Origin of the sequence: Mesorhizobium sp. 2RAF21, from assembly GCF_052115345.1 — a bacterium.
In the GTDB taxonomy this organism is placed as follows: domain Bacteria; phylum Pseudomonadota; class Alphaproteobacteria; order Rhizobiales; family Rhizobiaceae; genus Mesorhizobium; species Mesorhizobium terrae.
Map to the genome: position 1 here is coordinate 1 of NZ_JBFRGM010000026.1, position 55934 is coordinate 55934.

56 protein-coding genes and 2 pseudogenes are annotated in these 55934 nt (G+C 60.0%); 17 read left to right on the forward strand and 41 right to left on the reverse strand.

The features are described 5' to 3' along the window. Nucleotides 1-148: 148 nt before the first annotated feature. The 10 genes and pseudogenes from AB4136_RS29085 to AB4136_RS29130 all read right to left on the reverse strand — a co-directional run. Nucleotides 149-1429 (reverse strand): annotated as a pseudogene (locus AB4136_RS29085) (cryptochrome/photolyase family protein); the annotation flags it as partial. 222 nt (nt 1430-1651) lie between these two features. Beyond that, nucleotides 1652-2245 carry a CIA30 family protein gene (locus AB4136_RS29090; RefSeq protein ID WP_137901689.1) on the reverse strand — a complete coding sequence of 198 codons (594 nt, stop codon included), beginning with the start codon at nt 2243-2245 and terminating at the stop codon, nt 1652-1654. Between the two features lie 29 nt (nt 2246-2274). Further along, nucleotides 2275-2997 (reverse strand): SDR family oxidoreductase, encoded by a 723-nt coding sequence (locus AB4136_RS29095; RefSeq protein ID WP_137901688.1) that lies wholly within the window; start codon nt 2995-2997, stop codon nt 2275-2277. Nucleotides 2998-3066: 69 nt separating this feature from the next. Next, nucleotides 3067-3876 (reverse strand): hypothetical protein, encoded by an 810-nt coding sequence (locus tag AB4136_RS29100; RefSeq protein WP_137901687.1) that lies wholly within the window; start codon nt 3874-3876, stop codon nt 3067-3069. A 170-nt stretch (nt 3877-4046) separates the two neighbouring features. After that, entirely contained in the window at nt 4047-4706 is a 660-nt protein-coding gene (gene msrQ / locus AB4136_RS29105) for a protein-methionine-sulfoxide reductase heme-binding subunit MsrQ (RefSeq protein ID WP_137901686.1), read from the reverse strand. After that, nucleotides 4706-5650 carry a protein-methionine-sulfoxide reductase catalytic subunit MsrP gene (msrP, locus tag AB4136_RS29110; RefSeq protein ID WP_137901685.1) on the reverse strand — a complete coding sequence of 315 codons (945 nt, stop codon included), beginning with the start codon at nt 5648-5650 and terminating at the stop codon, nt 4706-4708. Before msrP ends, msrQ begins: the two co-directional genes overlap by 1 nt. A gap of 200 nt (nt 5651-5850) precedes the next feature. Further along, nucleotides 5851-6402: a fasciclin domain-containing protein gene (locus AB4136_RS29115; protein WP_441931983.1), complete on the reverse strand. Its 552-nt coding sequence runs from the start codon at nt 6400-6402 to the stop codon at nt 5851-5853. A gap of 291 nt (nt 6403-6693) precedes the next feature. Further along, the gene (locus tag AB4136_RS29120) at nt 6694-7914 is read right to left on the reverse strand and encodes an SAM-dependent methyltransferase (protein WP_137901684.1); all 1221 of its coding nucleotides are present in this window, start codon (nt 7912-7914) and stop codon (nt 6694-6696) included. After that, entirely contained in the window at nt 7904-8719 is an 816-nt protein-coding gene (locus AB4136_RS29125) for a DUF1365 family protein (RefSeq protein WP_137901696.1), read from the reverse strand. The genes AB4136_RS29120 and AB4136_RS29125 overlap by 11 nt, the downstream gene beginning before the upstream one ends. Further along, a complete protein-coding gene (locus AB4136_RS29130; RefSeq protein ID WP_441932007.1) occupies nt 8719-10047 on the reverse strand; it encodes an NAD(P)/FAD-dependent oxidoreductase in 1329 nt (442 codons plus the stop codon). Before AB4136_RS29130 ends, AB4136_RS29125 begins: the two co-directional genes overlap by 1 nt. Nucleotides 10048-10275: 228 nt before the next feature. On the opposite strand from AB4136_RS29130, the gene AB4136_RS29135 reads away from it, so the two are divergent. From AB4136_RS29135 to AB4136_RS29160, 6 genes are read left to right on the forward strand one after another with little or no spacing between them, the layout of a single operon-like run. Then, the gene (locus AB4136_RS29135) at nt 10276-10857 is read left to right on the forward strand and encodes a sigma-70 family RNA polymerase sigma factor (RefSeq protein WP_171021025.1); all 582 of its coding nucleotides are present in this window, start codon (nt 10276-10278) and stop codon (nt 10855-10857) included. After that, a complete protein-coding gene (locus AB4136_RS29140) occupies nt 10854-11504 on the forward strand; it encodes a ChrR family anti-sigma-E factor (RefSeq protein WP_137901681.1) in 651 nt (216 codons plus the stop codon). The genes AB4136_RS29135 and AB4136_RS29140 overlap by 4 nt, the downstream gene beginning before the upstream one ends. A 53-nt stretch (nt 11505-11557) precedes the next feature. Beyond that, nucleotides 11558-12415 carry an alpha/beta hydrolase gene (locus tag AB4136_RS29145; protein WP_137901680.1) on the forward strand — a complete coding sequence of 286 codons (858 nt, stop codon included), beginning with the start codon at nt 11558-11560 and terminating at the stop codon, nt 12413-12415. Continuing rightward, nucleotides 12412-13242 carry a DUF1295 domain-containing protein gene (locus tag AB4136_RS29150; protein WP_137901679.1) on the forward strand — a complete coding sequence of 277 codons (831 nt, stop codon included), beginning with the start codon at nt 12412-12414 and terminating at the stop codon, nt 13240-13242. Before AB4136_RS29145 ends, AB4136_RS29150 begins: the two co-directional genes overlap by 4 nt. Continuing rightward, nucleotides 13239-14267, forward strand: coding sequence for an SAM-dependent methyltransferase (locus AB4136_RS29155; RefSeq protein WP_137901678.1), 1029 nt, complete (start codon nt 13239-13241; stop codon nt 14265-14267). Before AB4136_RS29150 ends, AB4136_RS29155 begins: the two co-directional genes overlap by 4 nt. A gap of 5 nt (nt 14268-14272) precedes the next feature. Beyond that, a complete protein-coding gene (locus AB4136_RS29160; protein WP_137901677.1) occupies nt 14273-14851 on the forward strand; it encodes a hypothetical protein in 579 nt (192 codons plus the stop codon). Here the strand turns inward: AB4136_RS29160 and AB4136_RS29165 are convergent. After that, complete coding sequence (locus AB4136_RS29165; RefSeq protein WP_137901676.1) at nt 14835-15245, reverse strand: DUF2177 family protein; 411 nt, start codon at nt 15243-15245, stop codon at nt 14835-14837. The two genes, AB4136_RS29160 and AB4136_RS29165, sit on opposite strands and share 17 nt — an antisense overlap. Nucleotides 15246-15431: 186 nt before the next feature. Here AB4136_RS29165 and AB4136_RS29170 point away from each other — a divergent pair, with 186 nt between their 5' ends. Both AB4136_RS29170 and AB4136_RS29175 read left to right on the forward strand, forming a co-directional pair. Continuing rightward, nucleotides 15432-15815 carry a DUF2147 domain-containing protein gene (locus AB4136_RS29170; protein ID WP_137901675.1) on the forward strand — a complete coding sequence of 128 codons (384 nt, stop codon included), beginning with the start codon at nt 15432-15434 and terminating at the stop codon, nt 15813-15815. A 229-nt stretch (nt 15816-16044) separates the two neighbouring features. Further along, nucleotides 16045-16566, forward strand: coding sequence for a lipocalin family protein (locus tag AB4136_RS29175; protein WP_137901674.1), 522 nt, complete (start codon nt 16045-16047; stop codon nt 16564-16566). Between the two features lie 503 nt (nt 16567-17069). On the opposite strand, the gene AB4136_RS29180 is transcribed toward AB4136_RS29175, so the two are convergent. The 4 genes from AB4136_RS29180 to AB4136_RS29195 all read right to left on the reverse strand — a co-directional run bounded on the left by AB4136_RS29180 (nt 17070) and on the right by AB4136_RS29195 (nt 23180). After that, nucleotides 17070-17297 carry a hypothetical protein gene (locus tag AB4136_RS29180; protein ID WP_137901673.1) on the reverse strand — a complete coding sequence of 76 codons (228 nt, stop codon included), beginning with the start codon at nt 17295-17297 and terminating at the stop codon, nt 17070-17072. An 81-nt stretch (nt 17298-17378) separates the two neighbouring features. Then, nucleotides 17379-19157 carry a sulfate adenylyltransferase subunit CysD gene (gene cysD, locus AB4136_RS29185; RefSeq protein WP_441931986.1) on the reverse strand — a complete coding sequence of 593 codons (1779 nt, stop codon included), beginning with the start codon at nt 19155-19157 and terminating at the stop codon, nt 17379-17381. Further along, entirely contained in the window at nt 19154-21583 is a 2430-nt protein-coding gene (locus AB4136_RS29190; RefSeq protein ID WP_137901671.1) for a DUF2309 domain-containing protein, read from the reverse strand. The genes cysD and AB4136_RS29190 overlap by 4 nt, the downstream gene beginning before the upstream one ends. A 25-nt stretch (nt 21584-21608) precedes the next feature. After that, nucleotides 21609-23180 (reverse strand): proton-conducting transporter transmembrane domain-containing protein, encoded by a 1572-nt coding sequence (locus AB4136_RS29195; protein ID WP_137901670.1) that lies wholly within the window; start codon nt 23178-23180, stop codon nt 21609-21611. A 102-nt stretch (nt 23181-23282) separates the two neighbouring features. Here AB4136_RS29195 and AB4136_RS29200 point away from each other — a divergent pair, with 102 nt between their 5' ends. Continuing rightward, nucleotides 23283-24173: a LysR family transcriptional regulator gene (locus AB4136_RS29200; protein WP_137901669.1), complete on the forward strand. Its 891-nt coding sequence runs from the start codon at nt 23283-23285 to the stop codon at nt 24171-24173. Between the two features lie 76 nt (nt 24174-24249). Here the strand turns inward: AB4136_RS29200 and AB4136_RS29205 are convergent, their stop codons facing one another. After that, the gene (locus AB4136_RS29205) at nt 24250-24933 is read right to left on the reverse strand and encodes a FadR/GntR family transcriptional regulator (RefSeq protein ID WP_137901668.1); all 684 of its coding nucleotides are present in this window, start codon (nt 24931-24933) and stop codon (nt 24250-24252) included. 240 nt (nt 24934-25173) lie between these two features. Here AB4136_RS29205 and AB4136_RS29210 point away from each other — a divergent pair, with 240 nt between their 5' ends. From AB4136_RS29210 to AB4136_RS29220, 3 genes are all read left to right on the forward strand, one after another. Next, nucleotides 25174-25971: a basic amino acid ABC transporter substrate-binding protein gene (locus AB4136_RS29210; protein ID WP_137901667.1), complete on the forward strand. Its 798-nt coding sequence runs from the start codon at nt 25174-25176 to the stop codon at nt 25969-25971. 64 nt (nt 25972-26035) lie between these two features. Next, nucleotides 26036-26713 carry an amino acid ABC transporter permease gene (locus tag AB4136_RS29215; RefSeq protein WP_137901666.1) on the forward strand — a complete coding sequence of 226 codons (678 nt, stop codon included), beginning with the start codon at nt 26036-26038 and terminating at the stop codon, nt 26711-26713. After that, entirely contained in the window at nt 26703-27908 is a 1206-nt protein-coding gene (locus tag AB4136_RS29220; protein ID WP_137901665.1) for a cysteine desulfurase-like protein, read from the forward strand. Before AB4136_RS29215 ends, AB4136_RS29220 begins: the two co-directional genes overlap by 11 nt. A gap of 272 nt (nt 27909-28180) precedes the next feature. Here AB4136_RS29220 and AB4136_RS29225 read toward each other — a convergent pair whose 3' ends face one another. The 6 genes from AB4136_RS29225 to AB4136_RS29250 all read right to left on the reverse strand — a co-directional run bounded on the left by AB4136_RS29225 (nt 28181) and on the right by AB4136_RS29250 (nt 36400). After that, nucleotides 28181-30124 (reverse strand): beta-galactosidase, encoded by a 1944-nt coding sequence (locus AB4136_RS29225; protein WP_137901664.1) that lies wholly within the window; start codon nt 30122-30124, stop codon nt 28181-28183. After that, complete coding sequence (locus AB4136_RS29230; protein WP_137901663.1) at nt 30124-31221, reverse strand: sn-glycerol-3-phosphate ABC transporter ATP-binding protein UgpC; 1098 nt, start codon at nt 31219-31221, stop codon at nt 30124-30126. The genes AB4136_RS29225 and AB4136_RS29230 overlap by 1 nt, the downstream gene beginning before the upstream one ends. Nucleotides 31222-31232: 11 nt before the next feature. Then, entirely contained in the window at nt 31233-33269 is a 2037-nt protein-coding gene (locus tag AB4136_RS29235; protein ID WP_441931990.1) for an alpha-galactosidase, read from the reverse strand. Between the two features lie 62 nt (nt 33270-33331). After that, entirely contained in the window at nt 33332-34183 is an 852-nt protein-coding gene (locus tag AB4136_RS29240) for a carbohydrate ABC transporter permease (protein WP_137901661.1), read from the reverse strand. Next, nucleotides 34183-35091: a carbohydrate ABC transporter permease gene (locus AB4136_RS29245; protein ID WP_137901660.1), complete on the reverse strand. Its 909-nt coding sequence runs from the start codon at nt 35089-35091 to the stop codon at nt 34183-34185. The genes AB4136_RS29240 and AB4136_RS29245 overlap by 1 nt, the downstream gene beginning before the upstream one ends. A gap of 76 nt (nt 35092-35167) precedes the next feature. After that, nucleotides 35168-36400 carry an extracellular solute-binding protein gene (locus AB4136_RS29250; protein WP_137901659.1) on the reverse strand — a complete coding sequence of 411 codons (1233 nt, stop codon included), beginning with the start codon at nt 36398-36400 and terminating at the stop codon, nt 35168-35170. Between the two features lie 162 nt (nt 36401-36562). Here AB4136_RS29250 and AB4136_RS29255 point away from each other — a divergent pair, with 162 nt between their 5' ends. Continuing rightward, complete coding sequence (locus AB4136_RS29255; RefSeq protein ID WP_137901658.1) at nt 36563-37501, forward strand: helix-turn-helix domain-containing protein; 939 nt, start codon at nt 36563-36565, stop codon at nt 37499-37501. A gap of 112 nt (nt 37502-37613) precedes the next feature. On the opposite strand, the gene hisD is transcribed toward AB4136_RS29255, so the two are convergent. From hisD to AB4136_RS29290, 7 genes are all read right to left on the reverse strand, one after another. Continuing rightward, nucleotides 37614-38915, reverse strand: coding sequence for a histidinol dehydrogenase (gene hisD, locus AB4136_RS29260; RefSeq protein ID WP_137901657.1), 1302 nt, complete (start codon nt 38913-38915; stop codon nt 37614-37616). A gap of 18 nt (nt 38916-38933) precedes the next feature. Further along, a complete protein-coding gene (locus AB4136_RS29265) occupies nt 38934-39761 on the reverse strand; it encodes an ABC transporter permease subunit (RefSeq protein WP_441932009.1) in 828 nt (275 codons plus the stop codon). A gap of 38 nt (nt 39762-39799) precedes the next feature. Next, nucleotides 39800-40591: an ATP-binding cassette domain-containing protein gene (locus AB4136_RS29270; RefSeq protein ID WP_137901655.1), complete on the reverse strand. Its 792-nt coding sequence runs from the start codon at nt 40589-40591 to the stop codon at nt 39800-39802. Between the two features lie 57 nt (nt 40592-40648). Continuing rightward, a complete protein-coding gene (gene tauA, locus AB4136_RS29275; protein ID WP_137901654.1) occupies nt 40649-41641 on the reverse strand; it encodes a taurine ABC transporter substrate-binding protein in 993 nt (330 codons plus the stop codon). A gap of 43 nt (nt 41642-41684) precedes the next feature. Next, nucleotides 41685-42419, reverse strand: a complete 735-nt coding sequence (locus tag AB4136_RS29280; protein ID WP_137901653.1) for an amino acid racemase — start codon at nt 42417-42419, stop codon at nt 41685-41687. Beyond that, nucleotides 42416-43486, reverse strand: a complete 1071-nt coding sequence (locus AB4136_RS29285) for a DegT/DnrJ/EryC1/StrS family aminotransferase (protein ID WP_441931992.1) — start codon at nt 43484-43486, stop codon at nt 42416-42418. The genes AB4136_RS29280 and AB4136_RS29285 overlap by 4 nt, the downstream gene beginning before the upstream one ends. Nucleotides 43487-43626: 140 nt before the next feature. After that, the gene (locus AB4136_RS29290) at nt 43627-44649 is read right to left on the reverse strand and encodes a D-cysteine desulfhydrase (protein WP_137901651.1); all 1023 of its coding nucleotides are present in this window, start codon (nt 44647-44649) and stop codon (nt 43627-43629) included. A 110-nt stretch (nt 44650-44759) separates the two neighbouring features. Here AB4136_RS29290 and AB4136_RS29295 point away from each other — a divergent pair, with 110 nt between their 5' ends. Next, nucleotides 44760-45713, forward strand: coding sequence for a LysR family transcriptional regulator (locus AB4136_RS29295; RefSeq protein WP_137901650.1), 954 nt, complete (start codon nt 44760-44762; stop codon nt 45711-45713). On the opposite strand, the gene AB4136_RS29300 is transcribed toward AB4136_RS29295, so the two are convergent. The 5 genes from AB4136_RS29300 to AB4136_RS29320 form a co-directional block, all read right to left on the reverse strand. After that, entirely contained in the window at nt 45648-46454 is an 807-nt protein-coding gene (locus AB4136_RS29300; RefSeq protein WP_137901649.1) for a LysR substrate-binding domain-containing protein, read from the reverse strand. The genes AB4136_RS29295 and AB4136_RS29300 overlap by 66 nt on opposite strands. Nucleotides 46455-46683: 229 nt before the next feature. Then, nucleotides 46684-47169, reverse strand: coding sequence for a hypothetical protein (locus tag AB4136_RS29305; protein WP_137901648.1), 486 nt, complete (start codon nt 47167-47169; stop codon nt 46684-46686). Nucleotides 47170-47390: 221 nt separating this feature from the next. Then, nucleotides 47391-47630, reverse strand: a complete 240-nt coding sequence (locus AB4136_RS29310) for a hypothetical protein (RefSeq protein WP_137901647.1) — start codon at nt 47628-47630, stop codon at nt 47391-47393. A 117-nt stretch (nt 47631-47747) separates the two neighbouring features. Further along, nucleotides 47748-47957 (reverse strand): cold-shock protein, encoded by a 210-nt coding sequence (locus AB4136_RS29315; RefSeq protein ID WP_137901646.1) that lies wholly within the window; start codon nt 47955-47957, stop codon nt 47748-47750. 273 nt (nt 47958-48230) lie between these two features. After that, nucleotides 48231-48437, reverse strand: a complete 207-nt coding sequence (locus AB4136_RS29320; RefSeq protein ID WP_137901645.1) for a hypothetical protein — start codon at nt 48435-48437, stop codon at nt 48231-48233. A gap of 181 nt (nt 48438-48618) precedes the next feature. Between AB4136_RS29320 and AB4136_RS29325 the strand changes: the two genes are divergently transcribed. After that, a complete protein-coding gene (locus AB4136_RS29325) occupies nt 48619-50151 on the forward strand; it encodes a PAS domain S-box protein (protein WP_137901644.1) in 1533 nt (510 codons plus the stop codon). A gap of 108 nt (nt 50152-50259) precedes the next feature. Here AB4136_RS29325 and AB4136_RS29330 read toward each other — a convergent pair whose 3' ends face one another. After that, nucleotides 50260-50625 (reverse strand): hypothetical protein, encoded by a 366-nt coding sequence (locus AB4136_RS29330; protein WP_137901643.1) that lies wholly within the window; start codon nt 50623-50625, stop codon nt 50260-50262. A gap of 176 nt (nt 50626-50801) precedes the next feature. Continuing rightward, a complete protein-coding gene (locus AB4136_RS29335; RefSeq protein ID WP_137901642.1) occupies nt 50802-51284 on the reverse strand; it encodes an Hsp20 family protein in 483 nt (160 codons plus the stop codon). 507 nt (nt 51285-51791) lie between these two features. On the opposite strand from AB4136_RS29335, the pseudogene AB4136_RS29340 reads away from it, so the two are divergent. Both AB4136_RS29340 and AB4136_RS29345 read left to right on the forward strand, forming a co-directional pair. After that, a pseudogene (locus AB4136_RS29340) lies at nt 51792-52178 on the forward strand (GAF domain-containing protein); the annotation flags it as partial. A gap of 12 nt (nt 52179-52190) precedes the next feature. Then, on the forward strand, nt 52191-52889 hold the full coding sequence (locus tag AB4136_RS29345) for a sensor histidine kinase (protein WP_441932010.1): 699 nt from the start codon (nt 52191-52193) through the stop codon (nt 52887-52889). 58 nt (nt 52890-52947) lie between these two features. Here AB4136_RS29345 and AB4136_RS29350 read toward each other — a convergent pair whose 3' ends face one another. From AB4136_RS29350 to groES, 5 genes are read right to left on the reverse strand one after another with little or no spacing between them, the layout of a single operon-like run. Next, on the reverse strand, nt 52948-53253 hold the full coding sequence (locus tag AB4136_RS29350; protein WP_137901640.1) for a DUF982 domain-containing protein: 306 nt from the start codon (nt 53251-53253) through the stop codon (nt 52948-52950). Continuing rightward, nucleotides 53234-53632 carry a helix-turn-helix domain-containing protein gene (locus AB4136_RS29355; protein WP_137901639.1) on the reverse strand — a complete coding sequence of 133 codons (399 nt, stop codon included), beginning with the start codon at nt 53630-53632 and terminating at the stop codon, nt 53234-53236. The genes AB4136_RS29350 and AB4136_RS29355 overlap by 20 nt, the downstream gene beginning before the upstream one ends. Beyond that, nucleotides 53629-53910, reverse strand: coding sequence for a hypothetical protein (locus AB4136_RS29360; protein WP_441931996.1), 282 nt, complete (start codon nt 53908-53910; stop codon nt 53629-53631). The genes AB4136_RS29355 and AB4136_RS29360 overlap by 4 nt, the downstream gene beginning before the upstream one ends. 10 nt (nt 53911-53920) lie before the next feature. After that, the gene (gene groL, locus AB4136_RS29365) at nt 53921-55552 is read right to left on the reverse strand and encodes a chaperonin GroEL (protein ID WP_137901638.1); all 1632 of its coding nucleotides are present in this window, start codon (nt 55550-55552) and stop codon (nt 53921-53923) included. 58 nt (nt 55553-55610) lie between these two features. Next, entirely contained in the window at nt 55611-55925 is a 315-nt protein-coding gene (gene groES, locus AB4136_RS29370) for a co-chaperone GroES (protein WP_137901637.1), read from the reverse strand. Nucleotides 55926-55934: the final 9 nt, after the last annotated feature.

A 55934-nucleotide genomic window follows, 5' to 3' on the forward strand; every position in this document is an offset into this window, starting at 1 on the left:
TCCAGCGGGAGGAATGATCGGCCTCGTGATCCAACACCAGCCGCACCGCACGCTCGCGCACCTCAGGGGAAAACTTGTTCGTCGTTTTGCTCGTCATGGCTCCATCCTATTTGGAAGTTGGAGCCTCCGGCAAACCCGGGGCGGTTCATTTTGATGCCATCAAGCCGCCATCGGCGAACAGAACCATCCCATGTGTGTTGGGCAATTCAACCCAGTCGAAAGCGTCCGCGTACACCGCCAGATACCACTCCTCAAGCTCGGCCGGACTAACCCCTACGAGCAGCGCAAAGTTGCCGGTGATCATCAGACGCTGGATATGATGAGCATAGGCGTTTCGCCTGGTATCGGCTATCGCTGTGGCGAGACAGTTCAAGTCCGTTTCGCCGGACCAGTAGAACCACGGCAGCGATCGGACTGCGCCAAGAGCGTTCGTTTCGGCATAATGTGGCATCTTTAGCCAGTAGATTCCACGAACATATTCGCGCCAGCCGAGAATTTGTCGGATGAACCCTTCGACTGAATTGATGGGCACCTCACCACGACGAAAGGCGTTCTCAGCCGCGTCACAGACTTCGCGCGGGCTCAACAAGCCGATGTTCAAATACGGAGAAAGCAATGCATGAAAAAGAAATGGCTCGTGAACCGCCATTGCATCTTGGTAGTCGCCAAAGGAAGGAAGCGATTGGGAGATAAAGATATCTAGCGCGGCTAGCGCATCTTTTCGGGTGACCGCCCATGCGAAGTCCTTGAGATCGCCAAAATGATCCGCGAAACGTATCGCAACCATAGGCAGAATTTCGCGAGTGATAGCGTCCGGCTCTGAACCGAAGCGTGCCGGGGCTTTGAGCATGTTCGGCAACTTTTTGCGGTTATCGGTATCAAAATTCCATTGACCGCCGCAAGGGTTATCACCCTCCATCAATATGTCGGTTCGACGGCGCATTTCCCGATAGAAATACTCCATGCGATAAGTCTTGCGGCCATTCGCCCATACTCGAAACTGACCCACAGAGCAAAAAAAGCGATTATCTTCTCGAATATCGACAGGCAATTCGAGCTGTTCGGGCCAACAGTCCATCATTTTTCTCACGCGCCATTCGCCGGGCTCGGTAACGACGACACAATCTGGTTTATGGCGGGCAACCGCGCGTATCAATTCGCCGGTAAAAGAGTTGGAGTTCCCCTTATCGTCTAGGCGGACATAGTCGACCCTGAAGCCGCGTTCACGCAATTCGTCTGCAAAATGCCGCATAGCGGACAAGATGAAGGCGATCTTCTGTTTGTGATGTCGAACGTATGTCGCCTCGTCCGCGACCTCGACCATGAGCACCACATCTTCCCGAGGGTCAAAACCCTGCAGCGAAGAAATGTCATGGCTAAGTTGATCGCCGAGGATAAGGGCGATCGTCCTGGCCTTTGCTGCTTTCATCGCGATCGATCAGTCGCTGTGCCAGTTGTCTCGCCAGCGGCAATACGGGCACAACGGCTGAACAAATAAAGAGATCTCCGCGACGGCATTTCTATGTCGGCCGAGCGGCTACATAAACACATTGATTTTGCCTTTCGGTTTGGTTGCCCTTATCACTTACAGGCCGCCTTAGTGGCTCTATTGTGATTATGCTGATATTCGTCGGTCGGTCCCATGCCACTATCAGATGGCTTGCGATCTCAAAACGGCTTCGGTTCTGTTGATATTTTCTCGTTGATTGCAGTCCTGAGCATCGTCGCGAATGTATTTCAGACCACCGAGCGCCAGATCACAATGAAATGCCCGGCCTATTGCGACTAACCCGACACGCTTCAACCGATGTGTGTCGAGCGGAATATCGGTGCGATAGGGAACAAAGGCGTTAAACCGCAGAACTACTGTCCGCCAATCTGGATATGCCGTAAAATCGTGGCGGTACGACTGCCAGGGTCTTTCCAGATAATCTGTTCTCAGATGAACGTTGTAGACCTCACCGTTGCCAAACACGTCTATCGCGATCCCGTCCCAACCACTTGCATCCACAACATGGTCTGTCAGCGAGAGATCGAGGGAGGCTTGAACAAATCCTCCGTTGTTTTCCAGGCTGACGTCTCCGCGCATACGGATTGCGGACCGGCCTGCAACTTCCTCTCGTGCCATTACTCCTTGGGAAACTCCACCCATGACGGTGTCTGTAACAAGTTTCCATTCGCTACCAATCGCAGCGACTGGCGGTTCCCTGCTGAGGTCATCTATCATAGCGGTCGCAGGCAACATATTTCCGTCCCTATCGCGTGATGGCCACCTTAACCCCTGGTCCGCAGACGAGAGCGTCCACCATCCACTCCAATCACTTGCCCCGTTATCCAGCCAGCTTCCGGTGACAGAAGGAAATCGACAAATGCGGCGATATCGTCGGGTTCTCCAAGTCGGCGCATCGCGTGCAATTGTGCAATGGAGTCTGCCAATTGAGGCGAATTGGTCAGCGACTGCGAAAGCGGCGTTCTGGTCAACGAGGGAGCCACGCAGTTGACGCGAATTACCGGCGCGAGTTCCGCCGCCATCGTGAACGTCAACCCTTCCAGGGCCGCTTTCGCCATGGAGACGGATGCATGAGCCGGGAATCCCTGCGAGGCTGCGACCGATGAGATCAGAACCACCGAAGCCGCGGAGCTCTGTTTGAGGCTCGGAATGTGAGCCTTCATCGCGAGCGCCGCACCAACGGCATTGAGCCGGAAGTCGCGCACGAAGTCATCGTCAGTCAGGCGGCCGATCGGCTTCAGGTTGATTGATCCTATCGCGTAAACGAGACCATTTATGGGCCCGCGAACTTCCGAAACGACTCGCTCGAAACTGCCTGGGGTCAGCACGTCAACAACCGTAAAGGTTGCTCCGGTTTCCACCGCGAGTTTTTGAAGCCGGTCGGTATCGCGCCCAACGAGATGGACACTCTCACCCCGGGCGGTGATGCGGCCGAGAATGGCCGTACCGATGCCGCCCGAACCGCCGTAGATAACTGTTGTTGCCATTTGATATCTCTTTCTTGCGCAGGGCATAATTTCACGACCATGTGAACCCTTCGCGCTCCAGTCCTTTGGCTAGGCGTTCCTGCATTGGCAGACGTCTCGCGAACTGCACGATCTCGGAATGCGCACGATCGCGTCGGTCCATAAAGCGTCGATCCGGTCGATGCAGGGTTCACTGAATTCAGTGATCTTTCTCCAGTACCGGCCGTCTTCGACGAAGTAGCCTAAATTGGTCTCGAGTGACTTTGCCGCAGCTTCGGCCTCCCGAACGACCAGTCCTGAAAATATCTGCTTCAACGCACTGACGCGCCGCGCGGTCAGGCGCGAAAGAGTTGCCAGTGTCGTACGCGGAAAAGTAAGCCTGCTCTGTGGGCGGCTGGAAAGATTGAGACAGAGTGTTCCTGCCCGCAGTGCCGTCACGAACAGGCGGCTTGATTTCGCTTCAAGCGAACGCAGCGTGACGTCTTGCCGAAGCGGATCAGCCGTTCCATTGCCGTAGAAATGCGTACCTCCAACCCCGGAGTAAATCATGTCACAGCCAAGAAAGACGAGAACGTCTGGCTTCAAAGCATGAAGCGCCCAATACGCAGAAGTAAATGCCATTGTTCCGCCTGCATAAACGAAACCGCCGAATTCGTTCTGGGCAGGAACAAATTCGTCCGACGTGATCTTCAAGGCCGATTTTGAATGCGTGGTGGGTAACCGCTCACTTGGGAAATCGTCTGGATATATCAAATAATCCCAATCGTCGCGGATCGCCCACGCATTGTTTATGGCTACTATCGACGCAATCGCGGAACGATCCCAGTCACGAACTTGCAAAGCATCAGGTGCGCTGCCAAGTAAAAGAACGACATTCGGAGTTTGCTCTAGCGTTTTCATTACACCGGGCGCTGATTGAACAATTTTTTTAACTTTTACGTCAAATTCAGCGCTCTGGATCTCATGCTGCGCACGCCATGGGCTGGACGCTTCTCTATTGCCGTGAGATCGCAGTTGTAGAGATTGGATTCCTCCGTGCCATCGGCTGAAATGGGACGATGGTGGCCAATTTAGTTTGCAGCAGCCGAAGGAAGGCGCTGGCTCTGCTTTCTCACGCCGGCCTTTCTTTTGCGCTTCAGAGCAGGCCGGGCAATTCGGTATATCAAGAGCATCGAAAGTAATGTTAAATATATATACTGCTGCGGCGATAAAACTTTCGTCGCAAGATAAAAATGTAACCCTCCGCATAGAGCGACAAGGTAGATGAGCCGGTGAAGTCGGAGCCAGTTCTTCCCCAGCCTGCGAATGGATAGGCTGTTGGATGTGACCGCGAGGGGCACCAGAAGAGCGAATCCTGCCATTCCGAGCATAATGAAGGGTCGCTTCATGACATCCGCTATTACGGCGTGCAGTGCCATTTCCTGGTCTAATAAAAGATAGACCGTGAAATGAAAAAGCACGTAGTAGAAGCACAATAAGCCAAGCGCTCTCCGATAACGTATGAGGTTCAATCCGAAAATCTCGCGCAACGGCGAGATAGCTAGGGTAAGAACCAGAAACCGCACCGCCCAAACACCGAGGAACAGCTCGAACGTCTTTACTGGATCGGCTCCAAGATCACCCGTGACCCCAAGATAGAATTGCCATCCAGCTGGCAGGAGCCCGGCCAGATAGATTAGCCAGATGGCCTCGTCGTGCCAGCCACGCCTCAAGGTGGAAGTTGGACTCATCAGAAATTCGCCTTGAGGTCCATGCCGCTGTAAAGGCTGGCCACCTCTTCGCCATAGCCGTTGAAAATCTCTGTCGGAATTCGATTTGAACTAAAAAAGCCGCTATTCCCGATGCGCCTTTCAGTCGCCTGGCTCCATCGCGGATGAGGTACGTTGGGGTTTACGTTCGCATAGAATCCATATTCATTGGGCGCCGTCGTGTTCCAGGTATTCGACGGCTGCTTTTCGGTCAGGCTGATGCGCACGATCGACTTAATGCCTTTGAAGCCGTACTTCCAAGGCACTACAAGACGGATGGGAGCTCCATTCTGATTGGGCAGTGTTTCGCCATAAATGCCCACTGCCAGAATCGTGAGCGGGTGACGCGCCTCGTCGAGCCTCAACCCTTCGACATACGGCCAAGCCAACGATTGGAACAGCCCCTTTTGGCCTGGCATTTCGTCTGGCCGGACCACTGTCTCGAATGCAACATATTTGGCGCTGCCCAGAGGCTCAACCTTGTCGAGAAGCGCCGCCAGCGGAAAGCCATCCCATGGAATCACCATCGACCAAGCCTCGACGCACCGCATTCGATAGACCCGTTCCTGCGGTGGAAAAATCTTCATAATGTCGTCAAAACCGAAGGTCGTCGGTCGGGCCACCATGCCATCGACCTTGATGGTCCACGGCAGCGGCTTGAAGGACGCGGAGTTACGTGAAGGGTCTGATTTATCCAAACCGAACTCGTAGAAATTATTGTAGGTGGTCACGTCGTTTCTGGGCGTCAGCTTGTCGGCAACGGTGTAATCCGTTTTCGCGGCCGATATAGGCGCTGAGACCGCCACCGCGGGTACAATCGAAGCGACAGCGGCTCCAGCCCCATAGGAAATAAACGACCTTCGAGAGAGCCATGCATCCTTGGCGGTTATACATGATGCCGGAATTTTGGGCGGGCGATAGGTCATCGACATCTCCGGGAAATGTTAGGCTAGGGGCATGGGGGCGTACACTTTCACAGAAACGAATAACTATCGCTGGCGAAGTGCTAAATGCGCAGTAATGAGCATCGAGCTCAATGTCCTCGCTACGCCACAATCATCCGCCCATAGCGAGTCAAAATGAGCGGCGCCCCGTCAATGGGAGCACCGCCCATGTCTGATGCCGCTTATTTTGGCAAAAGAACGGCGTTGACGACGTGGATAACGCCATTTGATTGCATCACATCCGGAATGGTCACCTCTGCGGCGCCGCCAGATTCATCGATGATGTAGACATGTTTGCCTTTCAGTTCGGCTGTCAGCGAATCTCCGCTCACTGTCGTCATGTTGTACTTGCCGCCATTCTTCTTGATGTCGCGAATAAGATCCTCGGCAGTGACCTTTCCGGCAACAACATGGGCAGTAAGGATTTTTACCAGCTTGTCCTTGTTTTCCGGTTTGAGAAGCGTATCGACAGTCCCCTTAGGAAGCTTTGCGAACGCCTTGTTGGTCGGTGCGAACACGGTAAATGGTCCCGGTCCTTCGAGCGTCTTCACGAGGCCTGCTGCTTTGACGGCAGCTACAAGCGTCGTGTGGTCCTTCGAGTTGACGGCGTTCTCGACAATGTTCTTGCTGGCGTACATCGGCGCGCCGCCTACCATTGGATTGGCCGCATAAGCGGTTCCGGACATCGCAAGTGCCACGGAAAACATAGCGGCTTTCAACAACTTCATAGTCATGGAGTCCTCCTTGTTTCGCTGTCATCTGACAAACTCTTGTACGAAGGCGCCTGCGTTATGGATTTCCCGGTAACGTAGATTTGAGTTACCGCGTGCCGACCACCGGCATCGAACCTCGCTATCGTTGCTCTTGTCAGCGGCAAGAACGCGTCGCCCGAAATCGGTAGGCGCCCAATGCTGATGGAAGGTTTGTTGCTGGTGACGCGCCCACGTAATCCGATGGAGCCCTTTGCGGCGGCGTGGGAGGAGACTGTTACCTCTCCGACAAATTGTTATTCTCCAGCTGAAACGTCAGCTTTTGGCGAAGACAAAAAAGCCAACATCGATGGTTGCGGTTCTGAATCCAGCCTCGCAGTAGCAGAGATAATAGTTCCAGAGCCTGCGAAAGCGCTCCGGGAACCCCAGTGCCGCGATGTCGGGCCAGGACGCCAGGAAGCGTTTGCGCCACTCGGAAAGTGTGGCCGCATAGCTCTCGCCGAACATTTGCGTCGAAACCAGCTTGAGCCCGGCCTGCGCGCCTTGTTCTAAAAGGATTGCTTTGGTCGGAAGCATCCCGCCTGGGAAGATGTGACGCTGAATAAAATCGGGGGAGCCACGGTAAGCCTCGAAGCGCGCCTCATCGATCGTGATCACCTGTAGAACGGCTATACCGCCGACGTTCAGGCGATCATGCAGAGTTTCAAAGTAAGCCGGCCAGTAGGCTTCGCCCACCGCCTCCAGCATTTCGATCGATACGATCCTGTCATAGGAACCCTCGACGTCGCGGTAGTCCGTCAATTCCAAAGCGGCACTGTCGACCAGCTTTTCCTGCTCCAGGCGCTTTCGAGCGAAAGCCAGTTGCTCGGTCGATAGGGTAATGCCGGTAACGTGAGCACCTGCGCGAGCCAACCTCATGGCCAAGGCTCCCCAGCCACAGCCAATTTCGAGGACATTCTCGCCACCCTGAAGATCCAGGAGCTCTTCGATTTGTGACAGTTTGGTTTCCTGGGCCTCGTCAAGCGTCTGGTCTGGATGTGCATAAAGCGCCGATGAATAGGTCATCGTCGGGTCGAGCCAGCGCTCGTAAAATGCGTTGCCGAGATCATAGTGGAAGGAAATGTTTCTACGGCTTCCAGTTTTGCTGTTTGCGCGCAGCAAATGACGTACGCGATTATACATGCGGGCAGGCCAGAACCCGGAAATGCTGCGATCGAGCACAGCGATGTTTCGTGCCGCCAGCTCCAATAGTGCGGCGAGATCCGGGCTTGACCAATCATCGTCGATGTAGGCTTCCGCAAAGCCCAGATCTCCGTAGCTGAGGAGCCGCCGGATTGCTCGCCAGCGATGGAGGACGAGCGTGGCGGACGGCCCGGACTGCGCACCTGAATGCTCGATACGATCGCCGGATGGCAGTACGACGGTGATGTGGCCACAATCGATCCGCGCGATCATTCGGCCAAGCAAATGCACGATCAGGCTTTCCCTGGGCCTTTTAAAGCCGCTCAAGGTTCTCGTCTTGATGTCAAACGTCATGCACGCTGCTCTTCTCTCGACCGCTTTCAGGGTTTGCTCCGCGCCCGATAGTGACGGGCCGATCCGGCGGGGAAGGCCGCGGATAGAGACGGGTTCCCTTCAGCCAGATCAGCAGTGCTTCCCAATAGATGCCCGCGATGACTTTGAACGTCATCAGCGGATAGACGAAGAACGCGCGGGCTAGAGAGGCGTCTGACAAATCCTGCCTGACAGCGGTCAGCTTGGCGATAATGAGCGGTCCTTCGTAATCACGGCCGGTAACCGAAACCGACAGATCCTTTCCGGGAGGCACGATGGAGAAGGAATAGATCATCTCGGTGGTCATGAAGGGCGAGACGTAAAAGGATTTTTGGCTTTCTTGCCGCACCGGCCCAGTTGTGCCGGGAGCCACGGGAATGAGGTAGTTATGGCGCTGACCGAACGTGTTGTTCACCTCGTAGAAGATCGCGGACAATGAGCCGTCGCGCCTGTGACAGAAATAAATGCTGAGCGGATTGAAGGCGTATCCGAGGATGCGCGGCATGGTGAGCAGCCGGATCGGCCCACCCGTTTTTATACCGGCTTCATCAAGATGACGGATGATCCTGTCGCGTGGCGATTGCGTCCCATCACCGTGGTCGCGATCATGGAAGCTGAAAAGGTTGAACCGGTTGTGCGAGAAAAAGCGAAGTTTCCTCGCCAGCACGTCTATTTCGTCGAGATCGAGCAGCAGGTAGAAAATACCGTAGCGCAGGCGATGCTGCCTTGGCCGCAGCCTGTGATGCATCACGGAACCAGCATACAGCCCTGATCGAAGTTCCGGCATCACGCTGCCTCCGTCTCCGGCAGATCGGGCACGCTGTGATGAATATGGATGCGGCCGGATTCGTCCGGAACCGTCCACGGCCGCCGCACGCCGCCGATCGCCTCGGCGACCGCAAGCCCGGCTTGCAGCCCATCCTCGTGAAACCCTGCGCCGAAATAGGCGCCGCAGAACCAGGTGTTGCCGCGCCCTTGCAGCGACCAAAGCTCCTTTTGCGCCTGCATCGCCCGGGCATCGAAACGAGGATGGCTATAACTCATTCGCTTGAGGACCGTCTCGGGTGCAATCTCGCGGTGGGGGTTGAGCGTTACGAACAGCGGCCGCTTGCTTTCGATCCCCTGCAAACGGTTCATCCAGTAGGTCACAGCGAGCTTGCGGCCATCATTGTCATCTCTCGTCATGTAGTTCCAGCTCGACCAGACACGGCGCCGCTCCGGCATCAGGCGCGTATCGGTGTGAAGGACCGCGTCATTGACGATATAGTCGAACGCGCCAAGCAGACGTCGCTCTTCGCCACTCGCATCGGCCAGCATTTTCAGAGCCTGGTCCGCGTGTGCTGCGATGACAACGTGATCGAAACGGCGACGGTGGCCATCGCGCCCAACGATCTCGACGCCATCTTTTGCGCGAACAATCGCGTTGACGGGATAGTTTGAGACGACTTCGGGTATGGTTTTGGAGAGTACCTGCACATAGGATCGACTGCCCCCGGCTACGGTTCGCCAGACCGGTCGGCCAACAAGCTTCAGAAGACCGTGCGTCTGGCAAAATCGGATGAACGAGGCCGCGGGATAGGCGCCGATTTTTGCTGCCGGAGTCGACCAGATCGCGGCCGCCATTGGATAGAGATGGTCATTGCGGAAGCTGTCGCCGTAGCCGGCCGCATCGAGATATTCGTCGAGGGTTATCATTCCTAACGCCGCAACATTCCGCGGCGCTTCGCGATAGAAACGAACCAGATCGCGCAGCATCATCCAGAAACGAGGGCTGATGGCGTTCCGGCCCTGCGCGAAAAGGCCCAGCAAACCGGTGCCGGAGTATTCGAGCCGGCCGTCGTCCAGTGAAACGGCAAACGACATATCGGAACGCTTGGTGGCGACGCCGATATGATCGAACAGAGCAGTCAGGTTCGGATAGGTGTTTTCATTGAAAACGATAAAACCGGTATCGACTGCCAAGCCTGCGGCGTCGACCGTATGGCTGTGCCCTCCGAGCCGGTTATCAGCTTCGAAAAGAGAGACGCGATGCCTTTTCGACAGCAACCATGCGGCAGATAGCCCGGAAATGCCACTGCCCACGACAGCGACGGCGAGGCCTTGATGAGGCGCCAAGCCAGGTTCCCACCCGTTACGCCCGTCGGTTGCTGCAATCTTTCCGGTCAAAGGATTTCCCTCCGCGCGCCAAACTGCCAGTATTTACGGAAGCCGGCGCGCGGTAGATCACTTGAAGCGTGATCCAATCGCAGGGCCCGGGCGTATGAAGGGCAAATGGATGCAGCGAGCTTATATATTGGAACCGGGAATGCGCGGCAGGTCCGTCCGGCAGCGAGGCTGGTTGTTTTGAACGAGGCGAGGCAAAAAGAAGTGCTGCCGTCTCCCGAGGAACTGATCGGTCTGATCGACGCGGTTGCGCGGACGCAGGACCGGAATGCCTTCGCGCGACTTTTCGGGTATTTCGCGCCTCGTATCAAAAGCTTCCTGATGCGATCTGGCCTTGCAGATTCGGCCGCGGAGGAAGTGACCCAGGAGGTCATGATCACGGTATGGCGTAAAGCGTCCTATTTCGATCCACAGAAAGCGGGCGCGTCGACTTGGGTGTTTACAATTGCCCGCAATCAAAGGATCGATCGGCTGCGCCGAACCCGATCCCGGCTCGCCGATCGTCTTCCGGATCCGAGTGACGAACCCGAGACGCCGCTTTCGGGTGAAGACATCACCATCGTTGCAGAACGGGAGGAAGGTGTGCGCAAGGCATTGGAAAGCCTGCCGATCGATCAGTCAACCATTGTGCGGCTGTCGTTCTTTGCCGAGAAACCGCATGCGGAGATTGCAAGAGAGCTGGGCATTCCTCTCGGCACCGTAAAATCCCGTGTTCGGCTCGCATTGAATCGGCTTCGGACCCTTTTGGACAGCGATATATGAAGATCAACCATCACCCCAGCGACGAAACGCTGATGCGTATGGCGGCCGGCGCATTGGGCGCAGGTCCTGCGCTTGTCGTCTCCGTCCATCTCGAACGATGTGCGGTCTGCCGCAACCGTATAGCGCACTTCGAGGCCGTTGGCGGCGCGATCCTGGATGAAATGTCACCCGCTCCGCTCGCTGCGGATTTTTTCGGACGCACTATGGAGCGGCTCGAGGTTGCTCAATCCTTGCAGACCGAAGGCCGAGCCACGATCAAACATCCGGAACTGGGAATAGAACTTCCGCGGGCGATGCAGCACTGCGAGATCGGTCCGTGGAAGTGGCTTGGGCCGGGGTTCAAATGGAGCAAGGTCAAGATTCCCGGTAGCCCTGACGAAAAAGTCATGCTGCTGAAAGGCAGGGCGGGGCTTCATCTGCCTGCTCATGGACATACCGGCCTCGAATTCATGCAGATTCTGTCTGGATCGCTGGCTGACGAGCGCGGCCAGTATTTTCCAGGGGACCTCGATGAGGCCGGCGACGATGTGGATCATCGGCCTGTGGTTGGGCAGGAATCGGATTGCGTGTGTCTTGCCGCGCTTGAAGGCGATACGCGACTTCACGGATTGCTCGGTCGCCTTCTGCGTCCGATCGTGGGTTTCTGATCGATGACTGCGGGGAACGCGTTCAGCGCAGCGCCGCCAGAAGTGGCCGGTACATGAAAGCATTTCCGTCTCCGGTCGATTTGCTGAACGTGATTGCCAGGATCGGTGCGACGCGATCCCTTAGCGTTGTCCGCTACGGACGCCATCCGCGCCATGTCCTTGACATCTATCCGGCCGCCAAAGACGGACCGTCGCCAGTCATCGTCTTCTTCTATGGCGGCGGTTGGGAAGATGGCGAGCGAAGCGACTACCTCTTCGTTGGACAGGCCCTGGCCGAGCGCGGCTTCATCACCGTGATTCCCGATTACCGGGTCTTTCCCGAGGTTCGCTTCCCCGGCTTCCTCCAGGATGCGGCTGAGGCAATGCGCTGGACGGTCGATCATATTGCGGAGTTCGGTGGTGATCCTCGTCGCGTCATCGCCATGGGCCATTCCGCCGGAGCCCATATCGCCGCAATGCTGGCCTTCGATCGCCAATGGCTTTTTGAGCTTGATCTCGATGCAAGCGTCGACGTTCGCGCCATTATCGGCCTTGCCGGTCCCTATGACTTTCTCCCCCTTCATAGCCGGACGCTGAAACAGATCTTCGGGCCGGAAAACGGCCTCGCCGGCACACAGCCGATCAACTTCGTGGATGCGTTTGCTCCGCCGGCGTTCTTGGCGTCAGGAAACAATGATCGGACCGTCGATCCCGGGAACACGATTCGGCTAACCGAACGCATAAGAAGCGTTGGCGGTGAAGCGGAAACGAAGCTCTACGACCGTGTAAACCACCGCACGGTGATCGGCGCGTTTGCGCGTCCGTTGCGGTTCCTCGCGCCGGTTCTCGACGACGTCGCGGGTTTTGCGCAGAAGCATACCGGTCAACAAGTGCTTCCCGGCAGGCCGGCGGAGCAGGAAAGGAGCACATGACCGCAGCGATCTTCGTTCTGGCATTGGCGGTTTGCCTTTCGGTGACGATGATCGGCGCCTGGCTTATTGCGCTTCGCACAAGCCGGTCGGGCTGGATCGACGCGATCTGGTCCTTCGCCACCGGGGCGTTCGGCGCGGCAGCGGCCGTGATACCACTTGCCGACTCGCAAATCTCGATGCGGCAGGTGATTGTGGCGATCCTGGGGTTGCTCTGGTCCCTACGGCTTGGCCTCCACATCTCGATACGCACAGCTCGTAGCGGCGACGATCCACGCTATAAGCTGTTGCGCGAGGAGTGGGGTGGTTCGTTCAAACTTCGCCTGTTCTGGTTTCTTCAGATCCAGGCATTAGCGGCCTTGGCGCTTGCCCTGTCGATCATGCTCGCAGCTCATAATCCCGCGCAGGGCCTCGGCATCGCCGACTGGACCGGTTTCGCCGTGCTGATCGTTGCGGTCGCCGGCGAGACGATTGCCGACCATCAGCTTTCAGCATTTCGTTCCGATCCGGCCAACAAGGGCAAGGTTTGCGACGTAGGGCTTTGGGGGATTTCACGCCATCCGAATTATTTCTTCGAATGGTTAGGCTGGCTCGCTTACGCCATCATCGCGATCGATCTGACCGGCGGCTATGCTTGGGGATGGCTGGCTTTGGCCGGACCGTTGTTGATGTACTGGCTGCTTGCCCACGCTTCCGGCATTCCGCCGCTCGAAGCGCACATGCTGCGCTCGCGCGGAAGGTTATTTCGCCAGTATCAGCAACGCGTCAACGCGTTCTGGCCCGGTCCGCAGCGCGCCGCGAACGCGAGCAACGATGGAGACATTCGATGAGTCTGATTTCCTCAGCGATCCGCGCGGCCGAGCGCGCGCCGCTTCCCGACCCGTTGGCGCGAATAGGCATCCAATTCCTGGTCGGGCGCACGAAGCGGAAGCTGGACGCAGCATCCGGCCGGGAGGAAAGCGACTTCGCCCGTGCCATGAGCGAGCACCCGATCGCCGAACATGCGGACGCCGCCAACGAGCAGCACTATGAACTGCCGCCCGAATTCTTCGCCCTCACGCTAGGCCCGCATCGCAAATATTCCTGCTGTCTTTATCCAACGGGTGAGGAGACCCTGGCCGATGCCGAGCGACTGGCGCTGGAGGAGACGGTCGCGCACGCCGATCTTGTCGACGGCCAATCGATCCTGGAACTCGGCTGCGGTTGGGGATCGCTAACGCTTTTCATGGCGGAGCGTTTTCCGCGTTCGACCATCACGGTTGTGTCAAACTCGAAGCCGCAACGGCTCCATATCGAAGCGGAGGCCGCCGCACGTGGTCTTGCCAATGTCCACGTCATCACGGCGGATATGAATGCCTTCAAACCGCATCGCAGATACGACAGGATCGTCTCGGTCGAGATGTTCGAGCATATGTCGAACTGGAAGGGGTTGCTCGAACGCATAAGGACATGGCTCGAGCCCGAGAAAGGCCGACTGTTCATTCACGTCTTCAGCCACAAGCACAGTCCCTATCGGTTCGATCACAAGAACGAGGCTGACTGGATCGCCCAGCACTTCTTCACCGGCGGCATCATGCCGAGCCACGGCCTGCTGAGGCATTTTTCGGATCGCTTCGCGGTTGAGCGCGACTGGCGCTGGAGCGGGCTTCACTACCAGAAGACAGCGATGGACTGGCTGGCGCGCTTCGACGCGAACCGCCTCCGGATCGATCGCATCCTGCACGAAGTCTATGGCGCCGATGCCGCGCTTTGGCGCCAGCGCTGGCGCCTTTTCTATCTGGCAACGGCGGGGCTCTTTGGGCACGCTGGCGGCGAGGAATGGGGTGTCAGCCACTATCTCTTGCGACCGGCGTAAGAGGCATGGTGACGTTCGGTCTGGTTCAAAACGCCTGGGATCGAGTTGCGGCCTATGCCGCTCATGACGACCCGATGGTTGCGGCCTCCAATCTGATCGCGCTGGTCGTCGCGTCCAACCAGCCGTTTTATCCGCTCTATGTCTATTGGACTGTCAGCGATTGTATTTGGCCAACCCTTTTCACGTTCCTGTCGACACCATTCTTCCTCGCCGTGCCGGCCATTGCCAGACGATATCCGATGGGAGGCCGAGCGCTTTTACCCGTTGCCGGCATGGCCAACACGATCTTGAGCGCGAAAGTATTCGGGCAGGCCTCGGGCGTGGAGATTTTTCTGATCCCTTGCGCTCTGATCGCGGCGACGTTTTTCAGGGCTTCGGAGAGGATCGCCGCCTTCATTCTGATTGGTGCGGCTTTGCTAGTCTATCTCGGGCTTGACGGCGCATATGGCGCGCCGGTTCATGCCTACACCGCTTCCGAATACCAGGCATTTTTCCGGTTGAATGCCATGAGCGCCGGAACGCTCACCGTCTTCGTCGGGCTCATGGCGTCAGGTTTGATAAGCCAGCTCAAGACGCGGACGTGAAAGCGCGCGTGATCAGAAAGCCGGCCGTCGCCGCAACCGCGGTCAGGAACGTTCCCCAGCAGAGATCAGCGATCGTCACGATGACCGGCCAATTCTTGAGTGTCGCCTGGTTGGTCAGGTCGTAAGTCGCATAGGCGAACAGGCCAAGGAACGCGCCGTACGATGTGGCTGTCGTCCAGCGGTCGATGGCCAAGGCTGGTACGATGGCGAAAACGACGATGCCGGCAATGTAGATGAAATAAAACAGCATCGCCGGGGCCAGCCTGAAGCTTTCCACCAGCATTTCACCCATCAGGGGACGATAGAGCCGTTGCGCGGCGACGGTCAGCCAGATCGCGTCGATTGCGAGAAAAACCAGACCGGTTGCGACATAGGCAATGCCATAAGTTTTCAAGACCTGACCTTTCTTTGCTCTGCAGTGCCAAGTTCTACGCAGTCACGGCATAATTGGACCACTTGACTCCGTTCGTTACGGCAATCTCTGCCCGCGACCAAGAGCCCGCATGACGGCATGTGATCCGAACAGCGAACGCCTGCGTAATCACTTGAACAAAGGTGCGAATCTTCGGGAGCTTATGCCGTGATATTGCGTACCGCATTATTCTGCGTGTTTTCGATTGTTGGATGTACCGCACTGGTCGCCCAGGAGCGTAGTCCTGATGGTGTGTGGTTGCGTGACGACGGCAATGCCCGCGTCAGAATAGCGCCGTGTGGCTCGAAGCTTTGCGCCACCAATCTGTGGATCAAGGACACGAGCAAGGGCGAGGAAGTCGGCGACCGCCTCATCATGTCGCTCGAACGGACATCCGATAGCCAATTAAAGGGCACCGCATACGATTCGAAGCGAAAGAAGACGTATCGCATCACCGTCATCATTAGCGCGAAAGGTTTAACGACGCGCGGGTGTATTCTCGGAGGCCTGCTCTGCCGGGAGGTCAATTGGACCCCTGCAGGCAGAGAATGAAGATCGCTGATTGCCTTTCCGCATCGAGAATTCCGAAACATAAAACCGCTGACCTTCAGATCGGTTTATAATGGGGGTCCGGTACCGGCAGCAGGCCACACTGACGGAGAGATCAGCGCGTCCCCGACGAACGAAATTCACTCTCGCCAAATTGGCCTAGCGCTGAACAATCCAAAAGGCCGATCGGAACGTAATGCATATATCTTGAGCCATAGAACCAGAGGCTACAATGAAAATGCGTTTGGCGATGTTCATCATTTCGATCTTCGGCATGCTAGTAACTGTAGCGCTCGCAGCCGAGCCAAATATCGCAAAGGTCCCGTCAAGCCACTATAGCGGCACATGGTTGGAGATTGCTCGAAGGCCGATGTGGATTACCGACGGCTGCGTTGCCGGCTTCACAAGCTATCGCACAGGCAATAGCCCCAAAGAGATCGAGGTCCTCGACGGATGCCACGAAGGTACGCCTTCCGGCAGACTCAAGACGGTGAGGGGCAAGGGTCATCTCCTGGACGCCGACACCAATCGCGCCAAGCTTCGGGTACGATACCCTCTGTTCATTACTTACAACTATTGGGTCTTGTACAAATCACCAGACAAGAGCTGGTTTATCAGCGCAGATCCTCGACTCAAAAATCTTTGGATTTACGCGCGGCATCCTCCGACTAGCCATCAGCTATCAATCATGGTTCGAAAGGCGCGTTCGCTCGGCTATGACGTGAGCAAATTGGAATTTCCCCCCGCCAAGTGAGAAGCGCGCGTAGAAGGTATCGCGCTGCTTCTACGGACCATATCAATGGCGGACCAAAACCAGGCTATTGGACGGCGAAAAAATAGGTCACTTGGCGCAGCATTCGAGTGAGGTCGGGAGCGCATAATCCCCATAGACTGTCACGCTTGCGCTGTTGGCGATTTCGTGAGGGTTTTCAGTCCGACTTTCGCGCGCCGCTGACTGGATCAGTTCGCGAACCAGATGATAGGGATCAACCACATATGACGTGGAGCGGGAGTGCGCATTGGAGTACCGAGAAATGTCGATGCAAAGCGCAATCCGTCCTCACACGCCAAGTTCATCGAGCGTTGATAGCGATGTAATGTTTTAATCGAGTTCGGCAATCTGGTTCATATTCGTCGCAAATTCGATGAAATCCTTTAATCTGCCGATTTTAATGACAGGTGTGAAACTCCTGCTTTCTACGACATCGCGTATACTTCACTAAGCGGTACCACGCTGGCAAGTTCGTTAGCTCAATTCTATCGTGCGAGGTCACCACCTTCTCCGCCAATGGGTGCGCGAATCAGGGCATCGGATCGGGCGCGCAGCAGGTAGATGAGGATTTCGAGATCATTTAGAATATCGACCGGATCGCGCTCAAGTGCAGCCCGAAGCGCTTCTTTCAGCCACACGCTCATTCCCGGATGGGCCAGAATCCAAGCAATTCGAGCATCGGTTTCTTTCAAGCTAGCGTCATACCAAGACATCGATTTTACTCCTAGCGCGAGCAAGCATCTTCCACGGCTCCAACAGCCGGTTTGCGATCGGTTCCTGGTCGGTCGCACCGATCACGGATTGCATTCCGGGCAATGGCCAGGATCCGCATGGGTGCGCCCGTCGGGGCGGGGACGCATCTCGCGAAACTCGCAAGCGACGCAACCAAAGATCTGATGACGAACCATGATGCTCGGGGCGCCGCACCATTCGCAGGGAAGCCCCGTCTCTACGTCGATTTGCCCGTAACCCGGGGCGCCGCAGGCCGGACACCGGGTCGCCAGCCGATCGCAAAGCGCACGTGCCAGGCGGGCAATGCTCGCCATACGCGTCGGATTCATGTGGGCGCGCATATCTGTCTGAACGAGCGCGCGGTTGTCGCGCGATAGCGGGGCCGAAGTTGCGAGTGCGCTTTCAAGCGCTTCAGCGGTGCGCAGCCCTTTGTGAATGAGAGCGCCGCGATCGTCGGGTTCATGAGGTCGTACGATCACGGCGTGATTGGGAAACCGGATATGGTCGAGAAACGCCCCGAGATCGCCGATCTCGGCCGCGATGGCGTGCTCGTAGACCGGAGCATCATCGATCAGATGCTCGCTGACGACGATGCCGCGCTCGTCGTCCACGAGAACCATCAACTCGACCCCGCCGGGGACGAACGGCACATGCGGATGCGGACCGTAGCTGCCTTCGCTGGCGATGCCGATCGACAGACCCGTCGCCGCCATCCCAAGCCGCGCCTTGGCGATGGCCGCCTCTCGAATGGTGCCGGCTCGCGCGATCTCGCCTGTGAAGGTGCCTAGCGTGTCGGTGTCAATCGCAGACGGGATCTCAACAGTAAGTTCTAGTTGCTCTTGGAAAGCCGGCACGATTGCCGCTTCTTTGCCATGCATGGTGGCCAGCACGGCGCGCAGGCCGGCATAAGGACCGGACAGCGGACACCCAACCGTGGCTCGCGAATGACCGTCGTTGCTCAAAAATAGCCCTCCCGTTTCTGCTGCTCGAGCGAGACGGCCGCGACGTTCGGAGGTTTCGGCGCGTAGGGTCTCAAGCAAGACGGCGGCGATGGTTTCTGCTTCGGAAGACTGCGCCGCCGTTACCGGCCAGCATCCGAGAGTACGAAAGCGCACCTTCTCCGGCAGTGCGGTTTCGCTTGGCTTCCAACGCATGCGGGCCGGATCGTCGACGACGATCCGCATTCCCGCTCGGGTGACGACCTTGCGCTTATGCGCGATATAGAGGGGCGCGAATTCGATCTCGCGCATCAGGATGTAGGTCCATAGGTCCAGCTCGGTCCAATTGGACTGCGGGAAAGCGCGGATAGTCTCGCCGGGCTTCAGCCGCCAATTGAAGCAGCGCCAGAACTCCGTACGCTGCATGCGAGGCTTCCAGGCATGGCTGGTGCTCCGCACCGAAACGATGCGCTCCTTGGCGCGGGTTGCCTCTTCGTCAGGTCGGGCGCCGCCGAAGATGATGTCATAACCACCGACGGTCAGTGCCTGCCTGAGCGCATCGGTGCGCATGATGGTGGTGTAGAGATCGCCATGGTCGAACGGATTGATAGACTGTGTCCGTCTGTGTTGGTTGACGTGAACGATCAGCCGAAAGCCATGGCAGTCCGCGAAAGCGTCGCGAAAGGCGAGAACTTCAGCGAACTCCCATGTCGAGTCGATGTGCAAGAGCGGGATTGGCGGCCGCGAAGGGAAGAAGGCGCGCCGCACGAGAGGGGCAAGGACGGTCGAGTCCTTGCCGCCCGAGAACAGCACCACGGGGTTGCGCGCCTCCGACAACCCATCGCGCAAGACATGGATCGCCTCTGACTCCAAGGCCGCTATATGGGCGGGCAACCCGTTCATGCGACCACCATCGTCCGTTCCGGTTCAAAGTGCCCTTGGGCAAAAGCTTCCCAGCCAAGATTGCCTGCGTACCGCCAAGCCGGGCGGCCCTGGTCGTCGAGGACAACAAGATAGAGCCATTTGTTGTCGAACAGCGCCCGCAGTTGGTCGTGACGTTTGAGGATCGTGCTAATTGCCTCGCGCGGCGCCTCGATGAACACGGTCAGGCGCAGGGGTTCATGCACTAGCCGTTCTCCGTCGTGAACCGATTGCCAGGGCAGCCCGGCGCGCAGGAGCCCGCCATTCCCTTCGACCACGCCGATGCCGGCGGTGACGTTGTGCAGGAGCTTGTTGCCGGCTCCGAACACCGTTGGCGCGACAGTCGATCCGTAATACTGAAGGCTGATCCAGCTCGCGACCACGACTGGCGCTGTCAAGATCAGCTCCAGAACGCTAAACTGGTCATCCCGTTGCCAGTCATAGTCGTGCAGAAATGCACGTCCTTTGAGGTCGCGACGCGCAGTCCGATGGCGCGGCGCGGCGATGAAGGCCTGGCAACCGGCAAGCGCCCATTCCGGACGGACTTCGGCCCAGTCGCGGGCGCGGTGGAGGATGTCCCGTGCTTCCGACGCCCGGGGCAACCGCAAAGCGCGTTCGCTCCGCGCCAGCGCGCCGGCCATCGCAAGCCAGGTTTTTACCTTTTTGACGCTCTCCTTGTGTAGCGCTGGTGGAGAGTCCTCTCGGTAGATCGTCACCCGATCAGTGGTGGTGTCGTGCAGCGCTCCGATGAACAGCGTGTCGTCCGGGATGGTTATGCCACGCTCTGCGAGGCCGGCGCGCACCGCACGGTCATTGAGGAGCGTAGCGAGTAGCTGCGCATTCACCTCGCCCGAATAGCCGCCACAGGCGCCGCAATGGAGTGCGCTGGCATGAGGATTATTTATGACGTTGGCGCCATGGCCAGCGATAAGGACAAGCGGTGCAAAACGTTCGGTCAGCGACATCGCCTTCAGCACGCTTTCGGCCATGCCGATGCGAGCCTCAGGATCGAGCGCTGGTTCGAAAATTGGCGCCGGGTCCTCCGGCGTCCTGTTGCCGGCGCGTCCCAAACCATCGCGCACCAACTTGCCGACATAGATTGGCCCGGCCGCCTCGACGAAAGCGAATGAAGAGACGGCGGCGAGCTTAAAGCGCCCCCAGGCGCGCTTGGCACGCGCCAGGAGCCGAGCTGCTTGGTCCCGAGTCTCGACATTCTGTGAATGCCCGCCCGAGCATGTTCGTACTTGCGGTGCAATAAGCACAGGCAAGCGTGCCTCCGCGACATCCGACGCGAAGCGCCGATGCAAAATGCCGATGCCGAAAAACCCGGCGAAACCCAGTGTCTCGATGCAGGGGTCGAGGCTTTCCAATGCCCGGCGGAACACCTCAGAGCGAACGTCGATGCAGAAGGCCATCTGCAATGCTGGACGCGCTTGCAATCTAGACGGAGCTGGCGATTCGAGGAGCTTGCCCAGCTGCCGCTGCGCCGCGCGCTCGCTCGCCTCCTGCAAGATTGCATCGATTGCATCGTCCGGCGCCGGCTTGATCGGCGCGGCGTAAGCGCAAAGCGCCTCTTTCCATTGGCAAGCGATGCGAAGCTTGTGTTGTTCAAACAGTGCTTGTTCCCAGACGAGACGAATCGTCAGAAGATCGGTGATCGTCTTGTCCGACCCGCCCGAGAGTTCGGCTTGCCAGAGCTTGTAGCGGGCGAACTGCGCCCAGCCGCCAAGGCTCATCAGCAGCCGGTGCAAATAACTCTCGAGCGCCGCGTCGTCGAGGCCGAGCCTTTGAATCGACTGCGTCAGCGCATCCTCAGTGCGTTCTGGGGCTTGCGCCACATGCATGGCAAAGCCCTTCAGACCGAGTATTTCTGGGGTGAGATCGTGTGAGGCGGCCGAGCGCCACGCAGCATAGGCGCAGCCGCCCTGAGGCGCCGTCCACAAGGCTTGGCCCGCATCGAAATAGCCGGCCGCCCATTGCCCGAAGCGCTCGGCGATCACGCCGGTCCAGTCTATACCCGAGGCTTCAGCCGCGAGTTCTGCCATCGTCGGAAGCATAACGGGGGTCGGTGCGCTCGCTTCAATGGCTGACTTCAATGAAGCAAGGGTCTTTGGCCGCCAGGTCTCCGGTGCAGCTTCAAAGGCTGCCGCCAGATCCGCTTCGTCGATTTCGCCCGTATGAATTCGCTCGGCGTACCAGGCCCGCGGCATTGTGAGTGCGGCTCCCGCGACCCGTCTTAGGCGGGCGGCCGCTGTCGATAGAGGCTCATGGATTTGTCCTAGGAATGGGTTGACCGCAACGCTTGAAGCCAGGGGCCAAAGCGGCGGGATGGCGAGCGCCGCCCTTTCGGCCACGGCAAGAATTGCTGCGACGTCGAGGGGTGGGGTGTTAGTCTTGATCATTGGCATTTGCTTGTTCCTTAGTGTCCGGCCGTCACGACGCCTTGCGGACGGACCAGCCGCCGAGCATCCGATCGATTGTTGCGTTGATGTAGAGGCCGTTCGAGAGGTGAACGCGAAGACCGGCCGCGGCTGGGTGATGGGCCCAGAGCGGGAACAGAGCTTGCGCTACAGCCACCGTTCCAAAGGACAGGATCGCCAGCACCATGAGCGTCCATTCAAGACGTCCCGGCGCAAGCGGTGCGGGAAGCACGCTTGCGGTTAGCCACTCGGCCAAGGTCTGCAGCGCGAAGTAGCCGACCGCCGCCGCGACTGAGTACAGGGCCGTCTTACGTGTTAGAACCCGCGGCGCGGCGTCTGCCAGCCCCTGCGCCAGCAGATAGGCGACGCCAAAAATCAGGATTGCACCCAGCGCCAGAGATTGCGGCGACTTATGGTGAAACCCAAACATCGTACCGAAGACTGCGCCGATCGCGGCATAGATCGCGATCGCCGCGAGGAAGGCCCACCCGACTGCCGCACCGTCGGGGATCGCCACCGGCCCTGGTCGCTGGATCGCGGCGACCTGCTCGACCGCACCGCCCGAGGCGAGGAAAGCGTGAGCTTTGTAAAACGAATGAGCCACGATATGCAGCAAGGCCAGCGAAAACAGTCCCAATCCGCATTGCAAAGTCATGAAGCCCATCTGTGCCACCGTCGACCAGGCGAGTGAGGTTTTGACCGCCGGCTGCGTCAGCATCACAAGCGCCCCGAAGAGCGCCGTGAAACCACCAAGCATCGCCAACGCGGCCAGCGTTCCGGGCGACAGCAACATCACGTCCGCGAAGCGAATGAGCAGGAAACCGCCGCCATTGATGACACCGGCATGCAGCAGGGCCGACACTGGCGTCGGCGCCTCCATCACCTCGGTAAGCCAGCCATGGGTCGGAAACTGCGCCGACTTCAGCAAGGCCGCCAGTGCAATCAAAACTGTTGCAAAAACAGCCAGCGACGAACCATCGCCTCCTCTCGCGGCGGCGTTGATCGCCGCTATATCGGTTGTGCCATAGGCGAATGAGAGGAGAATGGCGCCGGTGATCAGGCTCACCGCCCCGAGCCGGGTAAAAATGAGTTTCTTGCGCGCGGCGCGCCGCGCAGCGACCCGATCTGGATAGTAGAGCAACAGCCTGTGCAGGCAGAGACTGGTCGCGATCCACCCCGACACAAGCTGGGCGAGATTGCCCGCCTGAACGAGCAGCAGCACGGCGGCAAGAGTGGCGCACAGCCAGCCTGTGAACGCGCTCGCGCGCGCCTCACCATCGAGATAGGTCCGTGCATAGCGCACAACGATCCAGCCAACGAACGCAACGAGCAGCAGCATCGGGGCGCTGACGGCGTCCAGGCGCACTGACAAGCCGATCCCGGCCATCCCGATGAGCGGACTTTCGCCCGGACCGCTAAGGATAAGAATACCGAGCGAGCCAAATGCGGACGCCAACGCCAGAAGCGCAGCGATCTCGGCAAGGCAGGACGCTAGTCGAAAGCGGCGTCCTGGCGAAGCGAAGGAGACGAGAGTGGAAACGGCAAGAGCTAACGGTGCAATGAGCGGAACCAGATAATACGGCAAGGAAGTCCCCAATGAATGTTGTCATCGCGAATGGGGTATCAGCCGCAATGCGGCGAATAAAATGCATTGTTTGCGGGATATCGTTCGCTATAATCGAACGTCATGAGCACGTTCAATTACAACCATCTGCGGTACTTTTGGGCAGTCGCACATGACGGGAATCTCACACGCACGGCAGAGCGACTGAACCTCACGCAATCAGCATTGTCGGTGCAAATTCGCAAACTCGAAGCGCGATTTGGCCATGCTTTGTTCGAACGGCGCGGTCGACAGCTTCATCTGACAGAAGCTGGACGGATCGCGCTGGACCACGCCGATGCGATTTTCGCTGCGGGCGAAGAATTGATCGGCACTTTGCGTAACACCGGCGAGGTGCGGCGCGTTCTCAGGGTTGGCGCGCTGGCTACGCTTTCTCGCAATTTCCAAATGGCGTTTTTGAAACCCTTAATAGGGCGAGACGATATTGAGTTTGTTTTGCGGTCAGGCAGCAGCAGCGAGCTTCTTCAATCGCTCGAAGCGCTCAGTCTTGATGTTGTGCTTGTTAATCAGGCGCCTGCACGCGATGAACTAACACGCTTTGTCGCTCATCGCCTCACTGAACAGCCTGTGAGCTTGATAGGAACAAGAGCTCGGCTTGGCAAAATTAGGAAAGACGACTTAGCCGAGAGGCTAAACTCACATCCGATCATCCTGCCGACGATGGATAGCAGCGTAAAGATCGGCTTTGATGCGCTTGTAACTCGTCTGGGCATCCGTCCGCAAATCGTGGCAGAGGTAGAGGATATGGCAATGATGCGGCTTTTGGCGCGCGAAGATATCGGCCTTGCCGTGCTTCCGCCGATCGTCGTGAAGGACGAGCTGGAATCTGGTGTTCTGGTCGAGGCCGACAGGTTGCCAGGCATAGCCGAAACCTTTTATGCCGTGACGATTGCGAGAAAATTTCCAAATCCGGTACTTGGGTTGTTGTTGGAAGGAAATTTGCTGACGCGTTAGGCCATACGGTCTCTCCAATGGCCCCAATTCGAGCATACACTACGATTGTCCTTTCGATACTGCTTTAGCACTGCAATCAGGCTGAAACTCCAGCGCAACGGGCGGTGTTGGCGATATGCATGGCGACGGCCTCGGCGGCGCGCCCGGCATCGCCGTCGCGGAGCGCCGTGACGATCAGGCGGTGCTCGGCGATCGAACTGCGCATGCGCGCCGGGTCAGTGACCGCGATCGGCTGCATCTGCGTGGAATGGATGCGGTCGCGATTGGCGTCGTAGAGATCGACCAGCATCCGGTTGGGGCAGGCAGACACGATGATGCCGTGGAACTCGAAATCGGCCTCGGCGTTGCCGAGCAGGTCGCCGGCGGCCCAGGCCCGTTCCATCTGGTCGGTCAGGCGCGTCAGTTCCTCGATCTGGCCCGCCGTGACGGCCGCTGCGCCGAGCCGGACGATCTGGCTTTCCAGCATGATGCGCGTCTCGAAGACGTCCTTCACCGAATAGTCCCCATGGCGCCACGCCGTCATGGTGCGCCCGTTGGGCGAAACCTCGGCGACGAACGTTCCGCGCCCCGGTTGGGTGACGATGAGGCCGATAGCCTCGAGCGTCAGGAGAGCTTCGCGCAACGAAGCGCGGCTGAGCTTCAGCGTCACCGCCAGTTCGCGCTGCGAGGGAATCTGCTGGCCGGGCGCCAGGCTGCCGTCCAGGATCATGGCCTGAATCTGCTTGGCCGCGGCATGGGTGACGGGGGTTCGGTTCAGCACGGTCTGCTCGCCTTCCTGTTCTTGGGCCCCGGTTTCTAGGGTCCTGTATCATAGGACCCGGGCCGTCCCGCCTCGACGCCGATCGGCACGGATCGCGTCATGGTTGCGATCATGCCGATCGGCCTGGACGATGCCTATCCGTTCCGTCCTCGATCGCACGGCTTGCAACGACAGCCGATTCGTGATTGCATCGTAACTGGTCAGACCGGTCTAACCAGTTTTCTTACGGGAGGGAATCAAATGCAAGTCACAACTTTGCTGCGTCGGTTGCGCTGGGCGGGAGCGGCGGCGCTTGTGGTTTTCGGCGCATCGGCGCAGGGCGCCGAACTCAACGTCGGCGCCAATGTCGGCAACGTGCCGTGGGAATTCCAGGATGCCAGCGGCAAGATCGTCGGCTTCGAAGTCGATTTGATGACCGAAGTCGGCAAGCGCCTCGGCTCGGAGGTCAAGTTCGTCAACATACCGTTCGCCGGACTGTTCGCGGCCGTGCAGTCGGGCCAGATCGACGCGGCGGTGTCGTCGATCACCATTACGCCCAAGCGGCTGGAATCGGTCAGCTTCGCGCAGCCCTACTACGACAGCGACCAGTCGCTGACGGTCAAGGCCGACAGCGGTATCACCGGCCTGTCGGGCATGGCCGGCAAGACGGTCGGTGTCGATACCGGCTCGACCGGCGACATCTGGGTCACGGCCCATATGGCGGAAACCAAGATAGCCAGCGTCAGCAAGTACGAGGGCTTGCAGCCGGCCATGCTCGACCTCTCCGCCGGCCGCATCGACGGCTACATTTCCGACATTCCGGCGCTGCTCTACTACGTGAAGGACAAGCCGCAGTTCAAGGTGGTGGAGCGCATCAAGACGGGCGAGCAGTATTCGGTCATGTTCGCCAAGGACGCGCCGCTGGCCGCAAAGGTGAACGACGCCATCAGCGCCATGAAGAAGGACGGCACGATGGCTTCGATCTACAAGACCTGGTTTGGCGCCGACCCCGAGAGCGGACTGGCGACCGTCACCGTCATGGACATGCCGAAGCCCTGATCATCGTGGCCGTGCAGGCGCGCGCCCCGCGCGCCGGGCACGGCACGCCGGAGCGCGCGCCCGCATGTCCGTCTTCGACACCTTCCTGAACCCCCGCGTCTTCGTGGAGACGCTGCCGCTCATCCTGAGCGGCCTGGCCACCACGCTGACGCTCGGCTTCACTTGTATCGTCATCGGCTTCCTCGCCGGCATCGCCGTCGCCATCTGCCGGCTCTATGCGTCGAGCCCGGTGCGGTGGGCGACCATCGCCTTCATCGACGTCTTCCGCTCGCTGCCGGTGCTGGTGCTCCTGTTCGTCATCTACTACGCCCTGCCCTTCGCCGGCATCCGGCTGTCGTCGTTCATGGCGGCGGCCAGCGCCATCTCGCTGGTGTCGGCCGCCTACTCGGCCGAGATCATCCGCGCCGGCATCGAGGCGGTGCCGCGCGGCCAGTTCGAGGCGGCGCGGGCGCTCGGGCTGCATTTCGTCCTGACGCTGCGCAAGGTGGTGCTGCCGCAGGCGATCCGCACCGTGCTGCCGCCGCTGACCTCCAACGCCATCAACGTGATGAAGGACACCGCGCTGGCCTCGGTCGTGGCAATGCCGGACCTGCTCAAGCAGGCCAACCAGGCGCAGGCGCTCGCCGCCAATCCAACCCCGCTGATCGCCGCCGCGGCGATCTATCTTCTCATACTGCTGCCGCTCGTCCGTCTCGTCGGCGTGCTGGAGCACAAGCTTTCAAGGACCCGCCATGCCGCTTGACCTCGACCACGTCCGCAACCAGTTCCCGGCGCTCGACGGCGACTGGGCCTTTTTCGACAATGCCGGCGGCTCGCAGGTCCTCAGGCCGGTGGCCGAGCGCATCTCCGATTACCTGTTGACCACCAGCGTGCAGACCGGGGCCAGCTACGAGACGTCCAGGCACGCCACCGAGCGGCTGGCCGAGGCGCGCGCGCGCCTCGCGCTGCTGTTCAACGCGCGCCGCGCCGAAGAGGTGGTTTTCGGTGCCTCGACGACCATGCTGCTCAAGCTTCTTGCCACGGCCATGGCCGGCAGCCTGGCGCCCGGCGACGAGATCGTCGTGACCGAGTTCGACCACGAATCGAACATCGGCCCGTGGGTCGGCCTGCGCGAGCGCGGCGTCGTGGTGAAATTCTGGCCGCTGAACAAGCAAACGCTGCAGCCAGATCTCGCCGACCTGGAGGCGCTGATGGGGCCGCGCACCAAACTGGTCTGCGTGACCCACGCTTCCAACATCTTGGGCACAATCAACCCGATCCGCGAGATCGCCGATCTGGTCCATCGGTACGGCGCGCGCATCTGCGTCGATGGCGTGGCATACGCCCCCCACCGGGCGATCGACGTGCAGGCGGTCGATTGCGATTACTACGTCTTTTCGCTCTACAAGACCTACGGGCCGCACCTGGCGGTGCTGTACGGCAAGTACGACCACCTGCTCGAGCTCGACGGCCTCTACCACTACTTCTACGGCCGCGACAAAGTGCCGATGAAGCTGGAACCGGGCAACCCGGCTTATGAGCTTGCCTGGGGCAGCGCGGCCATCGTCGACTATCTGGAAGAGCTGGGTGGGACATCAGGACGGGCATCGGTGGAGGCGGCCTTCCAGGCCGTCACCCAACAGGAGATGGCGCTGGCCGAGCACCTGCTCGCCTATTTGCGCGGCCGCAACACCGTCCGCATCCTCGGCGACAGCCGTTCCGACGGCACGGTGCGCGTGCCGACCATCTCCTTCCTCCTCGAAGGCGCAGACCCACTTGCCCTGATCGCCGCGACCGATGCAGGCCACATCGGCATCCGCCACGGCGACTTCCATTCGCGGCGGCTGGTGGAGTCGCTTGGCCTGCCGGCGCAGAACATCGTGCGCGCTTCGCTCGTCCACTATAACACGCTTGGAGAGGTGGACCGTTTCATCGACGTGCTGGACCGGGCTACTTAGGCCACCTGCTACGACCCGATGCGCCCACACGTTCTCCTCGGCAATCTGTATCGCAGCAGCCGTTATCTTTTCGCTTCGGTCAACTAAGTCCTGACCCCCGGATGAACCCTTACACACTTGGCGCGAAGGCTTATAAGGCGTTCTGGAGCTACTCGCGCCATTTATGCCAGCAACAATCTTTCGCGACGGACTGGAAATCACGCCGGAAACCTGCACAAAAGCCAACAAAGATGGGCCAGACGGAAAACCACCGGACAACTGCGACTCTAATCTTAAGGTGAAGCTGGACTACGCCAAATCGCCAATTGCTGGCTGCATAAAACACGGTCTCCGACCAGAACCTCGACCCCGTCGGGGCAGATCCATTCGAGCCCGCCGTAGTTGAACGCGAAGGTCAGTCCGTCTCTGCGTCTCAGTCGCACGTGATCCGGCAGGGAACAGGTATCTAAGGCAGCGGACGTCGCGACCGCGGACAGGACGGACTGCGTCAACTCCGCATCCGGCCAACAAGCCAGCATATAGGACCGGCCGTTCGAGACGAGCGCCGGCAAGCCGTCATCAAATCGAGCGATGATCTCACCTTTTGCTTCCAGATGATCGCGCCAGCGAATAGCGTGGCCGCTGACCGCGCCGGAGACGCGATGGCGCACGTTCGGGCGCAGGGACGAAGCCTCGATTGCCCGGGTGCCGGTGAGGTCTGCCAGCGGTCCCGGAGGAAGGTTGTCGGGGATGGCAAAGCTTGAAGTTCGCGATCCCGTCCGCGGGCCGAAAAGCAGAATTCCCGAAGCTTTGGAGAAGGCTTCGGTTGCGGCATCCGACACGATCGGCATCGACGGCACGAGTACGAGCGCATAGCCTTGCAGAGATGCGCCCGGCGCCACGAAGTCGATGTCAAGGCCAAGTCTGCGCGCAGCTTCATACCACCGAAAAACCAGTTCGTGATAGCAAAAGTCCCGGCCCTGCGGCTGGATACGCGTCACCCAAGAGGCCTGATAGTCGTAAACGATCGCCACCCGGGCACGCGAGGCCGCACCAAGCTGCCCCACGATTTTCAACTCCCTTGAAACCGTTTCGGCCTCCCGGCCGCCCTGGGACAGTTCGTGCAATCGGGGCAGGTTGAGGCCGGCGTGGTTCTGCTCCTGCCCAAACGGCGCCTGCCGCCAGCGGAAATAACTGACCACTTCCGCGCCGTGCGCAAAGGCCTCCCAGGTCCAGAGGCGGACCATTCCGGGTTTCGGCACCGGGTTCCAAGGCGCCCAGTTCACCGGGCCCGGCTGCTGCTCCATGACCCAAAAGCGATCTTGGCCCACGCCCCGGTACAGGTCGTGATGGAACGGTGCAATGTCCGGATGCGACGTCTCGGCCCACCGTTCGCGCTCTTGTTCGGTAAAGGGAAACCGCTCGACGAAGCCGATCGGGTAGGAATCCCAGGAGGCCAGGTCGAGGTGGCGGCCGAGCTGCCAATGGTCGAATTCATTGAAGAAACCCATGAAGTTGTGCGTGATCCAACGCCCCGGCGAAAGGCGGCGGATGATGTCGCACTGCATTCGGTCGTAGGCGGCAACCTCCTCGGACTTGAACCGCCAGAAGTCCAGTCGTGCCGCCGGATTGGTCTCGGTGACGGCAAGAATGGGCAGCGATACCTCGTCGAAATTCTGGACCTCCATCGACCAGAATACGTTGCCCCAGGCCTCGTTGAGTTGGTCGGTCGTCTGGTAGTGCCGTCGCAACCACTTGCGAAAGGCTTTCAGGTCCTCGGGCCCCCACGAAAGCACGGTATCGTGGCATCCGTATTCGTTGTCGGTCTGCCAGCCGACGAGACCGGGATGCTCGCCGAAATGAGTGGCGATCGCTTCAACAATCGAACGGCTTTCACGCCACCAGCTCTCGGACGAAAACGTGTAGTGCCGGCGCGAACCGAAGCCGCGGACGCGGCCCTGCTCGTCGACAGGCGCAATGTCCGGATATTCGTCCATCAGCCATTTGGGCGGAGTCGCCGTCGGCGTGCCCAGCACGATCTTCAGACCCGCCCCGGCCAGCGTGTCCATGGCGCGCTCTAGCCAGGCAAAATCATACAAGCCGCGTTTCGGCTCGAGCCTGGACCAGGCGAACTCGCCGATGCGTACGTAGGATATGCCAAGATCGTGCATGCGGCGCGCGTCTTCGACCCACCAGGCTTCCGGCCAGTGCTCGGGATAATAGCAGACGCCAAGCATTATCGCGTCAGGTCTCCATTGAGGATAGCCTCGCCGGCGTCGTCGAAAAGATGGCAGGCGGCTGCGGGAATTCCGACCTTGAGCGACGAGCCGATCTTGCTCTTCATCAATCCGTCGGCCTTGACCGTAAGCTCGGTTCCGTCGGCGAGCGTCAGGTAAAACATGGTTTCCGAGCCGAGATACTCGGCCAGGCGCACCTTGCCTTCCAGGCTCACCGAACTCGCCTCATCGATCTTCAGGTGTTCCGGGCGCACGCCGAGCATCGCCGGCTGGCGCGTCGCCGCCGGCGACCCGGCTACATCGAGCGTCAGGCCCACGCCGCCGGGGAGGTCGACGGTCAGCTGCGGCCCCGCCCGCTCCGCCGATACCCTTATGAAATTCATCTTGGGCGAGCCGATGAAGCCGGCCACGAACATGTTTCGCGGCCGGTGGTAGAGCTCCAGGGGTGAGCCCGTCTGCTCGATGCGCCCAGCACTCATAACCACGATCTTGTCAGCCATGGTCATCGCCTCGACCTGGTCGTGCGTGACGTAGATCATCGTGACGCCGAGGTCCTGATGCAGCTTGGTGATCTCGGTTCGCATCTGTACGCGTAACGCGGCGTCGAGATTGGACAGTGGCTCGTCGAAGAGAAACACTTTCGGGTCGCGCACGATGGCGCGACCGATGGCGACGCGCTGCCGCTGCCCGCCCGACAATTGCGACGGCTTGCGCTGCAAAAGCGGCTCAAGTTGCAGCATGGCCGCCGCCCTGGCGGTGCGCCGCTCGATCTCGGCCTTCGGATGGCCCGTCATCCGCAGGCCAAACCCGACATTCTCGGCGACCGTCATGTGCGGGTATAGCGCATATGACTGGAACACCATGGCCACGCCCCGGTCGGACGGTCCGACATTGGTCATGTCGGCACCGCTGATCCGCAGCGCCCCGGACGAAATCTCCTCAAGCCCGGCGATCATGCGCAAGAGCGTCGACTTCCCGCATCCCGAGGGGCCGACGAACACGCAGAATTCCCCGTCGGCAATCTCCAGATCGACGCCCTTGATGACGGCGACGCTGCCGAAATGCTTCTTCACCTCGCTCAGTATGACACCGGCCATGGTTCAGGCTCCTAAACGGGTTCGATTTCGAGGATGACGCCGCTCTCGGGTCTCAGCATCGGTAGCGCCAAGCCGGCATGGCGAAGCGTGTCCAGGCTGAAATCGCTGTCTCCGGCCAGAAGCGCCTGCTGTCCGGAGGACACACGGATGAAGGCAGGCGCTGCGGGATGGACAGCGGCGATGCGCCAGCTCCGGGCTGTCGCCTGAGGCACGGCAACCCGCAACGGCGGTGGCTGTTCCGCCAGCATCGTCGGCCCCTGCGCGACGAAAAGCGCGATCCGGTCCGGCATTGCCGCGCCCCAGACATAGCGTCCGTCCACCGGATCGCCGGCGAAGGACGCCCCCGACGCGTGCAGCAGCGGCCGCAGACGCTTGTGAAGCGAGATCCACTGAGCCAACTCGCGGCGCTCATCTGGCGCGAGCGTCAGCGGATCGAGTTCGACGCCGAGATGATAGGCCAGCGCCACGACGGCGCGGAAGGCGAGCGAATGGCGGCGCCCCGTTTGATGGTTCGGCGAGCCGGATATGTGGGCGCCCAGGATCGAGGGCGGGAAGAAGTGCGTGGCGCCGCGTTGAATCTCCAGCCGTTCCAGGGCATCGGTGCAATCCGACGTCCAGATTCGGTGGGTATGTCGCAGCACGCCATAGTTGGCGCGTCCGCCACCCGAGGCGCAGCTCTCGATCTCGACCGCCGGATGGCGCTTGCGCACGCGCTCCATCAGCGCGTGCAACGCGCGCGTCTGGCTTGCCGTCACGGCTCGCCCGTCGACGCCGCCTGCATTGGTCAAGTCGCGGTTCATATCCCATTTGACGTAGGAGATGCGCTGCCCCTCAAGCACCGCGTCGATCCGGTCGAACAGGTAGTCGCTGACGTCCTGGCGCGTTAGGTCGAGCACCAGCTGGTGACGCGAGAGAGGCCGCGGCCTGCCGGCGATCCCCAGCGCCCAATCCGGATGCGCCCGATAGAGGTCGGAATCGGGACTGACCATCTCAGGCTCGAACCACAGGCCGAATTCCATGCCGAGCCCGATGACGTGGTCGATCAGCGGCCCGAGTCCCGAGGGATACTTCCTGTGGTCGACGCTCCAGTCGCCGAGCGAGGATGTGTCGTCGTCGCGTCTGCCGAACCAGCCGTCGTCGAGGACGAAGCGCTCGACGCCAAGCTCGGCCGCAACCTCGGCCTGCGCCTTGAGGGCGTCCAGCCGATGATCGAAATAGGAGCCTTCCCAGGTGTTGAACGTGACGGGACGGGGCCGCGCCGTGACGTCGGGCCAATCCAGTATCGATTTGTCGACGACAGCGCGCAATCTCGAGGCTGCGCCGTCGACCCCTTCGAAGGATGCGGTGAGATATGCCTGCGGGCTATGGTAGCTTTGCCCGGCCTCCAGCAATACTTCGCCCGGCTCGAACAGCTCTCCGCCATGCACGAGGCGACAGCCGTCATCGAGGAGATCGACGGCAAGCTGGTGGTTGCCGCTGGCGCCGACATGGATAGCGTATGTGGTTCGTCCGCTCGTCAGGAAGAGGCCCGGGAACCGGTCGTGCGAGGTGCGTCCGCGCCTACTCTCCTGCATCCACAGGCCGCGGCCGAGAGGCTCGGACGAAAGGCGGAACTCCCGCCCCCACATGCCGGACAAGCTCGTCAGCACCGCCGGGCCGTCGCCCACCGCCATGGTCGCGGCCATGCACCGGTCCAGTGTGTATGTTTCAGTTCCGTGGTTGGTAACGCTTACCGCGGTGGCGACGACGCCGCAGTCGTGGATTGCAAGCTCGAAGGCGACGGCGATCGCGGCAACCCGGTCGCGACCGCGAAGCACCACGCCCATTGTCGTGCGCTCGACCTGCCAGTCCTGGACATTCAGCAGGAAGTCACGGCCGTTGCGGTGCCCGGCCAGCGCCGGCCAGCCGAAGAAGCCAAGGCCGCCGACAGGCAACAGCACCGCGCTCGGCACCGACACGTCCATCCCGTTGATACGGCTCGCGCGCTCGGCGGAAAGAGAAATGTCGTCACCGGGGCACCCGGGGCCAAAATACAAAATCTCGGGCATGCCCTCCTCCTGCAGTGCAATGACAAGCGACAGCCGTTCGTTTCCTATCGAGACGAGGCGTCTCATCCCTTGGTGGCTCCGAGAGTGAGGCCGGCGATGAAATGCCGCTGCATCAGGAAGAACATGGTCACGGGGGGCAGGGCGGCGACGATGGCGCCCGCAGACACGAGATGCCAGGCGGCGACCCATTGACCGTTGAGAGAATAAAGGCCGGCCGTCACGGGCATGGCGTTCTGGCTCTGCACCAGGACGGTTGCCCAAAAATAATCGTTCCACACGAAGGTGAAGATCAGGACCGCAAGCGCGGCGATGGCTGGCCGCATCAATGGCAGCACCACATGCCGAAAGATCTTCCATTCCGATACGCCCTCGACGCGCGCCGATTCGATCAGGGCGAAGGGAAGGCCCTTGATGAAGTTGCGCATGAACAGCGTACAGAAGCCGATCTGGAAGGCGACATGGAACAGGACCAGCCCCAGCGTGGTGTCGTAAAGGCCGATCTTGAGCGTCATGTCGCGGACGGGCACCATCAATATCTGAAAAGGAATGAAATTGCCCGCCACGAAGAGGAAGAAGATCAGAAGGTTGGCCCGGAACTTGTAGACCGCGAGCGCGAAGCCGGTCAGGCAGGAAAGAGCGACGGCGCCGACAACCGTGGGGATGGTGACCTTGAAGGAATTGAGAATGTACCAGCCGATGGGCGAGTCCCTGAAGACGGCGGTGTAGTTCTCCACCCCTGCAAAGCCGGATGGGATGCCAAAATAGTTGCCCGCGGCCAGATCGCCGGCGGGACGAACGGAAGTAACCGCCACTCCGATCAGCGGCAGCAGCCAGACCGCCAGAGCAACCGGAAGACCGACCTGGTAGCCGACCCTTACCCACGGCCGAGCCTTTTGAACGGGTGTCGGAAACATTACGTGTTCCTCTCCTGCCTCAGCATCCGGAAGATGAAAAACGTGATGAAGATCATCATGATGGCAAATAAGACGACCGCTATCGCCGCGCCGTAGCCCATCCGGTAGCCGTATTCCGACAAAGCCTCCTCGTACATGTAGAAGGACAGGACGCGGCTCGAGCCGTAGGGACCGCCGTCCGTCATGATCGACACCAGGTCGAACGAACGCAGCGCGCCGATGACCGTCACCACTACCGCGATGAAAGTGGCTGGCCTGAGTTGAGGGATGACGATGTTCCACAGCATCGACCACCCCTTGGCGCCGTCCATGCGCGCCGCCTCGACCTGCTCCGGATTGATGTTGTTCAAGCCGGTCAGGTAGAGGATCATGCAGTACGCGATCTGCGGCCAGAGACCGGCGGCAATGATGCCAAAGGTGACGAAGCGCTCGTCGCCGAGGATTGCGATCTGCTGGCCGGTTATGTCTTCGATCAACTTGGAAAAGAGACCGAAGTTCGGCGCGTAAAACCACGTGAAGATCAGGCCGACGACCACCTGGCTAATCACGAACGGAAAGAAGAAGAGCGACTTGTAGAGGCGGATACCGGTGACGGTCTGGTTCAGGAAAAGGGCAACGCCGAGACCGACCGGCACGGCAAGAAGATACAAGACCAGCCAAAGGATGTTGTTATAGAGCGACGTGTAGAAGGCGTCGTCACCCAGAAGCTCCCGATAGTTGGCGAAACCGATCCAGGTGGCAGCCGACAATCCGTCCCACTCGTAGAAGCTTATCCAGATCGACCGGAAGATCGGAATTACGACGTATGCCGCAAAGAACAGGAGCCCCGGGGCCAGGAAAAGCCAAGGGGCCAGACGTTTGCGCCAGCCCTTTGCGGCCCCGGCGATTGAATGTTGATATACGCTCATGGCGCCTACCGTTGCGATGCCGGTTGAAAAAGGAGCCGGGCAAGGGAGAGAGATGCCCGGCTCCGCCGATCAGGCGCTATTTGTAGATTTTTTGTCGCGCCTTCTCGAGACGATCCAGGATGGCGTCAATCTTGTCGGGCTTGACCATGAACTCCTGGAAGCCTTCCATTCCGGCCTTTGCCATTTCGGCCGGCGCGTCGCGGTCATAAAACTGCGCCAGACCGTGCGCGTTTGACAGCATGATGAAACCGGCTTCAAGGAACGGATCGCTCGGTTTCGCCGAAGTGTTGTTGACCGGAAGCTGCCCAAGAGTGTCGTTCATTTTTGTCTGAGCGTCCGGCGAGGCCAGGAAGGCCAGGAATTTCCGGGCGTCGTCCTTGTTCTTGGCACCTGAGGGAATATGAAAGGTGTCGGTCGGCGCGTCTTCCGCCATCGGCAGTCCGGCCGTTATCTCGGGGAACTGCAGGAAGCCGATCTGATCTTCTTTCAAGCCGCCGTCCTTCATCGGCGCGACCGCGAAATTGCCCATGAGATACATTGCCGCCTTGCCCTGTACGAATTGCGGGATTGCGTCCTGCCAGTCGAGCGCGGCGTGATTCTCCAGGAAATAGCCCGGCTTCACCAACTCAGCCCACTTCGCGAAGACTGCCTTCACCTTGGGATCGGTGTAGGGCACCTTGCCGGCGGTCAGGTCCATGTGGAACTCATAGCCGTTGACGCGCAGGTCCAGATAGTCGAACCACCCGCCGGTCGGCCACAGAGCCTTGGTGCCTATGGCGAAAGGCGTGATGCCGTCGGCCTTCAGCTTGGCGCATGCCGACATCAGCTCTTCCCAGTTCTTTGGAGGCGTTATGCCTTCTTTGGCAAAGACATCCTTCCGGTAGTAGATGCCCCACTGATAGTAAGTGTAGGGGACGCCCCACTTCTTGCCGTCGACGGTCAAGGCCGACGCGGCGGACTTCAACTGGTCGTCCAGCCCATTGGCGGTCCAGACGTCGGTGACGTCCTCGAACAGCCCGGCCTTGACGAAAGGCGCCATTCGGTTGCCGGCGTACCAGGCCGCGACGTCGGGCGGATCGGCGGTCAGGAAGTTACGGATTGCCGCCTTGTAGCCTTCGTGGTCGAAATTGTTCCATTTCACGGTAACGCCGGGATTGGCTTTTTCGAAATCTGCAATCAACTGCTCCATTGCCTTCTTCGGCGCTGGATCTGACTGGTCCGAATTCAGCACGATCTCGCCGGCGACCGCCGGCGCGCAAGTCATGGCGACGCCGAGCACCAGCCCAGCCAAGCTTTTCAAGCTGTTCATGTTGTTCCTCCCTTGAAGCGGCGACTGTTTCAGACGCCGCCAGCCTCACGCGTCATTTTGGCGACGTAGCGTGAGCGGCTTGAATCTGACCGTGAATGCCGTAAGCTTCTACCGAGTTTTTTGAGCATTCTTCCGGTTTTCTAAGGTAGGCCCGGCGTCGAGATGCGGTCTCCTCAAGACGAAAGCGTTCCGGCGCATCCGGAACTGAATCCGGCACATCCGCTGGTGGTGTTCGGCGATCACAGATTTTGCGCTGGGTCGAGCGATCGTGTGATGCGCATGCCTGGCCCCCACATGCACAGCCAGATCGAATTCAACTTCGTGCTCGACGGCCGTATGACCTACTGGTTCGACGGACGTGAACTGACGGTGTCTGCCGGCCGTCTGGTGCTGTTTTGGGGCATGATCCCGCATCAGGTCATCGAACTCGACGAGCCGACGCATTTTGTCTGCCTCTATGTTCCGATGTCGGTTTTTTTGGGCTTGCCGAGCCTCAGCAGCTTTCGCGAGGCGGTGTTTCGTGGAGCCATGATCGAGGCGCTCGATATCAAAAGCTACGACCATGATATTTTCAGGCGCTGGCGAGACGAGCTCCTTTCGAGGGACACCGCGCTGGAGCAGATCGTGCGCGACGAATTGACAGCCCGTGTTCGCCGCCTTGATCGGGAAGGGTGGCGCGATCTGAGACAGGTGGGCGAGGCCATGAATGTGACTCACCACGGCGACGGCGAAAGGATAGTCCACGTCGAATGTATGGCCCGCTTCATTAGCGAGAACGCGTTGGAGGCCATCACAGTCGAGCATGTTGCGCGCGCAGTTAATCTACATACCAACTACGCGATGACTATCTACAAGCGCGCAGTCGGCCTGACGATCAACCAGTCGATCGTGCGCCAGCGGCTCGATACGGCGCAGTCCTTGCTGATCGCAACCGACATGCCGATCGCAAATGTTGCATTTGAGTCGGGTTTCGGGTCCCTTTCACGCTTCTACGAAGCTTTTGCGCAGCGTTTTGGCAGCCAGCCGGGAGCTTTCCGGCGGCGTCTGGCGCAAGCCTCAAGGCAAATCGATACTGGCCGGTCGAATTTCTCCCGCAAATAGATTGTCGAACGCACTGGCGAGCGATTAGAATCGTAGCACTCCTCAGACTACGCCGTTCCGCAAACCGTAGATCATCACACGTCATATCAGATTGACGCCACACCCTCATTAATCAACATTCGCGGCGCTTAGTTGAAGCTCTTGAGGGAAAAAACTTTGTGAGCCGGATGTCGGCCGTCCTTGCATGACCCTCCATGCCTTCCAGCCGCGAAATTCGCGCCGTGGCCTCCGCCAAGGGGCGTGCTGCGGCACGGGTTGCCCGTTGCCACGTCACGGTTTTCATGAACTTGTGCACCGACAGCCCACCAGTGTAGCGCGCGGCCCCGGAGGTGGGCAGGACATGGTTGGGGCCCGATGTTTTGTCCCCGAAGGCCACCGTGGTCTCCTCGCCGAGAAAGAGCGACCCATATGCGCGCAGGCGATTGAGCCACCAATCGAGATCGTCGGCCTGGACATGCAAATGCTCGGGCGCGTAGTCATCTGCGACTGTAGCCATCTCCTCAGCGTCTGCGCATAGGATGATTTCAGCGAAATCGGCCCATGCCGCCCGGGCGCTGTCTCGGTTCGGTTGAGGTAGCGCCTCGATCAGCTCGGGCACGAGGGTCATCACGCGCGCGGCAAGCGCCGCATCTGAAGAAACGAGCCAGACCGGCGAATTCCAGCCGTGCTCGGCCTGCCCAATCAGATCCGCGGCGACCAGTTCGGCGTCGGCTGTCGTGTCGGCGATCACCATGCTGTCCGTCGGACCGGCGACCATGTCGATACCGATCTGGCCAAATAGGATGCGCTTAGCCTCCGCGACATATTGGTTGCCCGGGCCGACGAGAATATCAGCCTTCCTGACGCCGAACAGGCCGTTCGCGATTGCGGCGACGCCCTGCACGCCGCCCATATTCAGGATGATATCGGCGCCGCACAGATCCATCGTGTAGACAATCGCAGCCGGGATCCCAACACCCGGGCGCGGCGGTGAACAAGCGGCAATATGGGAGACGCCCGCAACCTTCGCCGTGGTGATCGTCATGATCGCGCTCGCCACGTGACTATAGCGGCCGCCGGGGACATAGCAGCCCGCTGAAGAAACCGGGATTTGCTTCTGCCCCGCCGTCAAACCGGGCAGGATTTCCACCGCGAAATCCGTGGCGGTTGCTAGCTGCGCCTCGGCGAAGCGGCGGACATTGTCATGGGCGAAGTGGATATCGGCCTTTAGCTGATCTGGCAGGAAGGCCGCTGCCGCCTTACGCTGTTCTTGCGAAACGACGATTTCGCCGTCCCATTTATCGAACTCCTTGGCGTAGCAGCGTGCGGCTGCTTCGCCATTGATCTTGATCTCCGACAATATTTTCTGGACAGCGGCGCTAACCTCAGATTGATCCGCTTCCGCCGTTCGCGCGGCTCTTTTAAGATATTTCATAGGGGTTTGGCTTTCCAGTTACATCCTGCCCTTCCAGGGCACGAGACGTCGTTCAAGGAACCGCATCAAAAGATCGAAGGCAAAAGCGATGATGGCGATAATGAAGATGCCCAGGATAACGACCGGCGTCTGCAGGAACTGGCTCGCGGACAGCACCATGTAGCCGAGTCCCTTAGTGGCAGCGACCATCTCGGCGGCCACGAGTGTGGTCCAACCGAAACCGATACCGATCCTCATAGCTGTCAGTATCTCTGGCAATGCAGACGGCAGAATGACGTAGCGCATCACCTGCCAGCGCGTCGCTCCGAAGGAATAGGCTGCGTGGATCTGCTCGATCGCCGCTGAACGCACGCCAGAGCGGGCGCCGAGCACGACCGGTGCGAACACTGATAGAAAAATCAGCAGCACCTTCGACATTTCGCCAATGCCGAACCAGATGATCATCAGTGGGAGGTAGGCCAGCGGCGGGATCGGCCGGTAAAACTCGATAGGAGGGTCGAAGATGCCACGCACCACCGGGCTCATTCCCATCGCAAGCCCGAGCGGCAGGCCGATCGCGCAGGCCAGCAAGAACGCGCCGAACACGCGCGCGGTCGATATAAGCACATGCTCAACGAACGGCGTGCCGGTGAAGCCGCTGTTCCAGATTTCGAAGAATTTCCTGACAATCGAGACTGGCGAGGGGACGAACAGCGGTTTGACCCAGCCCATTTCCGTGACCAGCCACCAGACGGCGAAGAAAAAGGCGATCGACAAGGCCGAGAGCCAAAGTGTATTGCCTTGTCCGGGCACCCCGTAAATTTCTCCGGGCCTTGTCGGGCGCGCGCGCGAAATCCTTCCAAACATCCCCTGGGCGATCGGCGATTCCAGATCGGCTTGTTCGCTCATGTCGCCACCGCCTCCTCGTCTGCGAAAATGATCTTCAGAACCTGTTCACGCAAATTGATGAACTCCGGCGAAGCTTTGACACCCCTTGCAGGCGAGCCGGCAAGAAATTGCCGGGAAAAGGGCAGGTCGAATGCATGGGTTATGCGCCCTGGCCGTGGCGACATCACGATCAGTTTTGTCCCCATAAACAGGGCCTCCTCGACGCTGTGGGTGATGAAGAACACTGATTTGTCGGACTCATTCCAGATGCTGAGGATTAACTCCTGCGCCTTCTCGCGCGTGAGAGCGTCGAGCGCGCCCAAAGGCTCGTCCATGAGAAGGATTTTCGGATCGCAAGTCAGCGCGCGCGCGATTCCTACGCGTTGCTGCATGCCGCCAGAGAGCTTGTAGACTGGCGATTTCTGAAAGCCATCCAGTCCGAGCAGTTCGATAAAGCGGTTGGCCGTCTCATAGCGGGCGGCCAAGGCTACACCCTGCACCTGGAGACCGAAGGCAACGTTGTCCAGGACGTCAAGCCAAGGCAATAAGGCATGCTTTTGGAAAACGACCGCGCGGTCCGCGCCTGGTCCTCTTACGGGCGCGTCATCAAGCGTCAATCGTCCCGATGTGGGAGCGAGAAAGCCCGCAATCAGGTTAAGCAAGGTCGATTTGCCACAGCCCGATGCGCCGAGCGCGACAACAAATTCGCTGTCGCCGATCTCCAGCATGATCTTGCTGAGCGCAGCGACCGGTGGTCGTCCGTCGGAGGCGGGATAGACTACAGATACGTCGTCGATGTTCAGGCGCAATGGCTCCTCCCAGGTCAGCGCGCCGTCCCGCCCGGTGTGGCCGGGCGGACGGTCCGACTATTTAGCTGCTTCTTGCGCTATCGTGCTGGTGACAAACTTTGAATAGTCGTCCGCGGTAGCGTCGATCCGGCCTGCGGATTTGAGGAAATCGGCCGTCGCCTTGAGTGCCATCGGCGCATTGCCCAGCCATTTGGCAGTCACCTGCTCCTGCAACGGGATGAAGGTGTAGCCTTTCAGTATATCGGGAATCTGTTCGGCAGTGGCTCCGGTCACGCTGGCAATCTGCTTGACTTTCTCGTTTTCGGGCGTCCAGGCGGCAGGGTCTTTAAGATAGGCCATGTTTGCCGCGTTCATCGCCTTCGCGAAGGCGACAACCTCCTTCTCGTGCGAGGTGAGGAAGTCCGAGTTGACCGTCCAGGCGTTGAACGTCGGATATCCCCACTCAGCCGTATCCTTGGCCGAGACGATGCGCTTTCCCGTCTTGAGTATCTCGGTCTGCGCCGGTGGCCAAATAAAGGCTGCGTCGATCGTGCCCTGGCCCCAGGCTGCCGCGATCTGATCGGGCTTCATCGTCATCACGGTCACATCGCCGGGCTGCAAACCAGCATGAGCTATCGCGCCCATCAGCGAGAAATGAGCGGTCGAGCCGACCGGAACTGCCAGGCGCTTGCCCTTGATGTCGGCCAGCGTCTCGATCCCCGAACCATTGCGCGCGATCAGGCTCTCGGAATCGCCGATCGCGTAGGAGAACATGAACATCTTCAAATCAACGCCTTGTGTGGCCGCGATCGCGAGAGGCGAGGAGCCGAGCTCGGCCACCTTCACATCGCCCGACGCCATCGCCGCGATGACATCGGTTCCTGAATCGAATACACGCCAGTCGATCGTCCAGCCGGTGGCTTTCTCAAACTCGTGCTGAGCGCGGGCGGCGTTCATGGGCGTCGGATCGCTGAAAGTAGCGATCGTCAGGGTTTCCGCCTGAACCAAACTCGAAGATACCATGATCGCGGCCGTTGCCAGCAGGATCGTCTTCCCGAAAATCGATGTCATTGTCATTCCTCCATTGTTGGTATCGGTTGGCGTTTCGCTCTTGTTATTGTTTTTGAAGGCAGTTGAAGCGCATTAGCGCGTTTATTGGGCCCGATGCGGCAAAGGCGACAATTGCCTGCACCAGACAGTCAAGCGTGTCCAAGGCCGTGACACGATCGGCCACTGCATTGCCGATCAGAGAGAATTCGGTGCAAGCGATCATTTGCACGCACGCCCCGCGCGCTGCCAGACCGGTCGAGGCGTTGCGGAGCGCCTGGCGTGCCGCGTGGCAAGGCCCCTCGGCCTTGATGCGGCGGATTGCGGCCAGCAGGGCCTCATCGTCATCGGCATAAAGTGGCGTCAGTCGTCGTGCGGTCAGCGGCGTATCGAACAGGCCCACTTTGCGCACCGCGGGTGAAGCAAGGATGCCCACGCGACCTCCAGAGCCGGCCAATTCCGCCGCACGATCGGCCGCCAGCGCAACCATATCCAGGAACGGCACGTCGACGGCGGCAAGGATCGCAGGCGCATAATGGTGCGCGGTGTTGCAAGGCATGGCAAGTGCCTCGGCCCCGCCTGCGACCAGACGGCGGGCCATGTCTGCCAAAACTGGCGCGGGGTCAACGCCGACGCCTTCGATCAGATGGCGGATGCGCGAAGGCACTTGGGGGTTCTGGTCGACGATCAGCGGTATATGGCCTGCATCGTCGTCGGCGTGGACGGCGGCCAGAACCTTTTGCATTACAAGGACCGTCGCCTCCGGACCCATGCCCCCGAGAATGCCGACGCGGCGCATCATGCCTCGACTTTCGGCACGACGGCCGTCACGGCATCGAGGATGTGGTCGGCAATCAGCTCGCAATCGTCGAGGCTGAAGGTGAGCGGTAGTCGCATGTCGAAGAGACCTGCCAGGATTGCATCGGTGCGCGGCAGATCCTGCGCGCCTGCATAGCGCCAACTATGGTGGTCCGATGTGAAACCTGCGGGCGCTTTTGCCCCAAACCATTTTACCTCGACCCCCATATCGGCAAGAAGTCTCAGCAGAACGCGCGCAGACTTCGCCGAAATCACCGGGATCATAAACTGAATAGAGGATCCGACATATCGTTCGGCAGCGGGCCGGTGCGGTATGCGGATCTCAGGGTTAGCGGCCAGCCTTGCGGCCAACAGATCGTGCCGCGCGTTCCAGGCGCAGATGGCCTCTTCGATGCCTTGCAGTTGTGGGCGCAGTAGGGCCGCGCGCAAATTGTCCATGCGAGCCGACATGTTTGGCGTGTCCAGCCGGATATTGGTATACGTGTCGGCATTCGGTCCCGCGCCATGTCGCTCGTAGAGCATATAAGAGCCCGACAGGATTGTGGCGCGAGCAATGAATTCGGCGTCGTCCGAGGTCAGCAATCCGCCCTCACCCGAATTCAAATGCTTGTAGGTCTGGGTGCTGAAACAGCCAGCAAGCCCAAAGGAACCTGAGCGGCGCCCATTCCAAGTCGCACCCATGGTGTGGGCGCAATCCTCGATTACCTTCAGATCGATCTCTGTGGCGACTGCCAGAAGCGCCTCCATGTCACACAGATGGCCGCGCATGTGCGACAGAAGCAGGTAGCGTGCGCCGGTGCGCTTTGCCTTGCTCGACAGATCGTCGAGATCGATAACGAGATCCTCGGTTGTTTCGACAAATACCGGCTTGGCGCCGACCGCTGCGATAGCCCCGGGCACGGGAGCAAGAGTAAAGGCATTGGTCAGAACCGTTTCGCCGGCACGGACGCCGGCCGCACGCAACGCGATCTGCATCGCTTGTCCGCCCGACGCGACTGCAAGGCAGAAACGCGCGCCCTGCCAGGCCGCATATTCGCGTTCCAAGGCCATCGCCTCGCTCTCGTCGCCGCCGGCGATATTGTAGCGATGCAGTCGGCCCGAACGCATTACGGCGGCAGCTGCGGTGATGCCCTCGTCAGGGATTGGAAGCTGTTGCGTGAAGCTGCCGGTGAACCGCTGTCGCGCCATGGCTATTCCGCCGCGAGCTTGGTCTGGTCTTCCGCGAAGGCAGCGTTGTAGCCGAAGAGAGCCGCCGAACCGCCGGTATGCAGGAAGACCACTCGCTCTCCCTTCTTGAACTTGCTCTTGCGGCAATAGTCGATCAGGCCCGCCGCGCCCTTGCCCGAGTATACGGGATCGAGAAGAATACCCTCAAGCTGAGCGAACATGCGGATCGCCTCCAACGTGTCCTCACGCGGAATGCCATAGCCTTGCCCAACATAGTTGCTGTCGGCGACCACGTCCGATCGCGCAACGACATTGAAGCAGCCGAGCTTTTCGGCTGTCTGAAGAGCTAACTTGTAAACGCTCTCTTCCTGTTTTTCCTTCGGCGCGCGCACGCCGATGCCGGTCAGCGGAATATTGGCGTTGATAGCCTTAAGCCCTGTGACGAGGCCGGCCTGCGTGCCAGCGCTGCCGGTTGCGGTAACAATATGATCGATCACAAGGCTCCTGTCGTTAGCTTGCGACAACAGTTCGAATGCGCAGTTGACATAGCCTAGCGCGCCTGTGGCATTCGAGCCGCCACCGGGAATAACATAGACTTTACGACCCTCTCCGCGTAGTTTCTCGGCCACGCTTTCCATCTCGGTCTGCATGTCGGCCCCGCCCGCGCGTTTCGATGTGGTCGCTCCGTGCAGATGGTCGAGCAGCACATTGCCATTGCTGTTGTAATTCGCGTCATTCGAACCGGTACGATCCTCAAGAAGGATATGGCAGCCCATCCCAAGCTTTGCCGCGAAAGCCGCCGTCTGGCGCGCGTGGTTAGATTGTGTCGCGCCCTGTGTCATCACCGTGTCGGCGCCCATGGCCTGAGCTTCGGCCATCAGGAATTCCAGCTTGCGGGTCTTGTTGCCGCCAGTCGACAGGCCGGTGCAGTCGTCGCGCTTTATCCAGATCTCCGGTCCGCCAAGCTCCCGGCTGAGCCGGTCGAGCTTTTCGAGAGGAGTCGGCAGATGAGCCAGGAAGACGCGTGGAAAGCGAGCGAGATGCATATGGAAAACCTTCCGAAACTTGAACAAAGTGACACTCGCACGTCAAAATGACTCGTGCAAATTCGAAATTATCCACCTAAGATGCATATATTGCATCTTATGGAGCCGTTATGCGCCTCGAATGGCTTGAGGATCTCCTTGCTGTCGCCGAGACCGGATCGTTCCATGAAGCGGCGGAGCGGCGGTTTCTCACGCAATCAGCTTTTTCCAGGCGAATACAGAACATCGAAGATCATGTCGGAATAGAACTGTTCGACCGGACCCGAAAGCCGGTGCAGGTACGCCCGACAATGGCCGACAAGCGCGATCAAATCCAAAAGCTTGCCGTAGATCTGCGTCAGCTTGTCGTGGATCTCAAACTCGACGCTCGGGTCGCCTCGAATCGCGTCGTCCTTGCAAGCCAGCATTCGCTTACAGCGGCGTTGACGCCGCACCTTCTCAAGAAGTTGCGGCAGCAAAACGAGACGATCCACGTCCGCCTTCGTTCGGCCAATCTCGATGAATGCGTCGGCCTTCTGCTCTCACGCCAAGCCGATATCGCCGTCATCTACCGCGTGCCGGGAGAGGACCATCCCGTTAATGCCGGATATGTCGAATCGGCTATTATCGGCTTCGACCGGCTGATTCCGGTCTTCGATGCCGGTGCGCTTGACGATTTGGCCCTGAGAATCGCGGGGGACGAGGTTCCCTATATCGCTTATCCAGGTAACGTGTTCTTTGGCAGCATAATGGGACGACTAATCCTGCCGCGCCTGAGCGGTGCAACAAGGCTGATGCCGATCGCAGAAACGGCGCTCACACTTGCCGCGCTCGAGATGGCGGCAGTCGGCATAGCGGTGGCCTGGGTGCCCGAATCGCTCGCCAAACAGCGCATCAGGGACGGCGTTGTCGTGGACATCTCTGAGATGCTGCTTTCCTGCCCACTGGAAATCACGGCTGTCAGGTTGTCGGGAACGTCAGGACCGGTCGCCAGTGAAGTCTGGTCGCAAATCGCGCAGCTACCGCCTCAACGTGAGCCTCCGACGATCGGGACCACCGACACCGTCAGCGCGCCTCGTCGATGAATTCAGCAACGCTTCGGCCGCGCGAGTGCGGTGGCGCGCTGGATGGGTCAGGACGGCAAAGCTGCGTTCGGGCCTTGGTGCCCATGTGACGGAGCGTATCCGCACGACGCCCTGCGACACCGCTCCCTCGACCGCGCGGCGTGACAGTATGCTGATACAACGTCCGGCAGCAACAGCGGCCAGGATTGCCTCGTTCGAAGGCAGTTCGAGCGCGACATCGAGATCATCGACCGACAGACTCATGGCGCGTAGATGCGCCTCAAATTCGGACCGCGTACCAGACCCGGGTTCGCGCAGGACCCAGCTTGTCCGTCCGTAATCCAGCGCACCGAGCGAGCTAGACTTTGCGAAAAGATGATCGGGCGACATCACGAGTACAAGTTCATCGCGAGCAACGACGCGACGCCTGAAATCGTTCTGCGGCACGTCGCCTTCCACAAAGCCTAGGTCGGCCGCGCCATTTGTTACAGCCTGCGCCACTTGAGCGGTATTGCCGACCATAAGTACGAGATCCAGGCCGGCATGGCGTTCATGCAGCGTTATCAGAAATGGCGGCAGCCAATAGCTTGCCACTGTTTGACTCGCATGGATGCGCAACCGCCCCCGCACGTCCTGCGCTAGATCGGCAAGCACAAGTCGCGCTGTCTCTGCCTCAGCCATGACGGCCTGCGCCGCACCCATGAAAGTGCGACCGGCTTCCGTGATCCCGATGCCGCGACCGATCCGGTCGAACAGCCGCACCCCATGCTGCGCCTCGAACAGATCTTGCTCCGACCCCTGCCCTGCGCGATGCAGGTAGCAATCGCGTCCTGACGCTCCGCGTCATCGGCTTTCAGCGCCGCCGCCAATTGCTGAAACTCCTGCTCGTCGTCGGCGATCTGCGCCCACGCCGGACCAGCCGGCAGCAGGCCAAGAAGCATAGCCGTCGCGATGGTCGATTTCATTCGCATGCCGTTGTCCTTCCTCAAGATCACTTGCTCTGCGTCATGCTGCCGTCGAAGCCGCAGGAGGTTCCATGAAAAGTGGTGTAAGGTCCGGCGACCTCCGTCTTCAGCGCGTTCCCGTCGAGCGACAGTTCCACGCGGCAGACCGGCGCGGCGGGATCGTTCGGATCGTAGCTCTCGCCGAGCACCGCAGAGCCTTTCGGCTTGCCGTAAAGTGTGGCGGTGCCCGAACAGCCCGGCGCTCCGGTCGTAAACTCGATCACCAGATAGTCGGGTTTCGCGGTGCCGTGCCGGATGGTGGCCGAAAGTTCGCCTTCGCCGCTGCCCGCCCATTCGCGCACCCACGGATCGGCGGGCGTTGCCTCTGCCTTTGCCGAAGTCGTTTCGGAAACCTGAACGCACGTTGCGGCAGCGGCCGGCAGATAGGCGAGACAGACGCGCCGGGCGTTGTCATCGCGAATGTCCGGATCGGTCTCGTCGGCGGCATCGTCCGTCAGGAACCGACGGCCCAATAGACGAGGATATCGCCATCGGCCGACAGCGTGACCGGCCTCACTTCGAGGTCCATGCCGCGCGTGCCCTTGAGGCGGCGGGTTGTCCCGCTGTCGGGATCGGTGACGACGAGCCCGTCCTCGCCATTGTAGAACAGCCGCAGGCCGCTCGGGTCGAACTGGAAAAGGGTCTCATCCCGTCCATGCGCTGCGACCTTATCAGCACTACGTCCGCATCTCTATCACATTGATGAGTGGGCGCGCCGCGGCGGCGCAGCCTTCGCGCGTCGGGCCTTGGCCGGCAACGGCACTGTTGCCAATTGCGCCTCGTTTTCCAGCCGCGCCTGCCGAAGCCTTGCGGTCTTGGCCTCTCGCAGTTCAGCTTCGGCACCGACGATCGCCCGCGCGGTATAGTTCGTGATGTCGGCCTTGGTTTCGGCCTTGGAGGGCTTGGGTTTGAACAGGTTATGCTTGGTGATCATGCCGCTTCCTTCCTTCAATATGAAAAAACAAAAAGGCCGGGCGAACCCGGCCTCTCCTATGCGCCTCGATGATCAGTGCCAGTACATCCGTGGTCAAAGACCAGAAGCGCAATCTCGTTACGCAGCCAGAAGGTTCTCGGCCGCACTCTTGCCGTTGCGATTATCCTTCACAACGTCGAAGCTGAGCTTCTGGCCCTCAACAATGGTGCGCATCCCGGCGCGCTCGACGGCGGAGATATGGACGAACACGTCCGGCTGGCCATTGCCCTGCTCGATGAAGCCGAAGCCCTTGGTGGCGTTGAAGAACTTCACGGTTCCAGTATTCATGACGTTTTCCTTTCAATCGCGCATAGAAGATTGCTTGCCGTGCATGATGCGCGACAAACGGTTAGATCGATGCTGAGAGAGGAAGATCGCCGATAGCGCAGTTCGCGCCAGAAACAAAGTTCGACAAGCAAAATCGATATTTGCAAGGTAGAGGTAAACGGTGTCCGAAACAAGACGGCTGCGAAAATAAACCTGGAAGTGATCCGAGCCGGCCTTTTTTTGGCTTGGCCGTGGTCACTGGCCTATCGGCTTTGAACACTCGCGTACGACCAACTACTCCGCCAGCGAGTCGAGGAAGGCATTCCTGTCGAGCGTTCCCGACTGATGAGCGGCGACAAGCCGCTGGGCGATATTCTCGGCGTCCGGAGATTTCGGGTCGAGATCGAGGCGCGCGCAAGCGGAACCGAATATCTCCTGCAAGAGGGCGATTTGCTCGGGATCCATTATGCCCAAGCCTTCCAGCACCCGCACGACAGCCATCGATCCCTCCTTCGCCGAAGCTGATGTATGACTTACCATCCGCTTTGCCTGGGGTCATCGTGACACGTGCGGTCGCCAACAAAGCCATCGTGTCTCTATCAGGCATCGCACCACATAAGTTTTTCGCGGAACTGCCCGTAAACTCAAGAGTTTGTGATGGCATCCCGGCGTAGGCAGGTTCATGATGGGATCCGAGGAAGCAGCACGATTGGAGGCAGTGCGCCAGTACACTGCAGGCGACTCTTCCCCAGAAGCGACCTTCGACAGGATCGTGGCGCTCGCCGCCGAATTGCTATCGGCGCCGGTTGCCTTCTTCAGCGTCGTCGATACGAACCGCATATGGTTCAGGGCGAGATATGGCCTCCAGATTGACTACGTTGACCGTGAACCGGGCCTTTGTGCCAACGCGATCCTGCACGACAAGCCGTGGGTTATCGAGGACGCAAGCGCCACATCCGACGCCCGGGAAAACCGCCTCGTCAAGGAATTCGGACTGGCATCGTATGCCGGCGTGCCGCTTGCAGTCAGAGACGGTCACAGGCTTGGCACGCTATGCGTCCTGGACCACCTCCCGCGCACGTTTCGCGTCCGCGAGCTGGGTATTCTTGAAAGCCTCGCATTGCTGATCGTGGATCGGCTGGAATTGCGTCTTACTGCCCGAGAAGCTGCGCAAGCAGCATCCTCGGCGGCAAGATCTCGCGAGACCGCTCTTCAAACCGCCAACCGGTTGGTCAGCGACGGCCGGCTGCTGGCCGCCATAATTGCGTCTTCGCAGGACGCCATCGTGAGTAAGGACCTGAACGGCATCGTCACCTCGTGGAATCCGGCTGCGGAAGAGATCTTCGGCTATTCGGCGGCCGAGATGATTGGACGGTCGATCACGCGCATCATTCCCGACGATCGGCTGGACGAGGAAACCTTTGTTCTAGGAAGCATCCGACGGGGCGAGCGTATCGAGCACTTCGAAACCATCCGCCGCCGAAGCGATGGCAGGTTGATCCCGGTCTCGCTGACAGTCTCTCCAATCAAGGACGAGAACGAGACAATCCTCGGCGCCTCAAAGATTGCACGTAATATCTCAGACCGGGTTGAGAGCCAGAACCGCATCCACGCCTTGTTGCGGGAAGTCAACCACCGCGTGAAGAACCAGTTCGCCGTCATCCTTTCGTTGATCCGGCAAACGAACGGCAGAGCCCATGACGCCGAGCAGTTCGAAACCAAGATCCGCCAAAGGATCATGGCGCTCGCCCGCTCACATGACCTGCTGGTCAGTCGCAACTGGGGCGGGGCCCCCATCCAGGATGTGCTGAAGGCGCAAATCGAGGGGTTCGATCATCCGGACCGGATCTCCGCTTCTGGCCTGGAACTCCTGCTTTCGCCCATGGCCGTGCAATATCTCGGCATGGCCTTCCATGAGCTGTTCAGGAACGCGACCGATCACGGTTCTCTCTCGGCCGAGGCCGGGAGGGTCGAAGTCCATTGGGATATAGTTGACAGGAATGATGAGGAATGGCTCGCCCTGACGTGGAGGGAGAGCGGCGGCCCGACAAATGCCATGGTCACGGAAGGCGGACTCGGCAAGATCATGGTGGAACGGATTACGCCGGCGGCGATCGGAGGCTTGGGTAGGTTTATCGAGCAGCATGACGGCGTGAGGTGGGAGCTGCAGGCGCCACTCCGTCAATTGGAACCCCAGAACCTGAACGTCGATTAGACATCGACAGCGCGGCGACAGGATTTCTGTTAGGAGCATCCACCGCGCCCGTGTCCGGGCGCAGTGGAGTATTTTATCCCTGGGTCAGCCCATATTCCGTCTCGCGCTTCACGCCAGCGCCGGGTCCGGATAGACAAAGGCACCGCCTCCGCCTGTTCTCGGCCGAATGGCTGCCGACACGGGACAGGGCGGCGGATCGTCGTCGTCGTCGCGCCGGCGCCGCGGTACGATGCGCGTCCAGTTCCGGAACGTCGATCGAGATCGACGCTGCGGCGGTCGTCGCCGCAGACCGGGGGCCCGCTTGCTGGCAGGCCCGAGATCGTTGCCGGCATCGAGCGCCTTCAGCGCTTGCAGGATCTCATCCACTTTAACAAGGGAGCCGTCCTCCAACTGACGCATTGACGGTGCGCCAGGAACGGCGTGGGCATCGGACGCCCACGAAGCCAGCAGCGCCCGTTTCTCGGCACGGCTCATCTTCGGATCACTGAGGACTTCCTCAGGCCGCTGGAATATCGGACGCCATGTACCACGCCCAACATCATGACTATTCGTGTCCTGTAGGCTCGTTAGGTCTATCATCTCCGTTTCTCCGCAATCCGTGCCTCCCGAAAAGACGGGGAGGCAAATCGCAGTTTTGAGGACCTCGGAACTCAGGCAGCCTGGCGCCGCGGTTCCGTGTCCTGGCTGATCTTCCTCTTCGCAACGTCCTTTGCCGGCGCGGCGCTTTCGGCCGATCCGATTGTGATCCGCCGCGGCTTGAGCTCCTCGGGAATCTCGCGCACGAGGTCGACCGAAAGGAGGCCCTTCTCCAAGGTGGCACGCGCGACCTTGACGTGGTCGGCCAGCTTGAAGGCCTGCCGGAAATTGCCGATCGCCAATCCCCGGTGGAGAATCTGCCGGTCGCCCTCTTCGGGCTTTTTCTGCCCGGTCACAATCAGCTCGGGGCCGTGCTGGGTCAGCTCGACTTCTTCCGGGCTGTAGCCGGCGATTGCCATGGTAATGCGGTAGTCGTTTTCGCCGGTCTTCTCGATGTTGTAGGGCGGCCAGTCCGAACGCACGCCGTTTTCGAGCATGTCGAAGAGACGGTCGAAGCCGACCGTCGAGCGGTAGAGGGGATTATAGTCGCTTCTCATAGCCATATCCTCCGTAAAGCAACATGGGTAAGCAGCGTCACAGCGTCTCTGTGACGCCAATTCGTCGGGCCGTAGCCCCGACGGAAATCGATTTGGGGACACCCAAAAAATCGTTCAAGAGGGACCAGCAAGATTTTTTCCGCGGGATGTTTCCTCCCCGCCAGAGCAGGCGAATTTTCGCGTCGTAGTGTCACTGATAAGACCGTTGCAGCCATTCGTGAGCGCATCTCGGGTCTCGCCGCCGGGGCGGTATCGATATCTCGGCAACCGTTGCCCTTTTTGCGCGCCCGGCCGAAACATCCTATGTTGAAGCCGCTGCAAGGTCGCATCCGGCCTCGCACGTAAGTCGGGCGAGCAAATCGAAGCCTTCCTTGCATTCGCAAAATCTTTCGAGGACGTGCTCCAAGGGTGTTGGTAGTGATCGTTGAAGAGTCGCCCGCATCACCGCGCAGAGATGAACTTCCTTACCGGTTGAAGCAGCAGCAGCTGCTTTCCGAGTTCGGGCGGATGGCTTTGCGCGTCGAAGATCTTGGCTCGCTTCTTCAGCGTGCGACCGAACTGTGCGCGCAAGGTCTCGAGGCCCCCTATTGCAAGGTGTTGGAATATATCGAGAGCCGCAATTGCCTGCTGTTGCGCGCCGGCGTCGGCTGGTCCGAAGGCGAGATCGGGCACGTCACTCTCGGAGCGGACCTCGAGTCGCCCTCCGGGTTCGCTTTCCATACGCGCGAGCCAGTTCTGTCCAACCATCTCCTGGCGGAGACCCGGTTCCGCACCCCGAAGCTTCTTGCCGACCACGGCATCAGACGAGCCGTAAACGTTTTGATCGACCTGGGTGGTCGCGATCACGGGCCCTTCGGCGTTCTCGAGGTCGACAGCGCCAATCCGGGAAAATTCGACGAAGCCGACGTGACGTTTCTGACCGGCTTCGCGGGAATTCTGGGCGCCGCGATCGAACGGCATCGCGGCGATTTGAAACTCCAGGCCTCGCTCGAACGACAAGCGCTGCTGACGCGCGAAATGAGCCACCGGGTCAAAAACAGCCTTGCCGTGGTGGGCAGCCTTTTACGTCTGAGCGCCGGGCACCTGCCGGATGACGCAGCCAAGGCGCTTCTCGGCGACGCCGAACACAGGGTCGCAACAATCGCCAAGGTCCACGACCATCTCTGGCGGGGCGAGAAGGTGGACGAAATCGATCTTGGCGCGTTCGTGCGCGAACTCTGTAACGATCTCGACCAGACGGTAGGCGCCGTAGAAATCCGGTGCGACGCCGACACGGCGCAGGTGAACACCGACTACGCCATTCCCGTCGGGCTGATCGTCAACGAGCTTGTCACCAACGCGCTGAAATACGCCTACGAGCCGGAGCAGGATGGGATCATCGAGGTCGCGCTAAAGCGCGGCGATAGCGAGATCGCGCTCAGTGTCACCGATTTCGGCAAGGGGTTGCCTGCGGATTTCGATATCCATGCACCGCGCAAGAGTTTCGGGCTGCGTGTCATCGCAAGCCTGATCAGGCAGATCAACGGAACCCTCAAATCGCAGGCGGCGCAGACCGGAACAAGAATTTCGGTGCGCTTCGCACCCACGCAGAATAGCGGTGTCTGACTCTCGTGGTTCAGGTTCGGTACAATCTCCGTCGATCGAGCTTTCGAGCCGGTACCCTTCAATGGCTCATCACCGAGATCTGGGTGAGCTCTGCACCAGCCTCGTTTGAACATGGGCTGGTAGTCTCAACAAGAATGTCGTTGCGGCGAGCGAAGGCAACGAGGGTTGCGCGCACTGTTTCCGGGTCGACCTCGCCGACGATACCAGCCTTACAAGCATTGAGCGCGGCGATATGGGCGCCGCCGCGGTGCGGTGCGGGCCAGTCCTGAAGTAGGGCATATGCCTCCATCACAGTCTCGATCGTCACCGGGAAACCCATGCCGACGAGGATAGTGACAGGGTCGTCAAAGCGACCGTGACGCATGGTTCAGACCTCCCCTTGATAGAGCGACGACCGCGCCGCTCCGGCCCCCAACGGAACCGGCCGCAGCTCGGTGCGAATACGGCAATTGCGCGGTTGTTCCGTTCAGCGGATGTCTGTTTGCCCGCATGACGCTCTCGACATTCGACGGCAGCTTGATGGGTGCGTCTGACGTGGATGCGGACTGTTCCTGGCGCGGCAATGGCAGCGCCCTGTACGCCTTCACCAGCGCCTCCAGCCAGGCGCCGACGACAAGAGGCACCGCCGCCCTGCCGTCAAGCCAGGACGCGATTTCGTTCTCCGTGTAGCCGAGCTGGTCGGCAAGATCCGACTCGTCCCATCTCAGGACCTTCAGACATTCGCGCAGGCGCGACCCGATCACGACAGTTCCTCCTTCTTGTCTGACAGCTGCCGAGCCGCCAGGAACATGATTGTGTAGGCGGCCTTGCGACGATCCCAGCCGGCGGCTTCAGCCTCTTGGAGAAGTGCTGCGAGCTGCGGCGCAAGCACCTCCTTGCACTCGGTCTCGTAGGCAAACTCGGTTTTGGAATGCGTCGGCGGCGCGATCCGGGCGACGCTGCTCATCATATTCATGGCAAAACCCTGTTGGCGGTTGAAAATGGATGAGGCCGCGCCCGCCCGCGAGGCGGGCACGACCATGCTCGTTTCGTCAGAAGTCCATTCCGCCGCCGCCCGGCATGGCCGGGACAGGCGCTTCCTTCTTCGGTTTCTCGGCCACCATCGCCTCCGTGGTCACCAGCAGGCCGGCGACCGAGGCAGCACCCTGGACGGCCGTGCGCACGACCTTCGCCGGATCGATGACACCCTGCTTGTAGAGATCGCCGAACTCGTTGGTCTGGGCGTTCCAGCCCCAGCCGAACTCACCCTTCTCGCGCAGCTTGCCGACGATGATCGAGCCTTCCGCGCCGGCGTTCTCGGCGATCTGCCGCACCGGCGCCTCGATGGCGCGGCGGACGATCTCGACGCCCGTCTTCTGATCGGCATTGTCGACGGCGATGTTGTCGAGCGCTTTGGCGGCCCTCAGCAGAGCGACACCCCCGCCCGGCAGAACGCCTTCCTCGACAGCGGCGCGGGTCGCATGCAGCGCGTCGTCGACGCGGTCCTTACGCTCCTTCACCTCGACCTCGGTCGAGCCGCCGACGCGGATCACCGCGACGCCGCCGGCGAGCTTCGCCAGCCGCTCCTGCAACTTCTCGCGGTCATAATCGGAGGTGGTTTCCTCGATCTGGGCCTTGATCTGCGTGACACGGCCCTGGATTTCTTCCTTGCGTCCGGCGCCGTCGACGATGGTGGTGTTCTCCTTCTCGATCACCACCTTCTTGGCGCGGCCGAGCATCTGCAAGGTCACGTTCTCCAGCTTGATGCCGAGATCCTCACTTATGGCTGTGCCGCCGGTGAGGATAGCGATATCCTCGAGCATGGCCTTGCGGCGGTCGCCGAAGCCCGGAGCCTTGACGGCCGCGACCTTGAGGCCACCGCGCAGCTTGTTGACGACGAGCGTGGCCAGAGCCTCGCCTTCGACGTCCTCGGCGATGATGAGGAGCGGCTTGGACGACTGCACGACCGCTTCCAGCACCGGCAGCATGGCCTGCAGGTTGGAGAGCTTCTTCTCGTGGATGAGCACATAGGGCTCTTCGAGCTCGACGCGCATCTTGTCCTGGTTGGTGATGAAGTAGGGGGAGAGATAGCCGCGGTCGAACTGCATGCCTTCGACAACTTCCAGCTCGGTCTCGGCCGTCTTGGCTTCCTCGACGGTGATGACACCCTCGTTGCCGACCTTCTGCATCGCCTCGGCGAGGAAGCGGCCGATCTCCGCGTCGCCATTGGCCGAGATGGTGCCGACCTGGGCGATCTCGTCGTTCCTGGTGACCTTCCGGGCATTGGCCTTCAGCTCGGCAACGACGGCGTCCACCGCCTTGTCGATGCCGCGCTTCAGGTCCATCGGGTTCATGCCCGACGCCACGGCCTTGGCCCCTTCCCTGACGATCGCCTGAGCGAGAACGGTCGCAGTCGTCGTGCCGTCGCCAGCATTATCGCTGGCCTTGGACGCGACTTCGCGGACCATCTGGGCACCCATGTTCTCGAACTTGTCCTCGAGTTCGATCTCCTTGGCGACGCTTACGCCGTCCTTGGTGATGCGCGGTGCGCCGAACGACTTGTCGATGACAACGTTGCGGCCTTTCGGGCCAAGCGTCACCTTCACCGCATTGGCAAGAATGTCGACACCACGCAGCATCTTCTCACGGGCTTCTGCGTGGAACTTTACCTCTTTCGCAGCCATTGGATCACTCCTTTCATTCCAGGCAGCTTCATTGACTGGTTAATTGTTCGAAGAGCCGTCAGGCGGCCTTCTTCAACGTGGCCGTGTTCTCGATCACGCCCATCACGTCGCTTTCCTTCATGATGAGCAGATCCTCGCCGTCCAGCTTGATCTCGGTGCCGGACCATTTGCCGAACAGGATGCGGTCGCCGGCCTTGACGTCGAGTTCGACGAGCTTGCCCGCCTCGTCGCGCGCACCGGGACCGACGGCAATGACCTCGCCTTCCTGCGGCTTTTCCTTCGCGGTGTCGGGGATGATGATGCCGCCGGCCGTCTTTTCGTCGGCCTCGATGCGGCGAACCAGGATACGGTCATGCAATGGACGGAACGTCATGTCGTTCTC

Bases quoted from the DNA above. Each gene is read 5' to 3' on its own strand.
- AB4136_RS29250 (WP_137901659.1), bottom strand. From the start codon at position 36,400: ATGAACAGCTTGAAAAGCTTGGCTGGGCTGGTGCTCGGCGTCGCCATG.
- AB4136_RS29330 (WP_137901643.1), bottom strand. From the start codon at position 50,625: ATGAGCCGTGCCGAGAAACGGGCGCTGCTGGCTTCGTGGGCGTCCGAT.
- AB4136_RS29315 (WP_137901646.1), bottom strand. From the start codon at position 47,957: ATGAATACTGGAACCGTGAAGTTCTTCAACGCCACCAAGGGCTTCGGC.
- AB4136_RS29335 (WP_137901642.1), bottom strand. From the start codon at position 51,284: ATGAGAAGCGACTATAATCCCCTCTACCGCTCGACGGTCGGCTTCGAC.
- AB4136_RS29280 (WP_137901653.1), bottom strand. From the start codon at position 42,419: ATGATGCGCCGCGTCGGCATTCTCGGGGGCATGGGTCCGGAGGCGACG.
- AB4136_RS29360 (WP_441931996.1), bottom strand. From the start codon at position 53,910: ATGGTCGTGCCCGCCTCGCGGGCGGGCGCGGCCTCATCCATTTTCAAC.
- AB4136_RS29190 (WP_137901671.1), bottom strand. From the start codon at position 21,583: ATGCCAATGATCAAGACTAACACCCCACCCCTCGACGTCGCAGCAATT.
- AB4136_RS29295 (WP_137901650.1), top strand. From the start codon at position 44,760: ATGCGCCTCGAATGGCTTGAGGATCTCCTTGCTGTCGCCGAGACCGGA.
- AB4136_RS29285 (WP_441931992.1), bottom strand. From the start codon at position 43,486: ATGGCCTTGGAACGCGAATATGCGGCCTGGCAGGGCGCGCGTTTCTGC.
- AB4136_RS29180 (WP_137901673.1), bottom strand. From the start codon at position 17,297: ATGTCTTGGTATGACGCTAGCTTGAAAGAAACCGATGCTCGAATTGCT.
- AB4136_RS29240 (WP_137901661.1), bottom strand. From the start codon at position 34,183: ATGTTTCCGACACCCGTTCAAAAGGCTCGGCCGTGGGTAAGGGTCGGC.
- AB4136_RS29175 (WP_137901674.1), top strand. From the start codon at position 16,045: ATGAAAATGCGTTTGGCGATGTTCATCATTTCGATCTTCGGCATGCTA.
- AB4136_RS29235 (WP_441931990.1), bottom strand. From the start codon at position 33,269: ATGCCCGAGATTTTGTATTTTGGCCCCGGGTGCCCCGGTGACGACATT.
- AB4136_RS29210 (WP_137901667.1), top strand. From the start codon at position 25,174: ATGCAAGTCACAACTTTGCTGCGTCGGTTGCGCTGGGCGGGAGCGGCG.
- cysD (WP_441931986.1), bottom strand. From the start codon at position 19,157: ATGAACGGGTTGCCCGCCCATATAGCGGCCTTGGAGTCAGAGGCGATC.
- AB4136_RS29325 (WP_137901644.1), top strand. From the start codon at position 48,619: ATGATGGGATCCGAGGAAGCAGCACGATTGGAGGCAGTGCGCCAGTAC.
- AB4136_RS29245 (WP_137901660.1), bottom strand. From the start codon at position 35,091: ATGAGCGTATATCAACATTCAATCGCCGGGGCCGCAAAGGGCTGGCGC.
- AB4136_RS29225 (WP_137901664.1), bottom strand. From the start codon at position 30,124: ATGCTTGGCGTCTGCTATTATCCCGAGCACTGGCCGGAAGCCTGGTGG.
- AB4136_RS29155 (WP_137901678.1), top strand. From the start codon at position 13,239: ATGAGTCTGATTTCCTCAGCGATCCGCGCGGCCGAGCGCGCGCCGCTT.
- hisD (WP_137901657.1), bottom strand. From the start codon at position 38,915: ATGAAATATCTTAAAAGAGCCGCGCGAACGGCGGAAGCGGATCAATCT.
- AB4136_RS29215 (WP_137901666.1), top strand. From the start codon at position 26,036: ATGTCCGTCTTCGACACCTTCCTGAACCCCCGCGTCTTCGTGGAGACG.
- AB4136_RS29160 (WP_137901677.1), top strand. From the start codon at position 14,273: ATGGTGACGTTCGGTCTGGTTCAAAACGCCTGGGATCGAGTTGCGGCC.
- msrQ (WP_137901686.1), bottom strand. From the start codon at position 4,706: ATGAGTCCAACTTCCACCTTGAGGCGTGGCTGGCACGACGAGGCCATC.
- msrP (WP_137901685.1), bottom strand. From the start codon at position 5,650: ATGACCTATCGCCCGCCCAAAATTCCGGCATCATGTATAACCGCCAAG.
- AB4136_RS29255 (WP_137901658.1), top strand. From the start codon at position 36,563: ATGCGGTCTCCTCAAGACGAAAGCGTTCCGGCGCATCCGGAACTGAAT.
- AB4136_RS29200 (WP_137901669.1), top strand. From the start codon at position 23,283: ATGAGCACGTTCAATTACAACCATCTGCGGTACTTTTGGGCAGTCGCA.
- AB4136_RS29265 (WP_441932009.1), bottom strand. From the start codon at position 39,761: ATGTTTGGAAGGATTTCGCGCGCGCGCCCGACAAGGCCCGGAGAAATT.
- AB4136_RS29115 (WP_441931983.1), bottom strand. From the start codon at position 6,402: ATGACTATGAAGTTGTTGAAAGCCGCTATGTTTTCCGTGGCACTTGCG.
- AB4136_RS29095 (WP_137901688.1), bottom strand. From the start codon at position 2,997: ATGGCAACAACAGTTATCTACGGCGGTTCGGGCGGCATCGGTACGGCC.
- AB4136_RS29310 (WP_137901647.1), bottom strand. From the start codon at position 47,630: ATGATCACCAAGCATAACCTGTTCAAACCCAAGCCCTCCAAGGCCGAA.
- AB4136_RS29145 (WP_137901680.1), top strand. From the start codon at position 11,558: ATGAAAGCATTTCCGTCTCCGGTCGATTTGCTGAACGTGATTGCCAGG.
- AB4136_RS29100 (WP_137901687.1), bottom strand. From the start codon at position 3,876: ATGAAAACGCTAGAGCAAACTCCGAATGTCGTTCTTTTACTTGGCAGC.
- AB4136_RS29230 (WP_137901663.1), bottom strand. From the start codon at position 31,221: ATGGCCGGTGTCATACTGAGCGAGGTGAAGAAGCATTTCGGCAGCGTC.
- groL (WP_137901638.1), bottom strand. From the start codon at position 55,552: ATGGCTGCGAAAGAGGTAAAGTTCCACGCAGAAGCCCGTGAGAAGATG.
- AB4136_RS29350 (WP_137901640.1), bottom strand. From the start codon at position 53,253: ATGCGTCACGGTCGCTTTGACGACCCTGTCACTATCCTCGTCGGCATG.
- AB4136_RS29290 (WP_137901651.1), bottom strand. From the start codon at position 44,649: ATGCATCTCGCTCGCTTTCCACGCGTCTTCCTGGCTCATCTGCCGACT.
- AB4136_RS29120 (WP_137901684.1), bottom strand. From the start codon at position 7,914: ATGACGTTTGACATCAAGACGAGAACCTTGAGCGGCTTTAAAAGGCCC.
- AB4136_RS29220 (WP_137901665.1), top strand. From the start codon at position 26,703: ATGCCGCTTGACCTCGACCACGTCCGCAACCAGTTCCCGGCGCTCGAC.
- AB4136_RS29150 (WP_137901679.1), top strand. From the start codon at position 12,412: ATGACCGCAGCGATCTTCGTTCTGGCATTGGCGGTTTGCCTTTCGGTG.
- AB4136_RS29090 (WP_137901689.1), bottom strand. From the start codon at position 2,245: ATGTTGCCTGCGACCGCTATGATAGATGACCTCAGCAGGGAACCGCCA.
- tauA (WP_137901654.1), bottom strand. From the start codon at position 41,641: ATGACATCGATTTTCGGGAAGACGATCCTGCTGGCAACGGCCGCGATC.
- AB4136_RS29125 (WP_137901696.1), bottom strand. From the start codon at position 8,719: ATGCCGGAACTTCGATCAGGGCTGTATGCTGGTTCCGTGATGCATCAC.
- groES (WP_137901637.1), bottom strand. From the start codon at position 55,925: ATGACGTTCCGTCCATTGCATGACCGTATCCTGGTTCGCCGCATCGAG.
- AB4136_RS29140 (WP_137901681.1), top strand. From the start codon at position 10,854: ATGAAGATCAACCATCACCCCAGCGACGAAACGCTGATGCGTATGGCG.
- AB4136_RS29320 (WP_137901645.1), bottom strand. From the start codon at position 48,437: ATGGCTGTCGTGCGGGTGCTGGAAGGCTTGGGCATAATGGATCCCGAG.